General features: G+C 48.1%; 41 protein-coding genes (2 of these 41 only partly in view). 31 read left to right on the top strand and 10 right to left on the bottom strand.

The genetic code is table 11. From position 1 onward, the window contains the following. On the top strand, positions 1-1,029 hold the 3' portion of the coding sequence (locus NYE36_RS12785; RefSeq protein WP_041482019.1) for a bifunctional 2-methylcitrate dehydratase/aconitate hydratase. Its footprint begins 399 nt before the window's first position; only the last 1,029 of its 1,428 coding nucleotides appear in the window; its start codon lies beyond the left edge, outside the window; it ends in the stop codon at positions 1,027-1,029. 18 nt (positions 1,030-1,047) lie between these two features. Next, positions 1,048-1,953 carry a methylisocitrate lyase gene (gene prpB / locus NYE36_RS12780; protein ID WP_015240182.1) on the top strand — a complete coding sequence of 302 codons (906 nt, stop codon included), beginning with the start codon at positions 1,048-1,050 and terminating at the stop codon, positions 1,951-1,953. A 28-nt stretch (positions 1,954-1,981) separates the two neighbouring features. On the opposite strand, the gene NYE36_RS12775 is transcribed toward prpB, so the two are convergent. Continuing rightward, a complete protein-coding gene (locus NYE36_RS12775) occupies positions 1,982-2,224 on the bottom strand; it encodes a DUF2627 domain-containing protein (protein ID WP_007408378.1) in 243 nt (80 codons plus the stop codon). Between the two features lie 153 nt (positions 2,225-2,377). Between NYE36_RS12775 and NYE36_RS12770 the strand changes: the two genes are divergently transcribed. The 8 genes from NYE36_RS12770 to NYE36_RS12735 all read left to right on the top strand — a co-directional run bounded on the left by NYE36_RS12770 (position 2,378) and on the right by NYE36_RS12735 (position 12,410). Further along, entirely contained in the window at positions 2,378-4,447 is a 2,070-nt protein-coding gene (locus NYE36_RS12770) for a sigma-54-dependent Fis family transcriptional regulator (RefSeq protein ID WP_007408379.1), read from the top strand. Between the two features lie 122 nt (positions 4,448-4,569). Then, positions 4,570-5,463: a phosphate butyryltransferase gene (gene yqiS / locus NYE36_RS12765; protein WP_015417787.1), complete on the top strand. Its 894-nt coding sequence runs from the start codon at positions 4,570-4,572 to the stop codon at positions 5,461-5,463. 13 nt (positions 5,464-5,476) lie between these two features. After that, positions 5,477-6,571 carry a branched-chain amino acid dehydrogenase gene (bcd, locus tag NYE36_RS12760; protein WP_003153209.1) on the top strand — a complete coding sequence of 365 codons (1,095 nt, stop codon included), beginning with the start codon at positions 5,477-5,479 and terminating at the stop codon, positions 6,569-6,571. 17 nt (positions 6,572-6,588) lie between these two features. Further along, a complete protein-coding gene (gene buk / locus NYE36_RS12755; protein WP_094032254.1) occupies positions 6,589-7,704 on the top strand; it encodes a butyrate kinase in 1,116 nt (371 codons plus the stop codon). Further along, positions 7,694-9,115: a dihydrolipoyl dehydrogenase gene (gene lpdA / locus NYE36_RS12750; RefSeq protein ID WP_064115405.1), complete on the top strand. Its 1,422-nt coding sequence runs from the start codon at positions 7,694-7,696 to the stop codon at positions 9,113-9,115. The genes buk and lpdA overlap by 11 nt, the downstream gene beginning before the upstream one ends. A 22-nt stretch (positions 9,116-9,137) precedes the next feature. Then, a complete protein-coding gene (locus NYE36_RS12745; RefSeq protein WP_007408383.1) occupies positions 9,138-10,130 on the top strand; it encodes a thiamine pyrophosphate-dependent dehydrogenase E1 component subunit alpha in 993 nt (330 codons plus the stop codon). Between the two features lie 12 nt (positions 10,131-10,142). After that, entirely contained in the window at positions 10,143-11,126 is a 984-nt protein-coding gene (bfmBAB, locus tag NYE36_RS12740) for a 3-methyl-2-oxobutanoate dehydrogenase subunit beta (protein WP_003153216.1), read from the top strand. A gap of 21 nt (positions 11,127-11,147) precedes the next feature. Then, positions 11,148-12,410 (top strand): dihydrolipoamide acetyltransferase family protein, encoded by a 1,263-nt coding sequence (locus NYE36_RS12735; protein ID WP_012117944.1) that lies wholly within the window; start codon positions 11,148-11,150, stop codon positions 12,408-12,410. A 43-nt stretch (positions 12,411-12,453) separates the two neighbouring features. Here NYE36_RS12735 and NYE36_RS12730 read toward each other — a convergent pair whose 3' ends face one another. After that, the gene (locus NYE36_RS12730; RefSeq protein ID WP_099566893.1) at positions 12,454-13,350 is read right to left on the bottom strand and encodes a YegS/Rv2252/BmrU family lipid kinase; all 897 of its coding nucleotides are present in this window, start codon (positions 13,348-13,350) and stop codon (positions 12,454-12,456) included. 178 nt (positions 13,351-13,528) lie between these two features. Here NYE36_RS12730 and brxB point away from each other — a divergent pair, with 178 nt between their 5' ends. From brxB to NYE36_RS12700, 6 genes are all read left to right on the top strand, one after another. Continuing rightward, complete coding sequence (brxB, locus tag NYE36_RS12725) at positions 13,529-13,966, top strand: bacilliredoxin BrxB (protein ID WP_003153223.1); 438 nt, start codon at positions 13,529-13,531, stop codon at positions 13,964-13,966. A 245-nt stretch (positions 13,967-14,211) separates the two neighbouring features. Next, on the top strand, positions 14,212-14,979 hold the full coding sequence (locus NYE36_RS12720; protein WP_015240174.1) for a transporter substrate-binding domain-containing protein: 768 nt from the start codon (positions 14,212-14,214) through the stop codon (positions 14,977-14,979). Positions 14,980-15,040: 61 nt separating this feature from the next. After that, on the top strand, positions 15,041-15,700 hold the full coding sequence (locus tag NYE36_RS12715; RefSeq protein WP_003153227.1) for an amino acid ABC transporter permease: 660 nt from the start codon (positions 15,041-15,043) through the stop codon (positions 15,698-15,700). After that, positions 15,693-16,415 carry an amino acid ABC transporter ATP-binding protein gene (locus NYE36_RS12710; protein ID WP_059368145.1) on the top strand — a complete coding sequence of 241 codons (723 nt, stop codon included), beginning with the start codon at positions 15,693-15,695 and terminating at the stop codon, positions 16,413-16,415. The genes NYE36_RS12715 and NYE36_RS12710 overlap by 8 nt, the downstream gene beginning before the upstream one ends. 76 nt (positions 16,416-16,491) lie before the next feature. Next, entirely contained in the window at positions 16,492-17,445 is a 954-nt protein-coding gene (locus tag NYE36_RS12705; RefSeq protein WP_007408388.1) for an aromatic acid exporter family protein, read from the top strand. 69 nt (positions 17,446-17,514) lie between these two features. Beyond that, entirely contained in the window at positions 17,515-18,045 is a 531-nt protein-coding gene (locus tag NYE36_RS12700; protein WP_007408389.1) for a L,D-transpeptidase, read from the top strand. Positions 18,046-18,058: 13 nt separating this feature from the next. Here NYE36_RS12700 and prli42 read toward each other — a convergent pair whose 3' ends face one another. Then, the gene (prli42, locus tag NYE36_RS12695; protein WP_007408390.1) at positions 18,059-18,154 is read right to left on the bottom strand and encodes a stressosome-associated protein Prli42; all 96 of its coding nucleotides are present in this window, start codon (positions 18,152-18,154) and stop codon (positions 18,059-18,061) included. A 93-nt stretch (positions 18,155-18,247) separates the two neighbouring features. Between prli42 and mce the strand changes: the two genes are divergently transcribed. From mce to NYE36_RS12680, 3 genes are read left to right on the top strand one after another with little or no spacing between them, the layout of a single operon-like run. After that, complete coding sequence (gene mce / locus NYE36_RS12690; RefSeq protein WP_015240172.1) at positions 18,248-18,676, top strand: methylmalonyl-CoA epimerase; 429 nt, start codon at positions 18,248-18,250, stop codon at positions 18,674-18,676. Further along, a complete protein-coding gene (locus NYE36_RS12685) occupies positions 18,669-20,186 on the top strand; it encodes an acyl-CoA carboxylase subunit beta (RefSeq protein ID WP_124693166.1) in 1,518 nt (505 codons plus the stop codon). Before mce ends, NYE36_RS12685 begins: the two co-directional genes overlap by 8 nt. A 16-nt stretch (positions 20,187-20,202) precedes the next feature. Next, positions 20,203-21,318 carry a tripeptidase T gene (locus NYE36_RS12680; protein WP_003153237.1) on the top strand — a complete coding sequence of 372 codons (1,116 nt, stop codon included), beginning with the start codon at positions 20,203-20,205 and terminating at the stop codon, positions 21,316-21,318. 111 nt (positions 21,319-21,429) lie between these two features. Here NYE36_RS12680 and NYE36_RS12675 read toward each other — a convergent pair whose 3' ends face one another. Next, on the bottom strand, positions 21,430-22,266 hold the full coding sequence (locus NYE36_RS12675) for a membrane protein insertase YidC (protein WP_007408393.1): 837 nt from the start codon (positions 22,264-22,266) through the stop codon (positions 21,430-21,432). A gap of 32 nt (positions 22,267-22,298) precedes the next feature. Next, positions 22,299-22,580: a hypothetical protein gene (locus NYE36_RS12670; protein ID WP_003153239.1), complete on the bottom strand. Its 282-nt coding sequence runs from the start codon at positions 22,578-22,580 to the stop codon at positions 22,299-22,301. A 75-nt stretch (positions 22,581-22,655) separates the two neighbouring features. On the opposite strand from NYE36_RS12670, the gene NYE36_RS12665 reads away from it, so the two are divergent. Beyond that, positions 22,656-23,900, top strand: a complete 1,245-nt coding sequence (locus NYE36_RS12665) for a DNA polymerase IV (protein WP_012117936.1) — start codon at positions 22,656-22,658, stop codon at positions 23,898-23,900. Positions 23,901-24,008: 108 nt separating this feature from the next. After that, entirely contained in the window at positions 24,009-25,418 is a 1,410-nt protein-coding gene (gene gndA / locus NYE36_RS12660; RefSeq protein WP_003153241.1) for an NADP-dependent phosphogluconate dehydrogenase, read from the top strand. An 89-nt stretch (positions 25,419-25,507) separates the two neighbouring features. Here the strand turns inward: gndA and zwf are convergent, their stop codons facing one another. Continuing rightward, a complete protein-coding gene (gene zwf / locus NYE36_RS12655; RefSeq protein ID WP_003153243.1) occupies positions 25,508-26,977 on the bottom strand; it encodes a glucose-6-phosphate dehydrogenase in 1,470 nt (489 codons plus the stop codon). A gap of 208 nt (positions 26,978-27,185) precedes the next feature. Between zwf and rnz the strand changes: the two genes are divergently transcribed. Beyond that, a complete protein-coding gene (gene rnz, locus NYE36_RS12650) occupies positions 27,186-28,112 on the top strand; it encodes a ribonuclease Z (protein WP_062623522.1) in 927 nt (308 codons plus the stop codon). A gap of 78 nt (positions 28,113-28,190) precedes the next feature. Continuing rightward, the gene (gene rpmG / locus NYE36_RS12645) at positions 28,191-28,340 is read left to right on the top strand and encodes a 50S ribosomal protein L33 (RefSeq protein WP_003153246.1); all 150 of its coding nucleotides are present in this window, start codon (positions 28,191-28,193) and stop codon (positions 28,338-28,340) included. Between the two features lie 49 nt (positions 28,341-28,389). Here the strand turns inward: rpmG and NYE36_RS12640 are convergent, their stop codons facing one another. The 3 genes from NYE36_RS12640 to NYE36_RS12630 form a co-directional block, all read right to left on the bottom strand. After that, complete coding sequence (locus NYE36_RS12640) at positions 28,390-29,163, bottom strand: alpha/beta hydrolase (protein WP_265451236.1); 774 nt, start codon at positions 29,161-29,163, stop codon at positions 28,390-28,392. Between the two features lie 113 nt (positions 29,164-29,276). Next, a complete protein-coding gene (namA, locus tag NYE36_RS12635; RefSeq protein ID WP_265451238.1) occupies positions 29,277-30,293 on the bottom strand; it encodes an NADPH dehydrogenase NamA in 1,017 nt (338 codons plus the stop codon). 139 nt (positions 30,294-30,432) lie between these two features. After that, complete coding sequence (locus NYE36_RS12630) at positions 30,433-30,756, bottom strand: GlpM family protein (protein ID WP_015240166.1); 324 nt, start codon at positions 30,754-30,756, stop codon at positions 30,433-30,435. A 138-nt stretch (positions 30,757-30,894) separates the two neighbouring features. On the opposite strand from NYE36_RS12630, the gene NYE36_RS12625 reads away from it, so the two are divergent. After that, complete coding sequence (locus NYE36_RS12625; RefSeq protein ID WP_265451240.1) at positions 30,895-31,773, top strand: LysR family transcriptional regulator; 879 nt, start codon at positions 30,895-30,897, stop codon at positions 31,771-31,773. Between the two features lie 335 nt (positions 31,774-32,108). Here NYE36_RS12625 and loaP read toward each other — a convergent pair whose 3' ends face one another. After that, the gene (gene loaP, locus NYE36_RS12620) at positions 32,109-32,639 is read right to left on the bottom strand and encodes an antiterminator LoaP (RefSeq protein WP_007408401.1); all 531 of its coding nucleotides are present in this window, start codon (positions 32,637-32,639) and stop codon (positions 32,109-32,111) included. Positions 32,640-33,373: 734 nt separating this feature from the next. Here loaP and fabD point away from each other — a divergent pair. The 7 genes in view from fabD to NYE36_RS12585 are tightly spaced (at most 40 nt apart) and all read left to right on the top strand, a layout consistent with a single transcriptional unit that may run on beyond the window. Further along, positions 33,374-35,632, top strand: coding sequence for an ACP S-malonyltransferase (fabD, locus tag NYE36_RS12615; protein ID WP_265451241.1), 2,259 nt, complete (start codon positions 33,374-33,376; stop codon positions 35,630-35,632). Between the two features lie 40 nt (positions 35,633-35,672). Next, positions 35,673-36,653: an LnmK family bifunctional acyltransferase/decarboxylase gene (locus tag NYE36_RS12610; protein WP_042635336.1), complete on the top strand. Its 981-nt coding sequence runs from the start codon at positions 35,673-35,675 to the stop codon at positions 36,651-36,653. Between the two features lie 24 nt (positions 36,654-36,677). Further along, a complete protein-coding gene (locus NYE36_RS12605; protein WP_003153264.1) occupies positions 36,678-36,950 on the top strand; it encodes an acyl carrier protein in 273 nt (90 codons plus the stop codon). Then, positions 36,947-38,311 carry a fatty acid--CoA ligase family protein gene (locus NYE36_RS12600; RefSeq protein ID WP_007408404.1) on the top strand — a complete coding sequence of 455 codons (1,365 nt, stop codon included), beginning with the start codon at positions 36,947-36,949 and terminating at the stop codon, positions 38,309-38,311. The genes NYE36_RS12605 and NYE36_RS12600 overlap by 4 nt, the downstream gene beginning before the upstream one ends. 14 nt (positions 38,312-38,325) lie before the next feature. Beyond that, the gene (locus NYE36_RS12595) at positions 38,326-39,063 is read left to right on the top strand and encodes an SDR family oxidoreductase (RefSeq protein ID WP_042635334.1); all 738 of its coding nucleotides are present in this window, start codon (positions 38,326-38,328) and stop codon (positions 39,061-39,063) included. A gap of 39 nt (positions 39,064-39,102) precedes the next feature. After that, the gene (locus tag NYE36_RS12590) at positions 39,103-51,690 is read left to right on the top strand and encodes a type I polyketide synthase (RefSeq protein WP_342496859.1); all 12,588 of its coding nucleotides are present in this window, start codon (positions 39,103-39,105) and stop codon (positions 51,688-51,690) included. Positions 51,691-51,708: 18 nt separating this feature from the next. Further along, on the top strand, positions 51,709-57,671 hold the 5' portion of the coding sequence (locus NYE36_RS12585; RefSeq protein WP_265451344.1) for a beta-ketoacyl synthase N-terminal-like domain-containing protein. Its footprint extends 334 nt past the window's final position; only the first 5,963 of its 6,297 coding nucleotides appear in the window; it begins with the start codon at positions 51,709-51,711; its stop codon lies off the right edge, out of view.

Here is a 57,671-nt window from a genome sequence, read left to right as displayed (position 1 = left end):
CTTACCGTGCGCGATGTGCTTTGCGCAATGATCAAAGCGCACGAAATTCAAGGAATTCTCGCTTTGGAAAACAGCTTAAACAGAGTGGGGCTTGATCATGTGCTGTTTGTGAAAGTGGCGACTGCGGCTGTTTGCGCACAAATGCTGGGCGGCTCAAGAGAGGAAATCAATAACGCCGTATCTCACGCTTGGATTGATAATTCAAGCCTCAGAACGTATCGTCATGCGCCGAACACCGGATCACGCAAATCATGGGCGGCCGGCGACGCGACGAGCAGAGGCGTGTATTTGGCCCTTATGGCGCAAAAAGGTGAAATGGGGTACCCGACGGCTCTGACCGCATCTGGGTGGGGATTTCAAGACGTATTGTTTAACCGGCAGGAAATGAAGCTTGCCCGCCCGCTTGGGTCCTATGTGATGGAGAATGTTTTGTTTAAAGTATCCTACCCGGCTGAATTCCATGCCCAGACAGCGGCGGAATGCGCGGTCCGGCTTCATCCGGAGGTGAAAGACCGCATCGAAGACATTGACAGGATCACGATTATGACCCATGAGTCGGCAATCAGGATTATCGATAAAAAAGGGCCGCTTCACAATCCGGCTGACCGGGATCACTGCCTCCAGTATATTACGGCAATCGGGCTGCTTTTCGGAGATATCACGGCGGATCATTATGAAGAGGAAACGGCGTCTGACCCGCGAATTGATACATTGCGGAGCAAAATGGAGGTGACGGAACACAAAGCGTACTCAAAAGATTACTTAGACCCGAATAAGCGATCCATATCAAATGCCGTACAGGTGCATTTTACAGACGGCACGGCTACGGGACGGATTGAATGTGAATACCCGCTCGGGCACCGGTTCCGCAGAAAAGAAGCCGTTCCGAAGATTCTTGCCAAGTTTTCAGCAAACATCAGCACTCATTTTTCATTGAAGCAGCAGCGAAAAATCGAAGAGGCCTGCGAACATAGCGGCCGAATGCAGAAGCTCAGCGTCAGTGAATTTATTGACTTATTTCTCGTATAAAATAGGAGGGTGACAAACATGACGTGGATCGTCAGCGAGCAGTCGTCTCAAGAGGAGCTTGCAGAGCGGTTTCGTACGCTGATGACAGCGCCGGATCTACTGCAGATCCCCGGCGCCCATGATGCGATGGCCGCTCTTATCGCCAAGAAAACGGGGTTTTCGGCTCTTTATTTATCAGGCGCGGCTTACACGGCGAGCAGAGGGCTTCCCGATTTAGGGATCATCACGTCGGCGGAAATGGCTGAACGGGTTAAAGATCTGGTCCGCTCGTCTGATCTGCCCGTCCTTGTCGATATTGACACGGGTTTCGGAGGAGTGCTGAATGCCGCCCGGACGGCGAAAGAAATGTATGAAGCGCGCGCGGCCGCCGTCCAGATGGAGGATCAGCGCCTGCCGAAAAAATGCGGACATCTGAATGGGAAGCAGCTCGTGCCGATTGAAGAAATGGCGCAAAAAATCCAAGCGGTCAAGCGGGCCGCGCCGACTCTTCTTGTTGTTGCGAGAACAGACGCCAGACAGCAGGAAGGATTGGAGGGGGCATTAAAAAGGGCGTCCGCTTATATAAAAGCGGGTGCTGACGCTGTTTTTCCGGAAGCGCTCCAATCCGAAAGTGAATTCAGAGCGTTTTCCAAACAAATCAGTGTGCCGATTCTCGCAAACATGACTGAATTCGGAAAAACGCCGTATTACAGTGCTGATGAATTTTCCGATATGGGCTGTCAGATGGTCATTTACCCGGTCACGTCACTCAGAACGGCGGCCAAGGCTTTTGAGCGTATTTTCCGCCTTCTGAAAGAAGAAGGCTCGCAAAAAGAGGGGCTTTCGGATATGCAGACGAGAAAAGAATTATATGAAACGATCGCTTACGCTGACTATGAAGAACTGGATCAATCCATTGCCAAAACAATACTGCCGGACGACTGAAAAAGCCCTTTTTTTGCAAGGGCTTTTTTTACAGCTTTTTTTTCCTGAACCGCGGGCTGACTTGATTGCGTTTCCGATCTCTGTACAGAATAAACCCGGCCAGAACATAAAGGCCGAACAAAAAAAACGCCAATCCGGCCGCCCCCTGAAGAAAAAGGGACGGAAACGGGGAAAACGCATGCCCGAATAATGCATCTCTCATCAACTTAATGCCGAGCGCCGCGACAGCGCCGGGGAGGACCAGAATCAAAAGCGCAACAAGCCGGCTCATATTCAGAAAACCCCTTTACGATATGTTTTCCTTTATTGTCCAATCGAAAAAATATTTTGTCAAGAGATCAAAACGTGGTAACATAGGGGTTGTGCAAATTATTGCAACAGGAAATACAGGCGTGCAAATTTTTTCATATAAAGGGGTATCGGGATGCAGAAGGTGCTGATTATAGGTGCTGGTAAAGGAGGCACGGCGCTCCTACAGATTTTGATGAAAACAAAGCTGATCCGGATTATTGCGGTGGTTGATCAAGATCCGGAGGCGCAAGGGCTGCAAGAAGCCCGGAGATATGGAATTGCAACCTCATCAGATTGGAAACCCTACATAACTGAAGATATAGATATTATCATCCATACAACAGGCGATAAAGCGGTCATGGATGAGCTGCTCCATGAGAAAAAAGAACAAACCATCGTCATGCCGGGAAAATTGGCGTACATGGTGTTTCAGCTGATGGAGGAAAAACAGCAGCTTATCCAAATGCTGAAGTCGCAGACGTATAAGCATGACCGGATTTTTAATTCAACGCACGACGGCATGATTTTTATAGACGTCAACGAAACGATCATTTTATTTAATCAGATGGCAGAAAAAATGGTCGGCCAAAAACGGGAGGATGTCATCGGCCGCCAAATTAAAGATGTAGTGCCGAACACAAAGCTGCCGCGGATTCTGGAAACGAGAGAGCCGGAATATAACCAGAAGCAGCTTCTCGGAAAGCACCTGCAGATTGTCACGACAAGACTGCCGATCATTGATGAAGGCGGAAAACTTCTCGGCGCGTTATGCGTGTTTAAAGACATCACCGACGCAGTTGAACTGGCGGAAGAGGTCACGAACTTAAAACAAATCCGCACCATGCTTGAAGCGATTATACAATCATCAGACGAGGCCATTTCTGTCGTTGATGAAAACGGCATCGGAATGTTAATCAACAAAGCGTATACAAAAATGACCGGGCTGTCAGAAAGCGAAGTCATCGGAAAACCCGCTTCCACCGATATCTCAGAAGGGGAGAGCATGCACCTGAAAGTATTGGGGACAAGGCGGCCCGTGCGGGGTGTGAGAATGAAGGTCGGCCCCAATAAAAAGGATGTTATCGTAAATGTTGCCCCCGTTATTGTGGACGGTATTTTAAAAGGCAGCGTCGGCGTCATCCACGACGTGTCAGAAATTAAAACGCTGACTGCTGAGCTGAATCGGGCGCGCCAGATTATCCGCACGCTTGAAGCGAAATACACGTTTGACGACATTATCGGCACGAGTGAACAAATGCTGGTCGCCCTTGAACAGGCGAAGCTCGGGGCGAAAACGCCGGCGACGATTCTGCTGCGGGGAGAATCCGGCACAGGAAAAGAACTTTTTGCCCACGCCATCCATAATGAAAGCGACCGAAAATACAATAAGTTCATTCGGGTCAATTGTGCGGCCCTGTCTGAATCACTGCTAGAATCCGAGCTTTTCGGCTATGAGGAAGGCGCGTTTACGGGCGCGAGGCGCGGGGGCAAAAAAGGACTTTTTGAGGAAGCGAATAACGGCAGCATTTTCTTAGATGAAATCGGAGAGCTGACCCAAAGCACCCAGGCAAAGCTGCTCAGAGTTCTGCAGGAAAAAGAAATTATCAGAGTCGGCGGCGCTAAAGCGATTTCTGTCAATGTCAGAATTATCGCAGCGACAAACGTCAACATCGAAAAGGCCATGGCGGAAGGCGCGTTCCGTGAAGACCTGTATTACCGGATTAACCGCTATCCGATCTCAATCCCGCCGCTTCGGCAGCGCAAAGAAGATATTGAAGCGCTGAGCATTCGGCTCATTGAAAAAATCAATCAGGATTACGGCCGCAATGTAAAGGGGCTCACGCCGAACGCGCTGCGAGCTTTATCAGCCTACAGCTGGCCGGGAAACGTCCGGGAGCTTGAAAATGTTCTCGGACGGGCAATGATATTTTTAGAGCCGCACATGGAACGGATCGAACAGCAGCACCTGCCTGTTTTTGAATCAGAGCTGAATGAAAAAAACGGCACCCAAAGTGATTTTCCGGATGTGGAAGGGGAAAAGCTGTCTCAGGCTGTTGAAAAATTTGAAGCGCACGTCATTCAAAAAACGCTTGAAAAGCATAAATTCAACCGAACCAAAACGGCAAAAGCGCTTGGTGTCAGTATTCGGAATCTGTACTACAAAATGGATAAGTACGGCCTTGCAAATGACGGCATGCAATAAATTGCAGAGAAAGCGCAAACAGCTGCATGTTTTCTTGAAGAAAGCCGGAATAAACCCTCCCGCATATTTGGCACGGAACTTGCATTGTTAAAAGCGGATTCGCACAAGGAAGGTGGTAAAAAATGAAGCTGAGAGACCTAGTTGAAAAAGCCGCGGCAAAAAACGCAAAAACCATTGCAGTGGCCCACGCAGCAGATAAAGAAGTGATCCAGGCCGTCAAAATGGCGGCAGAACACTTGTCGGCACGATTTTTACTGACGGGTGACAGCGGAAAGCTGAAAGAGCTTCTGGCAAATGAGCCGAAGTTCAATGCTGAAATCATCCACGCCGATTCACCCGAAGAATCTGCGGCAAAAGCAGTGCGCGCAGTGCGTGAACAAGAGGCGGACGTTTTAATGAAAGGGAATCTCCCGAGCTCAACTCTTCTGAAATCGGTTTTAAACCGCCATGAAGGGCTTCGTTCAAAAAGGGTGTTATCACATGTAGCCGTTTTTGAGGTGCCGGACTATGACCGGCTGATGTATGTGACTGATTCAGCGCTGAACATTGCCCCGTCTCTTGAAGAGCTCGGGCATATTCTGCAAAATGCGGTTCATGTCGCACATTCAGTAGGGAACCCTATGCCGAAAGCCGCAGTCCTTGCCGCTATTGAAACGGTTAATCCGAAAATGGAGGCGACCCTTAACGCGGCTGCGATCGTCCAGATGTGCAACAGAGGACAGATTACCGGCTGCATTGCGGACGGACCGCTTGCTTTGGATAATGCCGTATCCCAAGCGGCTGCGCTGCAAAAAGGGATTTCCGGAAGCGTAGCGGGCCAGGCGGATATTCTCTTGGTTCCTTCAATCGAGGCCGGAAATATGCTTTATAAGTCAATGATTTATTTTGCGAAAGCAAATGTTGCTGCCGTCATCGCCGGTGCAAAAGCGCCGATCGCATTAACGAGCAGAGCGGATACCGCAGAAAATAAACTGTATTCAATTGCGCTTGCGATTTGCGCATCACAAGAACAGTAGGAGGAACGAACCTATGGAAATTTTTAAATATATGGAGACTTATGATTACGAACAATTGGTATTCTGCCAAGATGAACAATCCGGATTAAAAGCGATCATCGCGATTCATGATACGACGCTCGGCCCTGCACTCGGCGGAACAAGAATGTGGACATATGACAGTGAAGAAGCGGCGATTGAAGATGCACTGAGACTCGCAAAAGGCATGACTTATAAAAATGCGGCTGCCGGTTTAAACTTAGGCGGCGGGAAAACCGTTATTATCGGAGACCCGCGCAAAGATAAAAATGAAGAAATGTTCCGCGCGTTCGGCCGGTACATCCAAGGCTTAAACGGAAGGTATATTACGGCGGAAGACGTCGGCACCACCGTTGAAGATATGGACATCATTCATGATGAAACAGACTATGTAACCGGAATTTCTCCGGCATTCGGTTCATCAGGAAATCCGTCCCCGGTTACGGCGTACGGCGTCTACAAAGGGATGAAAGCCGCAGCGAAAGCGGCGTTTGGCACTGATTCCCTGGAAGGTAAAACAATTGCCGTGCAAGGCGTGGGAAATGTGGCTTACAATCTATGCCGCCACCTTCACGAAGAAGGCGCTTCTTTAATCGTAACGGATATCAATAAAGAATCTGTTAAACGTGCCGTTGAGGACTTCGGCGCCCGCGCAGTTGATCCCGGCGACATTTACTCACAGGCGTGCGATATTTATGCCCCATGTGCTCTCGGCGCCGTCATTAACGATGACACGATTAAACAGCTCAAGGCGAAAGTCATTGCGGGAGCGGCCAATAACCAGCTGAAAGAAACACGTCACGGCGATACCATTCATGAAATGGGAATCGTGTACGCTCCGGATTATGTCATCAATGCAGGCGGCGTCATCAATGTGGCCGATGAGCTTTACGGCTACAATGCTGAGCGGGCTTTGAAAAAGGTTGAAGGCATTTATGCAAACATTGAGCGGGTGCTCGATATTTCCGCGCGTGACGGCATTCCGACATACTTAGCGGCTGACCGTCTGGCTGAGGAACGAATTGAGCGCATGCGCCGTTCAAGAAGCCAGTTTCTGCAAAACGGCCAAAGTATATTAAGCAGACGATAGGAATTTGATCTGGAGGTATGAAAATGTTCGAAAAGGAAAAACGCATTCTCATTCTGAATCCAGGCTCAACATCAACGAAAATCGGTGTCTTTCACAATGAACGCTGTATCTTTGAAAAGACGCTGCGGCATCCCGAAGAAGAGCTGAAAACATTTAACAGCATCATCGACCAATACGAATTTCGAAAAATAAGCATTCTTGAGTCTTTGCACGAACAGGGCATCAACATTTCAAAGTTCGATGCCGTTTGTGCCAGGGGCGGTCTGCTCAGACCGATTGAGGGCGGCACATATGAAGTGAATGACGCCATGATCACTGATTTGAAAAACGGCTACAACGGCCAGCATGCTTCTAATCTGGGCGGAATTATTGCCAGGGAAATAGCTGACGGATTAAATATCCCCGCGTATATCGTCGATCCGGTCGTGGTGGATGAGATGACTCCGCTCGCTAAAGTATCAGGAATGCCTGAAATCAAGCGGAAAAGCATTTTCCATGCTTTGAACCAAAAAGCTGTTGCCCGTCAGGCGGCGGCGTCCCTCGGCAAACGGTATGAACAGATGAAGATGATCGTCACTCATATGGGCGGCGGCACCACAGTCGGTGTCCATGATTGCGGACGGGTGACGGATGTTAACAACGGGCTTCACGGAGAAGGACCCTTCAGCCCGGAGCGCGCGGGAACCGTTCCGGCGGGTGATTTGGTAGAAATGTGTTTTTCCGGCAAGTATTCAAAAGCCGATATGATGAAAAAACTTGTCGGCACGGGCGGACTCTCCGGCTACCTGGGGACAACGGACGCGGTGAAGGTGGAAAAACGCATTCAGGCCGGAGATGAGCATGCGAGGCTCATTTATGACGCCATGGCTTATCAAGTAGCAAAAGAAATCGGGGCGGCAAGCGCCGTTTTAAAAGGAAAAGTAGACATTATCGTCCTGACGGGCGGATTGGCGTACGGGAAAAGTTTCGTATCCGCCATCAGATCGTACATAGATTGGATTTCGGATGTACTGGTGTACCCGGGAGAAAATGAACTGCAATCTCTCGCGCAAGGCGCGCTTCGGGTTTTAGCCGGTGAGGAGCAGTCAAAGCAATATCAGATCGGCGAAGGAGTGAAAACAAATGGCGACTGAGTATGATGTGGTCATTCTGGGCGGCGGCACGGGCGGTTATGTAGCCGCCATCAGAGCGGCCCAGCTCGGCTTAAAAACGGCCGTTGTAGAAAAAGAAAAGCTCGGCGGAACATGCCTGCATAAAGGATGTATCCCGAGTAAAGCGCTGTTAAGAAGCGCGGAAGTGTACCGAACCGCAAAGGAAGCGGGAGCATTCGGCATTGAAACGGAAGGTGTCTCCCTCCGCTTTGACAGCGTGCAAAAACGAAAGCAGGGAATCGTTGACCGGCTGGCCGGCGGTGTCGCCCACTTGATGAAAAAGGGGAAGATTGATGTATTCAACGGGTACGGACGTATGCTCGGCCCTTCCATCTTCTCACCTCTTCCCGGTACGGTTTCCGTTGAATACGCAAATGGTGAAGAAAACGACATGCTGATACCGAAACAATTGATTATCGCAACCGGTTCAAGGCCGAAAATGCTGCCGGGTTTAGAAGCAGACGGTACATATATTCTGACATCAGATGAAGCGTTAGAGCTAGAACGTCTGCCCCAATCCATGATGATCGTCGGCGGCGGTGTCATCGGAATTGAATGGGCATCCATGCTGAACGATTTCGGCGTCAATATCACTGTGATTGAATATGCGGATCGCATTTTGCCGACGGAAGACCGTGATATTTCAAGCGAGATGGAAAAACTGTTAACGAAAAAAGGAATTAAGATCGTGACGGGTGCGAAAGTGCTTCCGGATACATTGGAAAAAGCGGACGGCGTTTCAATTGCCGCTGAAAAGAATGGAAAAAAAGAAACGTATCACGCGGAACAAATGCTTGTTTCCATCGGCCGCCAGCCGAACATTGAAGGGATCGGACTTGAAAACACGGATATTGAAGCGGAAAACGGTTCTATCATCGTGAACGAAGCCGGGCAGACGAAGGAATCGCACATTTATGCGATCGGTGATGTTGTCGGCGGGCTGCAGCTTGCGCATGTGGCCTCACGTGAGGGCATCATTGCCGTTGAGCATATGGCGGGCCTTAATCCGGCTCCGCTTGATGCCGCTCTTGTGCCGAAATGTATTTATTCAAATCCGGAAGCGGCGAGCGTCGGTCTGACAGAAGAGGAAGCTCTTCGAAAAGGGCATGAACTGAAGATCGGGAAGTTTCCGTTCATGGCGATCGGAAAGGCTCTTGTATACGGAGAAAGCGACGGCTTTGTCAAAATCGTCGCCGATCGGAATACAGATGATATTCTCGGTGTTCATATGATCGGCCCGCACGTCACCGATATGATCTCTGAAGCGGGGCTTGCCAAGGTGCTCGATGCGACGCCTTGGGAAATCGGCCAGTCCATACATCCGCATCCGTCCCTTTCAGAAGCGATTGGAGAAGCTGCGTTAGCCGCAGACGGAAACGCGATTCATTTTTAAAAGGAAAGAAGGAGGGGTTTGAATGACTACAAACCGCCATCAAGCATTAGGGCTCTCTGACGAAGAAGCCGTTGAAATGTATAGAACCATGCTGTTAGCCAGAAAAATCGACGAAAGAATGTGGCTCTTAAACCGCTCGGGCAAAATTCCGTTCGTTGTTTCATGTCAAGGACAGGAAGCGGCGCAAGTAGGCGCGGCCTATGCCTTAAACCGTGATACCGACTATGTGCTTCCGTACTACAGAGATATAGGGGTTGTGCTTGCATTCGGTATGACTGCAAAGGATTTGATGATGTCGGGTTTTGCGAAAGCAGCTGACCCGAACTCAGGCGGAAGGCAGATGCCGGGCCACTTCGGGCAAAAGGAAAACAGAATCGTAACGGGCTCATCCCCTGTTACGACGCAGGTTCCTCATGCAGTCGGAATCGCGCTTGCGGGACGCATGGATAAAAAGGATATCGTCTCTTTCGTTACCTTTGGAGAAGGATCTTCCAACCAGGGGGATTTTCACGAAGGGGCAAACTTTGCCGCCGTGTATAAACTGCCGGTCATTTTCATGTGTGAAAACAATAAGTATGCTATTTCTGTCCCGTATGACAGACAGGTGGCGTGCGAGAAAATATCCGACCGGGCGGCAGGCTACGGCATGCCGGGAGTCACTGTTGACGGAAACGACCTGCTGGAAGTTTACCGGGCCGTAAAAGAAGCGCGCGAACGGGCGTCTAAAGGTGAAGGCCCTACATTAATAGAAACGGTTTCCTACCGTTTGACGCCGCATTCCAGTGATGACGACGACAGCAGCTACAGAGAACGCGAAGAAGTAGAAGAAGCGAAGAAACAAGATCCGCTTCTTTTATACAAAGCATACTTGCAAGAAGCCGGGCTTCTAGGTGAAGAAGAAGAAAAGACCATGCTGGATGACATCATGGCTATCGTAAACGAAGCGACAGACGAAGCGGAGAAAGCGCCATACGCATCTCCTGAATCAACGCTTGATCACGTTTATGCGAAGTAGGGAGGAATACTTATGTCTGTAATGTCTTATATTGACAGTATTAATGCAGCAATGAAAGAAGAAATGGAAAGAGATCCGCGCGTTTTTGTTCTCGGGGAAGACGTCGGGAGAAAAGGCGGCGTGTTTAAAGCAACGGCGGGTCTCTATGAACAGTTCGGAGAAGAGCGGGTGATGGATACGCCGCTTGCTGAATCAGCGATTGCCGGTGTAGGGATCGGCGCCGCGATGTACGGCATGCGCCCGATTGCCGAGATGCAGTTTGCCGATTTCATTCTGCCTGCGGTCAACCAAATCATTTCAGAAGCGGCAAAAATACGCTACCGTTCAAACAATGATTGGAGCTGTCCGATGGTCATCAGAGCGCCTTACGGCGGCGGCGTGCACGGCGCGTTGTATCATTCCCAATCTGTGGAGGCCATTTTTGCCAACCAGCCGGGCCTTAAAATTGTCATGCCTTCAACTCCTTATGACGCAAAAGGGCTGTTGAAAGCTGCAGTCCGTGACGAAGATCCGGTGCTGTTTTTCGAACATAAGAGAGCGTACCGTCTGATTAAAGGCGAAGTCCCTGCGGATGATTACGTCCTTCCGATCGGAAAGGCGGATGTAAAACGCGAAGGCAGCGACATTACTGTTATTACGTACGGATTATGCGTCCATTTTGCTCTGCAGGCTGCCGAGCGCCTTGAAAAAGACGGAATTTCCGCACACGTATTAGACTTGCGTACGGTTTATCCGTTAGATAAAGAAGCCATCATTGAAGCCGCGTCTAAAACAGGAAAAGTATTGCTGATCACAGAAGATACGAAAGAAGGCGGTATTATGAGCGAGGTCGCCGCTATTATTTCTGAAAACTGCTTATTTGATTTAGACGCGCCGATCAAGCGGCTTGCAGGTCCTGACGTTCCGGCAATGCCTTATGCGCCGACAATGGAAAAATACTTCATGATGAATCCTGACAAAGCAGAAGCCGCGATGAGAGAATTAGCGGAGTTTTAAAGACGTAAGGAGGTTTTTGACATGGCGATTGAACAAATGGCTATGCCTCAGCTCGGAGAGAGCGTGACGGAAGGGACGATCAGCAAGTGGCTGGTATCCCCCGGTGATCAAGTGAATAAATATGACCCCATCGCGGAGGTCATGACAGATAAAGTGAACGCGGAGGTGCCGTCTTCTTTTACCGGTACGATTAGAGAACTTGTAGGAGAAGAAGGCCAGACTCTTGCAGTCGGCGAGATCATCTGCAAAATTGAAACAGAAGAAACGGAAACCGAAGAGGCGCCGAAGCGGGAAGAAGAGCAGAATAGCCCTTCAGACACTGATGCAAACCGTCAAGGTAAAGATCAGTCAAATAAAGCGCGTTATTCGCCGGCCGTGCTCAGATTAGCGGGAGAACACGGCATTCAGCTTGAAGAAGTTGAAGGAACGGGTGCAGGCGGAAGAATTACGCGAAAAGACATTCAAAAGATCATTGATTCGGGAATGAAGCAGAAGTCGGAAGCACCGGCGCCGGCTGCCGTTCAAACAACGCAACAAGCGCCGAAACAACAGCAAGAACAAGCACCGGCACCAGCTCTGTCAGCCGGTGATATTGAAATTCCGGTTACAGGCGTCAGAAAAGCCATCGCCGCCAATATGCATAAAAGCAAAACAGAAATTCCGCATGCCTGGACGATGATGGAAGTCGACGTCACGAATATGACGGCGTACAGAAACAGCATTAAAGACTCATTTAAACAGAAAGAAGGCTTCAATTTAACGTTTTTCGCTTTCTTTGTAAAAGCGGCGGCGCAGGCTCTCAAGGAGTTCCCGCAGATGAACAGCATGTGGGCGGGAGACAAAATCGTCCAAAAGAAAGACATCAACATCTCCATTGCCGTTGCCACGGAAGATTCGCTGTTTGTTCCGGTTATTAAGCATGCTGATGAAAAAACGATTAAAGGCATAGCCAGAGAAATAACGGACCTTGCGAAAAAAGTGAGAAACGGAAAACTTACTGCGGAAGATATGCAGGGCGGCACATTTACCGTCAATAACACGGGATCTTTCGGCTCAGTTCAATCTATGGGCATTATCAACCATCCGCAGGCGGCGATTCTTCAGGTGGAATCTATCGTCAAACGTCCGGTTGTCATGAATAACGGGATGATCGCCGTTCGTGATATGGTTAATCTTTGCCTGTCTTTAGATCACAGAGTGCTCGACGGGCTCGTGTGCGGCCGATTCCTCGGACGCGTCAAAGAGATCTTAGAAAACATTGATGAACATACTTCCGTCTATTAAAAAAACTCCTTTTGCCCGGGCGGCAAAAGGAGCTTTTTTATTTTCATTGTGAATCCTCGGGAACAATCATAGTGAGATGATGTTTTTTCACTTCGATCGTACAAGGTGTTGTTCCGTATACCTCGCCATCTGTATCCGCGTCCATCTCACGTCCGGTTTCGATTTCAATCCTGGAGGCCTGAATATAGGACAGCTCCCCTTTGAAATCATCAAACGAACCCTGCTCCATCGTCATCAGCTCCCGCAACGCGGCAAGGCTTGTGTTGCGGCAGATTAACACATCGGCTAAGCCGTCCTGGAGGCTGGCATCAGGCAGGGGAACTCTGTTTGTCCCGATATAATGCCCGTTCATGACAAGCACCATTACGGCTTCGTCTTCTTTCACCTCGCCGTCAATCGTCAATTTGACAGGAAATGGGTTCGCGCTTGTCATCGTCCGCAAGGCGCTCGTGAAGTAGCTGATTTTACCAAGCCATGCTTTTTCAGTTTCATTAATATGGCTTGATGCTTCGGTGATCAGTCCGATGCCCCAGAAGTTCAGAAAATAGCCGTCATCCGTTTTACAGACGTCAATCATCCGTTTATGTCCGGCCGCGAGCGCTTCAGCGGCCTTTTGAAGGTTTTGCGGGATGCCGAGCGCCCGGGAGAAATCGTTGCACGTTCCTCCCGGCAAAATGCCGACAGCGGGTCTGTGATCAAGCTTGCTGATGCTGTTGATGCATTGATGCACAGTGCCGTCTCCGCCTAAAATATATAAATGGTCAACTGAACTGTCGAGATTTTCACAAAACTGACGGGCATCATCCTGATGTTTGGTCGGTTTAATCAAAAGTTCGTCAGCTGACTGGGCCAAAATGGGGACGACCGTGCCGAGCGTTTTATCAATCTGTTTTTGACCGGCGTTTCCGTTATAAATTAATACTGCTTTCCGTTGGCTCATACGACTGCTCCTTTATTTCAGACAATCTCCTTAACAAGTTTCCCGTTTTTAAAGGGTCATAAACTTACATCGGGAACATAAAAGGGACAAAAAACAATTGGATATGAGCGGTGTCATTTGCCGATAGGGAGGTTCCTTGCTATCATAAGAAGAGATGATCAAAAAGGAGAGGTCCCAGTTGAATATGGATTTTAATTTATTTATGAATGATGTCGTGCGTCAAGCCCGCCAGGAAATCACGGCCGCCGGGTATACAGAGCTGAAAACCGCTGAGGAAGTGGACGAAGCGCTTTCGAAAAAAGGAACGACACTCGTCATGGTCAACTCTGTGTGCGGATGCGCAGGCGGTATTGCACGGCCTGCCGCGTACCATTCCGTACATTACGATAAACGCCCGGATCAGCTTGTGACGGTATTTGCCGGACAGGATAAAGAAGCGACAGCCAAAGCGAGAGAATACTTTGAAGGCTATCCGCCGTCCTCTCCGTCATTTGCCATTTTAAAAGACGGGAAAATTATGAAAATGGTGGAACGCCATGAAATTGAAGGCCATGAGCCGATGGCCGTCGTCACAAAACTGCAGGAAGCATTTGAAGAATATTGTGAAGAAGTATAAGTGAAAGAAAAACCCCGGAGCCAACCGCTTGCGGGGTTTTTTTATATGACATCTGTATAAATATAAATATTTATACATCAGCGTTCAGCTGTCACTAATCTGAAAAACAATGACTATAATAAACATAGAAAGGAAAATATATTTTTCAAAAATAGTATTGCATCACAATTAAAAAGTGTTTAAAATACAAGTTAACGAATAAATATTCAAATTTAAGAGATCAGTAGATATGGGGGAAATGAATCATGAAGAAATGGCTGTTGGTATTAGCTGCCGCATGTATCACCTTTGCGCTGTCCGCTTGCGGATCAGGCAATTCAGGCTCAGAGGGCGGAAAGAACAAGCTGATTATGGGTACATCGGCTGACTATAAACCATTTGAATATAAAGACGGCGATCAGATCACCGGATTTGACGTTGATCTGGCAAAAGCTCTAGGCAAAAAGACTGGCTATGACGTTGAGGTGCAGGACATGGACTTCAACAGCCTGATTACAGCCTTGAAGTCCAAGCAGGTAGATATGATTTTATCTGGAATGACACCTACGCCGGAACGGAAAAAGCAAGTTGATTTTTCTGATATTTATTATACTGCTAACAATATGATCGTTACGAAAAAGGGAAGCAGCATTAAATCCCTGAATGATCTGAAAGGCAAAACCGTCGGTGTTCAGCTCGGCTCCATTCAAGAGGAAAAAGGCAAGAAGCTCGCTTCGAAATACGGTTTTCAGCTCGAAGACCGCAACCGGATCTCAGACTTAACCGAAGAGATCAAATCCGGGCGTTTTGATGCCGCGATTATCGAAGACATCGTAGCACAAGGCTATTTCAGTTCAAATCAAGATCTGCAGGGCTTTGCGTCAGCAGATGCGAAATCAGACGAATCGGGTTCCGCGATTGCGTTCCGCAAAGACAGTGATCTGACAGCGAAGTTCAACAAAGCGCTGAAAGAAATGGAGAAAAACGGAGAAATCGAAAAACTGAAGAAAAAATGGTTCACCAACGAGAAATAAAAGAAAGCTCAACTTTTCGTTGAGCTTTTTATCTTGAATAAAGACAAAGGAGATCACACGTATGAATTTGGATTTCTCAGCGACAATCCCCCAAATTCCTTTTATATTGGAAGGCCTTGCGGTCACATTAAAAATTGTGCTCGTTTCAGCGGTCATCGGTCTTGTATTAGGCATCGTGCTCAGCTTATTTAAAATCAGCACGATCAGTCCGCTGAAATGGATTGCGGATTTTTATACTTCGATATTCCGCGGCACGCCGCTCGTGCTGCAGCTGATGATCATCTATTTCGGTATGCCGCAGCTTCTGGGCTTTCAGATCGATCAATTTTGGGCGGCGGTCACCGCATTATCGCTCAATTCAGCCGCTTACGTCTCTGAAATTATCAGAGCGGGAATCAACGCAATTGACAAAGGACAAAAAGAGGCTGCCGTCGCTCTCGGCGTGCCGTACGGAAAAATGATGAAAGATCTGCTGCTGCCGCAGGCGTTTAAAAACATTTCTCCGGCTATTATTAACGAATTAATCACCTTAACGAAAGAATCGGCGATCGTCACAGTTATCGGTCTTGGCGACATTATGAGACGGGCCTACCAGTCCGGCGCCGCAACATACAACTATTTAGAACCTCTTATTGTGGCGGGCTTAATCTATTACGTGCTCGTTTTGATCTTAGCATTCATCGGAAAAGGCGTAGAAAGGAAGCTGAAAGCCAATGATTAAGGTCGACAACCTGTCAAAATCATTCGGGAAACATGAAGTACTAAAAAACATTTCAACACAGATCGAAGAAGGGGAAGTCGTCGCTGTCATCGGCCCTTCCGGTTCCGGCAAATCAACGTTTCTGCGCTGCTTAAATCTGCTGGAAACCCCGAGCGGCGGAACGATTGCCATTAAAGAAAATGAAATTACCGCAGCTAAAACGAATAAACTGAAAGTGCGGGAAAATATCGGCATGGTATTTCAGCATTTTCATTTGTTTCCTCATAAAACGGTGCTTGAAAATATCACATACGCGCCAGTCAGCGTGAAGAAAGAGTCTAAAAAGGAGGCGGAGGAAAAGGCGTGCGCCCTCCTTGAAAAAGTCGGACTGCTTGACAAACAGAACGACTATCCGAACCGTTTGTCAGGCGGACAGAAGCAGCGGGTCGCCATCGCGCGTGCGCTTGCCATGAATCCTGACATCATGCTGTTTGATGAACCGACCTCGGCTCTTGACCCGGAAATGGTCAAAGAAGTTCTTGAGGTGATGAAAGAGCTCGCGCAGACGGGCATGACGATGGTGATCGTAACGCACGAAATGGGATTTGCCAAAGAAGTGGCAGACCGCGTTTTATTCATGGATGAAGGGACGATCGTGGAAGACGGGCAGCCGGAAGAATTTTTTCTTTCTCCGAAGTCAAAAAGAGCACAGGACTTTTTAGAAAAAATATTATAAAATATAACTGTAAGAAAAGAAGAAGAGTGCTCTTCTTCTTTTTTTTGAGAAAGAAACAAACAGAATGGAGCAAGCAATGTTTAAAATCGGTTACCGCACACTAAAGACCGCACTTGGAACGGCGCTGGCCATTTATTTAGCCCAGCTGTTGCATCTGCAAAACTTCGCATCCGCAGGAATCATCACCATATTGTGCATCCAGATTACGCAAAAGCGGTCGCTTCAGGCCTCGTGGGCCCGATTTGCCGCCTGTTTATTGGCGATCGTCTTCTCATATGTCTTTTTCGGGCTGATCGGCTATTATCCGTTTGCGATCGGAATATTGCTGGTGCTGTTCATTCCGACTACAGTCGTTTTAAAAATAAACGAAGGAATTGTCACCAGCTCAGTAATCATTCTTCATTTATATATGTCCGGCGGCATTACGATGGCGTTTATCTGGAATGAGTTCCAGCTGATCACCGTAGGTATCGGCGTCGCGCTGTTAATGAATCTGTATATGCCGAGCCTCGACAGAAAACTCGCGGCGTACCGGAAAAAAATCGAGGACAACTTTTCCGTCATCTTCGCCGAAATCGAACGGTATTTGTTAACAGGTGAGCAAGATTGGTCGGGGAAGGAAATACCGGAGACGCATCAGATGATTCAAGAGGCGAAAAACCTCGCCTATCGGGACGTGCAGAATCATATTTTGCGCCATGAAAATCTTTACTATCATTATTTTAAGATGAGACAGAAACAATTTGAAATCATTGAACGGCTGCTGCCGAAGATTACCTCTATTTCAATAACGGTGGAGCAGGGCAAAATAATCGCCCATTTCATCCATGAATTAAGGGAAGCCATTCATCCCGGCAATACCGCTCATAAATTTTTAAAAAGACTTGCAGAAATGAGAACGGAATTTGAAGAAATGCCGCTCCCCGCAACGCGCGAAGAGTTTGAAGCGCGGGCGGCTTTGTTCCACCTCCTCGGTGAGATGGAACAATATCTCGTGATTAAAAGTTATTTCAAAGGCATCAAGCTGTAAAAAACATATGGATCAATCGCATGAGTCCTCCTTTCATTGGTCATTCTAATGAAAAAAGGAGGGGAGCCCATGCGATTTTTTTTATTGTCAGCCGCCCTGCTGCTGTCTCCGCTTTGGCCGCTTGGCGCGAACCCTTTGCCGGGTGACCCTTATATTATCGTCAATAAAGCCACAAATGCGCTTGCTGTTGTGAAGGATAACCGAATACAAGGCATTTATCAGGTGGCGACGGGAAAAACGGATGATTTGACGCCTGAAGGAGAATTTACGGTAACGGTCAAAGCCGTCAATCCGTATTACCGGAAGAAAAATGTAAAGGGAGGCGCGCCGGAAAACCCGCTCGGCGTCCGCTGGATCGGTTTTGACGCGAAAGGAACCGACGGCAGGATATACGGCATTCACGGAACAAACAGAGAAGAGCTGATCGGGGGGTTTGTTTCAAACGGCTGCATCCGTATGAAAAACCGGGATGTCATCCGTATTTTCCGGATTATCCCTCCCGGAACGAAAGTATTGATTACAAAAGAAAACCGCTCATTCGAGGACATTGCAATAGAGCGGAAAGCCCTCATAAAAAAGCAGGAAACCCCCTTGCAATGAGGAGCCTGCTTTTTTACCGCAAATACATCATAATGCCTGAGAGGAGGGTTGAAAGTATAAATACGCCCAAAATGACGATGACGGCGCTTTTCATAAATTTTTGAGACATTGTTTCACTCCTTAAGATTACTGTCTATCATTTTAACGTGTTTTGCTTGTATGAACAAGCCATATCCTATGGCGGAAAGCAGGTGGCCGCGCTATGAAAAAACTTGATCATGTCGGCATTGCCGTCAGCTCTATTGAAGCCGCGAGAGGATTTTACGAACGGATGCTCGGGCTTACGTATATGGGAGACGAGCTGGTAAGCGGCCAAAATGTGAGAGTTGCTTTTTTAGAAGCGGGAGGCACAAAGCTTGAGCTGATTGAGCCGCTGTCGGACGCGTCTCCCGTCAGCTCTTTTTTACAGAAAAGAGGCGAAGGGCTGCATCATTTGGCATTCCGCTGCGCCGATATGAAGGAAACGATCAAGGAGCTTGAAGCATGCCGCATGACTTTGATCCATCATGAACCGCAAAACGGAGCGGGCGGGAAGAAGATCGCATTTCTCTCTCCAAAAGAGGCGAACGGGGTCCTGATTGAGCTTTGTGAAACAATTGAAAAAGGAGAAACTCAAGATGAGCATGAGTGATCATATCAGACACTTAAATGAAAGACGTTCCTTTTTAACAAACGGCGGCGGAGCGGAAAAAAATGAAAAACAGCACAAAAAAGGCAAGCTGACGGCAAGAGAAAGAATTGACTATTTATTGGACGAAGACAGTTTTTCAGAGCTGCAGCCGTTTGCCAAAAGCCGCATGCCCGGATGCCAGAATGCTCCGGGAGACGGCGTTGTTACCGGATACGGCACAATTGACGGACGGCCCGTGTATTTGTTTGCCCATGACTTTACCGTACTCGGCGGGACGCTCGGCGAGACACATGCGGAAAAAATCGCGGCGGTAATGGATCTGGCGGCGAAAAATAAAACTCCGATCATCGGGCTGAACGACTCAGGTGGTGCGAGAATTCAAGAGGGTGTGGTATCATTAAATGGATACGGTCATATCTTTAGGCGCAACGTCCTTTACTCGGGAGTGATTCCGCAAATTTCTGTCATCCTTGGGCCGTGTGCCGGCGGTGCTGTTTATTCACCCGCATTGACGGATTTTGTGATTATGGCGGAACATACGTCGCACATGTTTATTACAGGCCCGAAAGTCATTGAACAGGTGACGGGTGAACAGATTGACGCGGAAAGTTTAGGCGGTGCGGGAATACATAATGTGATAAGCGGAAATGCCCACTATTCCGCACGAACGGAAAAAGAGGCTCTTTCCGCTGTGAAAACCCTGCTTTCTTATCTCCCGCACGGCGGACAGACGGCATCACCCGTTAAAAAGGAAGACGCCAGACCGTTATTAAACACCCTCGTTCCCGCGGACAGTTCGAAACCTTACGATGTGTTACAGGTAATAAAAGAGCTGGCGGATGACGGAACGTTTTTTGACATTCAGCCGTATTTTGCCAAAAACATTGCTGTCGGTTTTCTGAAACTCGGACGGCGTACAGTCGGTGTTGTCGCAAACCAGCCGAAACACTTGGCGGGGAGCCTCACGATTGATGCCGCTGACAAAGCGTCGAGATTCATCCGTTTTTGTGACGCGTTTCATATTCCGCTATTGACGATCGCTGATGTTCCGGGATTTCTTCCGGGCTTTCAGCAGGAACATGCGGGAATCATCCGTCACGGAGCAAAATTGCTGTATGCTTTTGCCGAAGCGACGGTGCCGAAAGTGACGCTCATCATCAGAAAAGCTTACGGAGGCGCCTATGTCGCCATGAATTCGAAAGGGCTCGGGGCAGATCTTGTATTCGCCTGGCCCAATGCGGAAATCGCCGTGATGGGAGCGGAAGGCGCGGCGTCGATTTTATACAGCAGAGACATACAGGCTTCTGAGGACCCGGAGAAAACGAAGCGCGAAAAAAAAGCCATATACGAAAAGGAAAACGCCGGTCCGTATAAAGCGGCGGCCTGCGGAATGGTGGATGATATCATCCGGCCGGAAGACTCGAGGAAAAAATTGATTCAGGCATTTGACATGCTTGCGCATAAGGAAGAGGAAAGACCGAAAAAAAAGCACGGTAATATACCGCTTTAAACGGAGGGAACTGAAAATGGTAAACGAAAAACGTCTGCTTGAAGAATTTCTTGAACTCGTTCAAATTGATTCAGAGACAAAACATGAAGCGGAAATCAGCAAGGTGCTCAAACAAAAATTCACTGATTTAGGATTGAGCGTAAAAGAAGATGATACAAAAGAAGTGACGGGGCATGGAGCCGGCAACTTAATCTGTACGTTAAAGGGCACAAAAGATGCGGATACGATTTATTTCACATCGCACATGGACACGGTTGTCCCGGGCAAAGGCGTTAAGCCGATTGTGGAAGACGGCTATGTAAAATCCGACGGCACGACGATTCTCGGCGCTGATGATAAGACGGGACTTGCCGCAATGTTTGAAGCCATTAAAGTGCTGAAAGAACAAAACATCGAGCACGGCACCATTGAATTCATTATCACGGCCGGAGAAGAATCGGGATTAGTCGGGGCAAAAGCAATGGATCGTTCAGACATTACCGCGAAATACGGTTTTGCGCTTGATTCAGACGGAAAAGTCGGCAACATTATTGTAGCCGCACCGACACAAGCGAAAGTGAGAGCAACCATTTTCGGGAAAACGGCTCATGCGGGGGTAGAACCGGAAAAAGGCATCTCCGCGATTACAATCGCATCAAAAGCAATCTCTAAAATGCCGCTCGGCCGTATTGATAAAGAAACAACGGCTAATATCGGACGTTTCGAAGGCGGCACGCAAACCAATATCGTCTGCGATCAGGTTGATATTCTGGCTGAAGCGCGTTCATTAGTGCCTGAAAAAATGGAAGCGCAAGTGCAGAAAATGAAAGAAGCTTTCGAATCTGCTGCAGCTGAGATGGGAGGCCGCGCGGAAGTGGACATCGCGGTCATGTATCCGGGTTTCAAATATCAGGACGGCGATCAGGTTGTGGAAGTCGCGAAAAAAGCGGCGGCAAAAATCGGCCGGCCGAGCGAACTTCAGACAAGCGGCGGCGGAAGTGACGCAAACGTCATTGCCGGCCACGGCATTCCGACAGTCAACCTGTCAGTAGGCTATGAACAAATCCATACGAAAAATGAAAAAATGCCGATTGAAGAGCTCGTCAAAACGGCGGAAATGGTCGTTGCCATTATCGAAACAGCGGCCAACTAAAAACGAAGCACCCAGTTGATTGGGTGCTTTTCATTCTTCATGATAATTGGTTTAAAGCCTTGCAGATACAAGAAAAAAACCCTGCCGGATAGTTCGGGCAGGGTTTCAGTATTATGATTTGGCGGGCTCCGCCTGAGCCGCAGCTTGTTTCTTTTTATGATGCGTCTGCTGTAAAAGTACATTCTGCACTGTCAAAAACAGTCCGCTTGTAAACCAGTAAAGCGGCAGCGCAGCCGGTACGTTAAGTGAAAAAACGGTCATCATGACAGGGAAAATAAAGACCATGATTTTTGCTGACTGCATCGCGGCCGGATTTTGAGCAGCCGGTGAATATTTCTCGTTTAATTTTTGGGAAATATAAGCCTGTAAGAAATACATGGCCCCCGCGCACAGTGATACAAGAATATCAGAATGCCCTAAGCTGAACCACAGAAATGAGTGTGAAGCGATTTCCGGCGTTGAGCGGATGGCGTAATAAAAACCGATCAAAATCGGGAATTGCACCAGCATCGGAAGACATCCCATTGCCATCGGATTCAGATTGTGCTCACGGTAAAGCTTCATCATTTCCATTTGCAGTTCTTTTTGTTTCTCCGCATCTTTCGTTTGTTTCATTTTAGCCTGAATGCTGTCGACCTGCGGTTTGATCACAGCCATTTTTTCCTGGAACACCCGCTGTTTCTTAAATTGGTTCACAAACAAAGGCAATACAACGATCCGGACGATAATCGTCACCAGAATAATCGACAATCCGTACTCACCGTGGAACAGGCCCGCCACACCTTTTAAAAGTGCCGAAAACGGCTCGATCAGGTAATCGTGGAAAAAACCGATATTCCCGAGGCCTCCCGTCTGAGTCTGAGATGTCGCCGCAAAAGCCGAGCGGCCTGTGCACAGTACGATAAAAAACAATCCGAATGCGATCCATTTTTGATATGTTTTAGACAATTATGTCTCCTCCTTTTTATCTTCACTTGCCGTTATAAAAGGAGGAAGCTGACATCTTCATCATCATTCGCCGGTGAATTCATGCGGATGACTTTACGTATCCAAGTTGTAATGCGATGATATATAATAATAAGAAAGTCTGTTCGGTTCAGCTGAACGACTGCTTGATGTTCATCTATTCGTTTCGTTCTCCAATGCTCGCCTGCGCGGCGCTCACGCAAAAGAAAAGCGATGCCGATCGCGGTCAGAGCGGGAAGAATAATTGTGAAAAAATCGACTAAAAATAAAAAGTCATTCATTGACTCAAGAATCATTTTATCACATCCATTCAGCTCTTATTTTACTACATATATATAAGGTTGTCTATGAAAGGAAAGGAGGCGCCGGGAGTGGCCGGAAAAGGGAGAATTATATTTCATATCGATATGAACAGTTTTTATGCCTCCGTAGAAATGGCGTATGATCCGTCTTTAAGAGGAAAACCTATCGCCGTTGCCGGAAACGTGAAGGAACGGAAAGGAATCATCGTCACCTGCAGCTATGAAGCGAGAGCGCGGGGCGTAAAGACCACCATGCCGGTGTGGCGGGCAAAACGCCTCTGTCCGGAACTCATCGTCGTGCCTCCGAATTTTGACCGCTACCGGAGTTCGTCAAAAGAAATGTTCAGCATTCTGAGGGAGTATACGGATTTAGTCGAGCCTGTTTCTATTGATGAAGGATACATGGATATTACGGACACACCGCACAGCCACAGGGCGTATGAGACAGCCGAAGACATTCAGGCGAGACTGCAAAAAGAGCTTCTGCTTCCGTCAAGCATCGGCATCGCCCCGAATAAATTTCTCGCTAAAATGGCTTCTGACATGAAAAAACCGCTCGGCATCACCATTTTAAGAAAAAGAGAGCTGCCGGACGTATTATGGCCTCTTCCGATTGAAGAGATGCACGGTATAGGAACGAAAACTGCGGAAAAAATAAAAACGCTCGGCATCAAAACGATCGGTGATTTGGCAAAAGGAGATGAACATGCGCTGAAAACGCTTCTCGGCATAAACGGCCCGAGGCTGAAGGATAAAGCGAACGGCATCCATCCTGCAGAAGTCAATCCCGAGCGGATTTATGAATTTAAAAGCGTCGGCAACTCATCCACCCTGTCGCATGATTCGGCTGACTGGGATGAATTAACGGGCGTGTTTGACCGGCTCGCGCTGTCTGTGAGCGAACGGCTCCAGCGTAAGGAGGTCATGGCCTGCCGGCTGTTCATCATGATTCGGTATGCGGATTGGAAAACAGTCACAAGAAGCATGACCCTCAGCAATCCGGCTGATCAGAAAAAAGACATCATGGAAGCGGCGATGGAACTGTTTGACAAGCACTGGAACCAAAACCCGGTAAGGCTTCTCGGCATCACCGGAACGGAACTGGTTGAAAAACAGCAGGCGTATAAACAGCTTGATCTGTTTTCATTCAAGGAGGACGCAAAGGATGAGCCGATTTTTCAGATGATGAACGAGCTGAATGAAAAGTACGGCCAAAACCTGATCAGAAAAGGCGCCGTTATAAAAAAAGAAGAAAGCAAAACAAGGGGAACGAGCTTTAACAGAGACTTTTTCCAGGATGAAAAGAAAAGGTGAATAACTTGAAAAAAGGGGTTATGTATGATAATTTCTTTAGTATAAATATCATTTTATTTTAATTTAAATTTTAAAATGGTTAAACGTTTGAAGAAGGGACGTTAGAATATGTCAAAACAACAAATCGGAGTTATCGGTCTTGCGGTAATGGGTAAAAATCTGGCTCTTAACATCGAAAGCCGGGGATTTTCTGTGTCTGTATACAACAGATCAAGCAGCAAAACGGAAGAGTTTTTAGAAGAGGCAAAAGGCAAAAATGTTGTCGGTACATACAGCATTGAGGAGTTTGTCCAGTCTCTTGAAACACCCCGTAAAATTTTATTAATGGTTAAAGCGGGAACTGCAACGGATGCGACGATTCAATCTCTTCTTCCTCATCTGGAAAAAGACGATATTTTGATTGACGGCGGAAATACATACTATAAAGATACACAGCGCCGGAACAAAGAGCTTGCCGAAAGCGGCATTCACTTTATCGGAACGGGTGTATCAGGCGGTGAAGAGGGAGCGCTGAAAGGGCCTTCTATTATGCCGGGCGGCCAAAAGGAAGCGCACGAACTCGTAAAACCGATTTTAGAAGCCATTTCTGCTAAAGTGGACGGAGAAGCTTGTACGACATACATCGGCCCGGACGGAGCGGGGCACTATGTAAAAATGGTGCACAACGGTATTGAATACGGTGACATGCAGCTGATCTCTGAGTCATATTTCATTCTGAAACAGGTGCTCGGATTGTCTGCCGAAGAGCTTCACGAAGTATTCGCTGAGTGGAACAAAGGAGAGCTTGACAGCTATCTGATCGAAATCACGGCTGACATTTTCACTAAAAAAGATGAAGAAACGGGCAAACCGCTTGTTGATGTCATCCTTGATAAAGCAGGCCAAAAAGGAACGGGTAAATGGACAAGCCAAAGCGCTCTTGACTTAGGCGTGCCGCTTCCGATTATCACTGAATCTGTTTTTGCGCGTTTCATTTCCGCAATGAAAGAAGAGCGTGTGAAAGCAAGCGGCCTACTGTCCGGACCAGACGTTAAGCCGGTCACTGAAAATAAAGAAGAGCTGATTGAAGCGGTCAGAAAAGCGCTCTTCATGAGTAAAATCTGTTCTTACGCACAAGGCTTCGCCCAAATGAAAGCCGCGTCTGAAGAATATAACTGGGATCTGAAATACGGTGAAATCGCGATGATCTTCCGCGGCGGCTGTATCATCCGCGCGGCGTTCCTGCAAAAGATCAAAGACGCATATGACCGTGAACCGGAGCTTGACAACCTGCTGTTAGACAGCTACTTCAAAAACATTGCAGAAAGCTACCAAGGCGCCCTTCGCCAAGTGATTTCACTTGCCGTAGCCCAAGGCGTGCCGGTACCTTCGTTCTCAAGCGCACTTGCGTATTACGACAGCTACCGTACGGCAGTGCTTCCTGCAAACTTGATCCAAGCGCAGCGTGATTACTTCGGCGCGCATACGTATGAACGCACAGATAAAGAAGGTATTTTCCATACTGAATGGATGAAGTAATGAAGAAGCCCCCGCAGTTATTGCGGGGGCTTTTCTGATATTAAAAACCGCGGGCCGTCATGAACGGCGCCGCGGTTTTTGATATTTTCTTATATATTCCACCAGTGGAGACCGTCTTTTTCAAGAAGATCGTCCGAAGCTTTCGGTCCCATTGACCCGGCTTCATAATTCGGAGAAAGGGTTTTGTCGGCTGCCCACGTTTCGGAAATCGCATCGACGAAATTCCATGAAAGCGCCACTTCGTCCCAATGGGCAAAGTTTGTCGCATCACCGAGCAGACAGTCATGGATTAATTTTTCATAGGCTTCCGGTGTGTTCATTTCATCACTGCAGTTGCTGCAGTAGTCCAGCTTAATCGGCTGAGCATGAGCGGCTCCGCCTAATTTTTTAGCATTCAGATATAGTGTAATGCCTTCATCCGGCTGAATATGGATGACAAGCAGGTTCGGATTTACATTCGTTTCATTGCCGTAATAAAGGTTCATCGGAATGTCTTTAAATTGAACGACGATTTTCGTTGATTTTTCTTTCATCCGTTTCCCTGTGCGGATATAAAACGGAACGCCGGCCCAGCGGAAGTTATCGATCAACAGCTTTCCGGACACGAATGTTTCCGTATTGGAATCCGGTGCTACATTATGCTCATCTGTATAGCTTGGTACGGAGTTTCCGTCAATCGTTCCCGCTTGGTATTGTCCGCGGACGAAGTAGTCGCTCACTTCGTTTGGGGCGACAGGGCGGAGAGCTCTCAGCACCTTCACTTTTTCGCTGCGGATTTCTTCCGTGTTCAGTTTAATCGGCGGTTCCATCGCCAAGAGAGCGACCATTTGTAAAATATGGTTTTGAACCATATCACGGAGTGCGCCTGATTTCTCATAATATCTCGCACGATCCTCAACGCCGAGATCCTCACTTGACGTAATCTGGATGTTTGAGATGTAGCGGTTATTCCACAGCGGCTCAAACAGCGCATTCGCAAACCGGATGACTTCGATATTTTGAACCATTTGTTTGCCTAAGTAATGGTCGATCCGGTAAATTTGATCTTCCGTGAAAGCTTCGCGTATTTCTTTGTTAAGCTCTTTCGCACTCGGCAGGTCATGGCCGAACGGTTTTTCAATGACGAGACGGGACCAGCCATTTGTCGCTGTGACACCTTCGTTTTTAAGTGATTTTGCGATCGTGCCGAAAAACTCAGGAGCCATCGCCAAGTAAAACATTCTGTTGTTCGGGATTTCATATGTATGTTCAAGCTGATCAAGCAGGACATTTAGCTCCTGATAGGAACCCGGATTCGTTACATCAAACGGATGGTAATAAAAATGAGATGTGAAATCGTCTATGTCTTTTTGCCCGGCAGAAGAAACAGACGTTTTAACGGTTTCCCGGAGGTCCTCGTTTGACCAAGGTCTTCTTCCAACACCTACAACTGCAAACTCTTCACCAATTTGACCATTTTTATATAAACGGTGAATGGATGGGTAAAGTTTTCGTTTTGCCAAATCCCCTGTGGCACCAAATATTACAATTACTGCTTTTGGTTTGTCGTTTGTTTTCACTTAGAGTACCTCACTTTATCTGAAGCATGGTTTAAAACCCCGCATATTTCCTTCATTTTAAATCTAAAATTCGTTGAAAGCAAACATTTCAGCCTGTTTTTTGCGGTTTGCGGAAAAAAATTAATCAGGCCGGAGAAGGCCCGGGTGAATTCACATTTTCAGCCTGATCCTGTATCCTTAGTAGTACAAAGATCTAGGAGGAAGCATTGTGGAATTATTATTTTTAGGGACGGGGGCCGGCATGCCGGCAAAGACGAGAAATGTAACGTCCGTCGCGCTGAAGCTTCTTGAAGAAAGGCGTTCCGTATGGCTGTTTGATTGCGGAGAAGCCACTCAGCATCAGATATTACATACAACAATCAAACCGAGGAAAATTGAAAAGATTTTCATCACCCACCTTCACGGCGACCATGTTTACGGTCTTCCGGGTCTGTTGGGGAGCCGTTCATTTCAGGGCGGTGAAGAAGAGCTGACGATTTACGGGCCAAAAGGCATTAAAGCCTTTATCGAAACAAGCCTGAACGTGACGGCGACTCATCTGACGTATCCTCTTACTGTACATGAAATCGAAGAGGGGACGGTTTTTGAAGATGAGCAATTCATTGTTACCGCAGCATCCGTCATTCACGGCGTGGAAGCGTTCGGCTACCGGGTTCAGGAAAAGGATATTCCCGGCGCATTGCAGGCCGGCAGATTGAAAGAAATGAATATCCCGCCCGGACCCGTCTATCAGAAAATCAAAAAAGGCGAAACGGTCACACTTGACGATGGCAGAATAATCAACGGGAAGGATTTTTTGGAACCGCCGAAAAAAGGGAGAATCGTCGCTTTTTCCGGGGATACGAGGGCATCAGAGCGGGTAACGGAGCTGGCGCGCAATGCGGATGTGCTTGTTCATGAAGCGACGTTTGCCAAGGAAGATGCAAAGCTCGCACATAATTATTATCACGCGACGACAGAACAGGCTGCGCAAACGGCAAAAAAAGCAGGCGCCAAACAGCTGATCTTAACTCATATCAGCGCAAGGTATCAGGGTGAATCGCCGATAGAGCGTCTCGAACATGAGGCGAAAGCGGTGTTTGAAAACAGTAAGATCGCATTTGACTTCATGGAGGTCACTGTGGAGCGGTCTTAAAAAATGGACGCTTGACATTTTTTTCTGATGAGATATAATAAAGCGTAATAATTACGATTTGTATAAGGGGTGAAAATGATGCGTGTGAATGTTACATTGGCCTGTACAGAGACAGGGGACAGAAATTATATTACGACGAAGAACAAACGGACGAATCCGGACCGGTTAGAAATGAAAAAGTATTCACCCCGGTTGAAAAAGTATACTTTGCATCGTGAGACAAAATAGATCACGATAACAAAAGCCATTGTGTCGTTGCACAATGGCTTTTGTTTTATCAGTTTACCGCCTGATAGGCAGGAGCATTCATTTGCTGGCGCACCGCGCACCAAACATCATAAATGGCAAGGTGGACGATGTGCGGTTCATCGTGGTGAATGGCATGAGAACTGTTTTTGGCCTGAATCCATCCGCTTTGATAAGAGACATCAAGCATGCTTCTGTGCAGTTTCACCCATTGTTCATGAGCGTGCTTTAAGCGCTCATCCCGCTCTCCCGATGATAAAATCAACAGCGGCATATCGCCGAAATGAATCTGCTGATGCTTGATCTGACGAAGGCTCGTCAAAAATTCCGCGTGTGATCCTTCCAATATGAACTGTTTCAAATAGGCGGCTTTCATTTCTTCGGGAAGAAGCGGAAGCACTTTCGTCTCCTGATCCTCAGAAACCGGATCAAGCATCACCATCCCGAGAATATCCCGGCGGTTCCGGCTCGCCCAAAGTCTGCTGATAATCGCGCCGTATGAATGCGAGACGACAAGATAAGGAGGCTTGACGCCGGCCTTCAGAAGAAGAGCGTTTAATTCCTGTACCATGTGGTCCGCCGTTCTCTTGTTTCGGCTTTGTCCGCTTTTGCCGATTCCGGCTCTGTCATATGTGAAAACCCCAAATTCTTCATCTATGTCAGCGAGTAATGATGTCCATGTTTCAGAAGAAGTACCGTAGCCGGCTTCAAAGACGATCGTCACTTCGCCGGCGCCTTTACGGTGTTTCGTATAATACGGACACCCGTCAATCAGATATGTCCTTTCCATCCATGCTGCTTTCATTGGAGTCATCCCCTCTAATTGGTTCTATAGGGAAGACGGAGAAGCTTCGGCAATCGTTTCTCAAAAAATAAAAAAAGAGACAGCCGGATCGAAAAACTCCGGCTGTCACTTCATCACCATGCTCTGTCGTATTGAACCGGTGACGGTATTTCAGTATTCAGCTGCTTCGCTGCACTCCTTGCAAAATGCGGATCGCGCAGAAGTTCTCTCGCGACAAAAATAAGGTCAGCGCGGTTGTTTTGCAGAATTTCTTCCGCCATTGTTCCCGTCGTTATCAAACCGACGGCGCCTGTTGCGATTTCGACCTGTTCACGGATTTTCTCTGCGAAGCTCACTTGGTAGCCGGGGAAGACGTTAATATCAGCTTGAACGAGTGCGCCTGAGCTGCAATCAATGAGGTCGACTCCCTGTTCTTTCATCCACTTCGCAAAACCGATATGATCCGCAATGTCCAGCCCTTTGTCTGTATAATCCGATGCAGAAATACGGACAAATAACGGGCCGTCCCAGACTTCCTTGACGGCTTCAATGGTCTCGCCTAAGAAGCGGTAGCGATTTTCATGTGAGCCTCCGTATTCGTCTGTACGGTGATTGGACAGAGGGGACAGAAATTCGTGCATTAAGTAGCCGTGTGCCGCATGAAGTTCAATAATGTCAAAGCCGGCTTCTTTCGCGCGCGCCGCTGCCTGTTTGAATTCCTGAATGGTTTCTTTAATTTGTTCTGTCGTCATTTCAGCCGGTGTTTTGGACTGCTCATCGAACGGAATGGCTGACGGAGCGTAAATGTCTCCCTCAAGCTCAGCTTTACGTCCGGCGTGCGCAAGCTGAATGCCGATTTTAGATCCTTGCGCTTTCACTTGTTCCGTCAGTTTGGCAAAACCTTCGATATGATCATCGCTCCAAATGCCCAAATCCTGATCGGAAATGCGCCCCTGCGGATTAACGGCTGTCGCTTCCACGATAATCAGGCCGACCTGTCCGATTGCACGCGATATGTAGTGCGCCATATGAAAAGGCTGCAGTTTTCCGTCCTTCTCATGTGAGGAATACATGCACATCGGTGCCATAACAATACGGTTTTTGATCGTTACATCTTTAACGGTCCATGGTGTGAATAATTTTCTGGCCATTTATTTCGCCTCCCGGAATGTTTTTAGACATTGATTATAACAACTCATGATCATTCAGTCATATAAACTGCTCACAACTGAACACATCGTTCTTATTGTTCTGGACGGGCATTTTTTTATACACAGCGGTGCCGTATCTTCATAACAGGCATTTACAGCCGATCATATAGCAAATATAGATGAGAAACGCACCGATGACTGCGTGGCCTCCTTTGAACCAGTTTGTCAGGATGAAAATAGAGCTGATGAAGATCACCGCGCCGAAGGCACCGAATATTCCGTTTTTTTGAGCGGCTCTGAAATCGTCGGGGCTCATATTTTTCAGCTGCAAGTGAATATTCAGTAACGTCATAATCGGCAGCAATGTAATAACGCCTGATAAAAATAAGTATTTCGACTTGCTTAAATACGCGGCGGCCACCATAACGGTGCCGCCGATAAAAAATTGAATGAGAAAACTCATGCTGAAACGCTCACCTTCTGTTTGTGATCAAGTATAATGATGGAGACATTGCCATTTTATTTTTGATTAATGTATAAGTAAACTAAATATAACTAATGCATTGGATAATAAAGAATGATATCTGGGAGATGAAGCCGGTTGGATTTAAAGAAGCATTTAGCCTTTATTAAAACGGTTGAAAGCGGCAGCCTGACCCAAGCCGCTGCCATATTGAATTACACACAGCCGAACATCAGCCAAATGATCAGTAAATTAGAGGAAGAGTACGGTTTTCCGCTTTTGATCAGACAGCGGCATGGAGTGAGGCCCACCGCAAATGGCTTGAAAGTGTTACATATTATGAAGGAAATTCAAAAAAACTATGAAAAACTGTCTCAAACCGTTGATAATATTAATGGGTTAGAAAGAGGGGAAGTCCGGCTCGGCACTGTTACGAGCGTGGCGGTAAAATGGCTGCCGAAAATTTTGAGGGAATTTAATGAGCTGTATCCTTCCATTAAGGTGCATTTGTTTGAAGGAAATTCTACTGAACTGGAAGAATGGCTGAAAGATGACCGGATTGATGCGGCGATCGGGACATCCCACAGCGAGAAGTGGCATTTTTACCCGTTGGCCGAGGATCCGATTGTAGCGGTGATGAGCCCGCAGCATAAATTGGCGGAATGTGAAACGGTTCCGTTACATGTCATGGAATCCGTCAAATGTATCGTGCCTTATCCGGAGACACATTTTGATGTGCTGAAAGTGCTGAAGGAAGAAAAGATCACACCGCGGGTCGCTTATCAAATCAGAGGGGATGAAGCGATTATTGCAATGGTGCGGAACAATCTGGGGATCAGCATCTTGCCGCAGCTTTTGGTGAATGATTGTGATGTGCTCATCAAACGGTTCGACCGGTATGTCTCCAGGCAGCTCGGCATTTTGACAGCTCATGCAAAGGAGACGCAGACACCTTCTGTCCAGAAACTGATTCAATGCATACAAGAATGGGTTGCGGTCCGTCAGGCTTCTGTCTGAAGAAGCCTGATGGACCGTTTAAACCGGTTCAGCATAATAGACCAGCATAAAATATGTCACCGGTTCATCCGAGGAATTAAAATAACCGTGCGGCGTCGTCGCCCGAAGTCAGCACATGCTTTTCGTCATCAAGCTCAACCGTCAATTCACCGCTCTTGATTAAAATGTATTCCCCTAAATGTGATTTTGCCTCATGGGCGCAGCCCGGCTTCAGGTCAACTATGTCAAAAAGTTTGACCGTGACGGTGGTGAGCGGGGTTATTTCGGTGTCGGGCTTTCGTTTGTATATAAAAAGGGCATCAACGGCACATGCTGTTGATGCTTTTTTTGAAATGCTAGGGTTTGGAGAGCACTTCAATTCCGACGTTGACCATTTTGTCCAGTCCCATAAAAGACAGGCAGATTTTGGCGCGTCTTTTTCTTTTATCGATCTTTTTAATAATGCCTTCCATTCCTTTAAGAGGCCCTGAGGCAACGGTTACTTTTGAATTTTCAATATAGACTTTTGAATAATCTACAGTGTCTCCTTCTCCGATCAGCCTAATGATAGGGAGGATTTCTTCATCCTTAATTGTCGTGAAATAGGTTTTACGCTCTTTGGAATAATATGCGCCGTTATTCACGATTCTGCATGAAATGGGGAGTTCTTTGATTTTATGAAATGTCCGCTCTGTCATCTTCGTTTTAAACAGCACATATCCCGGAAACATCTTTTTGAGTGCCTCGTATTTGATTCCGGCTTTTCGTTCTGTGACTTTTTTCTTGGGTATGATTGAGTAGAGAGCCTGCTCATCAAACTGCAGACGCAGAAATTTTTGAACTGTTTCTTCTTTTCCGGACTCTACAAAAAGTGCGTACCATTTCATGACTGGGTCCTCCTTAGAATAATAAGAAATTATTATACAAAGAAAGTATTTAATGGATAGTATTTAAAGTGATTAAAAATTTTTCTAATTCGTCTTTTTTTTACATAATATATGAAAATGAAAAATAAGTATAGACCCAATTGACAGAGAAGCGATGAAATTTTCTTTGACATGAAAAGGGTTCAGGGAATTATCTGACATTTATCCCGAAACAATTATGCCGACTGTCCACCGAACATAAAACTGTGGAATAAATGTCAGAAAATAACGAAATAAATCCTTGACATTATTATCTATAAATTGATATTATTCTCTTTAAATAGCAACTATTTGTTAAATTTATTAAATTGATGTAAAGCACCTATTAAATTTCAATCGCTGTTTCGGCACGTTGAAGAGGAAATAGGGATTATAAAAATGATTGTAGTGTATATATCTACATATACATGATAAGGGAGAAGTGTGCCGTCATGGCTGTTTTCGGGCATATTGGCACTGCAGCTTGTCATGCGAAACATTCAGTAAACAAGCAAGATGTCTTTATATAAATTATGTTAGAAAAGGAAAACACAATGCGTTTGCGATTTTTAAACCTTTGCTGAATCGCAAACGCGTTTGTGTTTTTATTTTTATGCCGGTGTTTACACCAGTCAATATATGAAATAAGAGACGTTTTTGTATGGAGATCCACATGTGATGTACAAAATTGGCGATGCGGAAAGGATGAGGATAAGATGCTTACGTTTGTGTTCCCGGGGCAGGGTTCTCAATTTAAAGGAATGGGAGCCGGACTGTTTGATGAATTTCAAGATCTGACACGTCAGGCTGATGACATATTAGGCTACTCTATAGAAGAATTGTGTCTGGAGGATCCGAATCACCAGCTGGGGAAAACGCAATTTACCCAGCCGGCGTTATATACGGTGAGTGCACTCAGTTATTTAAAGAAAATGAAAGAGTGCGGCAGAGAGCCTGATTACGCCGCAGGGCACAGTTTAGGAGAATATAATGCGTTATTTGCGGCCGGCTGCTTTGATTTTGAGACCGGTTTGCAGCTTGTAAAAAAAAGAGGGGAGCTCATGAGCAAGGCAGCTCCCGGAGGCATGGCGGCGGTTTTGGGGTTTACCGCTGAACAAGTAAAAGAGGTTCTATCCGATTATCATCTGACCGGCATTGATATCGCTAACCACAATTCACCTTCGCAAATTGTGATCGCCGGAACGAAACAAGACATTGAAAAAGCGGGCCCCGTTTTTGAAAAAGCCGGCGTGAGAATGTACCTTCCTTTAAATGTGAGCGGCGCCTTCCATTCCCGCTATATGAAAGATGCTGAAAAAGAGTTCGCGGATTATTTAGAAGAAACGGCGTTTTTGCCTCTTCGTTTTCCGGTGATCTCAAATCTTCATGCCGCACCTTATAAGAATGATGAAATCAAAACAAATCTGACTTTGCAAATGACCAATCAGGTAAAGTGGACGGACACGATACGCCGTCTGATGGGACTTGAAAATAATGAAATTGCAGAAGTCGGGCCCGGGGAAGTGCTGACAAAACTGACGCGTCAGATTAAAAAAGATGCCGTCCCATTACCTATGCCGAAAGAAGAGTCTGATACTGCTGATGTTAAAGTATCGGCAGCTGATCCGCAAAAAACGGCGGGAATGAGATTAGGGAACGAAGATTTTAAAAAAGATTATAACATCCAATATGCTTACATGACGGGCTCCATGTACAGGGGAATTGCTTCGGAACAGATGGTCATTAAAGCGGCAAAAGCGGGAATGCTGGGCTTTTTCGGAACGGGCGGATTGAGTATCGAACGGATCGGACAGGCCATCGGAACCATCCGGTCTGCACTGCGGCAAGGGGAAACATTCGGAATGAATCTTCTTCATCATATGATGTCACCTGACAAGGAAGTCAGAATGATAGATTTATATTTGAAAAACGGCATTCATCTTATTGAAGCATCGGCATTTATGGGCATAACCCCCGCTCTTGTTATATACAGGGCAAGGGGACTAAGCAGGAATCATGACGGGTCGGTGTCAGTTCAAAACAGAATCATCGCGAAAGTATCCCGGCCTGAAGTCGCTGAGGCCTTTCTGAATCCGGCTCCGGCTCATGTGCTGGAAAGACTTGTGTCTGACAATCGGCTGACAGCCGGGGAAGCGGCGCTTGCAAAAGAAATTCCGATGGCTGATGACATTTGCGTTGAAGCGGATTCAGGAGGGCATACTGACCAAGGGATTCCGTATACATTAATGCCTGCCATGATCAGACTCAGAGACCGCATGATGGAGAAGCACGGTTATGCGAAAAAAGTAAGAATCGGCGCAGCGGGCGGCATCGGCACTCCGGAAGCGGCTGCTGCCGCGTTTCTGCTCGGCGCCGAATTTATCGGAACCGGTTCTATTAATCAATGTACGGTCGAAGCCGGGACAAGTGATTCAGTGAAAGATCTGCTTCAGGAAGCGAACGTTCAGGATACGTCATACGCTCCCGCGGGAGATATGTTTGAAGCGGGAGCAAGGGTGCAGGTGCTGAAAAAAGGACTGTTTTTCCCGGCAAGAGCCAATAAACTCTTTGACTTGTACAGACAATACAATTCTTTAGATGAAATAGATGAAAAAACGAAAACATTAATTGAAGAAAAGTATTTCCAGCGCAGTTTTGAAGAAGTGTATGAGCAGTTGAAACGTGATAAATCTCCTGAGCAGATCGCCAAAGCCGAACAGAATCCGAAACACAAAATGGCGATGGTATTTAAATGGTATTTTTCTCATACGACAAGGCTCGCTCTGGAAGGAAAAAGCGAAAGTAAAATAGATTACCAAATTCATTGCGGCCCTGCGCTCGGCGCGTTTAATCAATGGGTGAAAGGAACCCCGCTTGAAAATTGGAGAAACAGGCATGTCGATCTGATCGGCAAACAGCTCATGGAAGAAACAGCCGGCCTTCTTGCGCAAAGGCTGGTATCGATTACAGGCTGAGTATGACCAGACATTACATTTTTTCTGCGGAGGACAGACCATGCTGATTGAAAATCATGAATTAACGATGAGCCATGTCGGGTTAGGGAATTTGAATGAGTACGCGCTGCTGCTGTTATTCGGCAACGCACACAGTCACCATTTAACGGACGGAACAGGATTCCGGCCTGATCAGATGGCCGATCACCAAGGGCTGATTTTGTATCCGGCTTATTTTATGACACATCTCAAAGTTCCTTCAGATCAGCCTCTTGATCAGTACCGATTATGGGACGAGGTTTCCGTCGGAGTCGATATCTCCCGGTTTGGAGAAACCATATTAGAATCTGATTATTTGTTCGGGCCGAAAGGAGCGGTCAGCTCTGATAAAAGCGAGTGGGACCGGGGACGGTTTCCTTCTATGAAAGCCAATAGTTTAATTGTCGTCGACGTCACACAAACAGAAGGTTCGACGCGCAAAGTCTCAGCGCCTAAGGCTGAATGCATTGCGGAACTTTCTAAGCTAGCCAAGCCGCCTTACGCGCTGATGCGGTCAAAGAAAATCAGAACGGACGCCTTCGGTATGAAGCCGGGCAATCTCAAAACAGCAGACCCCGTTTCATATCGGGTTCCTATTGATCAGGATGCTGCGCCCGGGCATGCCATGGTGTTTGCGAAATTCAGCAAGATAATGGATGCGGCGGAATTTGAATGGATGACGCGCCGGTCGAAGCCGGGTTTTCCGGTTTCAATCGCGCGGCATTTATTTTTGCTTGAAAGAGAGACGTATTATTACGGAAATTGTTTTGCAGATGAAGAGCTTGATATTTATATGACGGGACACATTGAAGAATGCGATCCCGACTTTCACGGTGAGTCCCTCGGTATGATCTCAGTGGCGAAAATCAGCTATCAGATTGAAGTCTATATGAAAAGAAATCATACATTGCTGGCCATTTCCAAGGTGGACAAGCTGCTGGCGGTGCCGACCTCTTCACAAGATCATATTCCGGATTATAAGCGGGTCATCAGAAGTTTATAAAATGAAGAATGGAGCTGAAAGCAAATGGAACAAACCAAGGAAATGAAGCAGATCATCGCACAAATCATTCAGGACATTCAAGAACAGCAGTCATATCGGGCCGTCGAAGCGGGGGATGATGTGAGAGTCATAGAGGATCTGGGCTTCTCATCACTGGATATCGCTCAATTAGTCGCACAGATGGAGATGGAAACCGGAGTAGATCCTTTTTCCCAAGGAGAAACGATTTCCAGCATTACAACCGTCGGCAGCATTTGTGATATTTATCAAAAATATATGGACAGTGCTCAATCATGAAAACAGAAAGCGGGGGAGATATCAGCTGGGTGACTGATAAGCTTAGGGAAACGCAAGACAGTGAGTTTCTCATTTTTAAAGGGCAGACTTTTACGTATGATGATTTGCTGACACGAATCAGCTTTTTTCAGAAAGAACTTGAACAAAACGGAATACGTGAAGGAGAATGTGTGGCGCTTATCGGGGATTATTCCCCGAACGCCATTTTTTTGCTGATGGCGCTTTTGTTAAACCGAAATATCGTTGTCCCTCTCAGCAATGAATCAAGGGAAAAGCATCTCGATATGTTTGAAGACGCGAAAGTGAATCAAATCATTGAAATAAATGAAAATGACAGCTGGACGCTTCGTGCAGGTTCTGAAAGCGCCTCTCACCCTCTGCTTGATGACCTGCGCGAGAGAGGGGAGTCAGGCATTATTATTTTCACATCGGGAACTTCCGGCAAAAGCAAAGCATCCGTGTTAAGCGCCGGCCGGCTGCTTGAAAAATATAAAACGGCGAAGAGAAAACCGCTGCGTACGCTCATTTTTCTGAAATTGGATCATATCGGCGGCATTAATACGCTGTTTGCGATTCTGTTTAACGGGGGGACCATCGTCACATCAGACAGCAGAACGCCGGAGTCCGTTTATCAGGCGGTCGACAAGCATGCTGTCCAAGTGCTCCCCGCCACCCCGACCTTTTTAAACATGCTGCTGATGTCCAAGGCGGATGCCGGCTATAACCTCTCTTCACTCCGGCTGATCACTTACGGCACAGAACCGATGCCCAAATCAACGCTGCGCGGCATTCACCGGCTGTTTCCGGATGTACGGCTGAAACAAACATATGGATTAACTGAACTGGGTATATTCTCAACGAAATCAAAAGACAGCCAATCCACTTGGATGAAAGTGGGCGGTGCCGGAACAGAGACCAAAATTACCGGAGGCACGCTTTGGGTCCGTTCTGAGTCGGCGATGCTCGGCTATTTAAACGCACCGTCACCTTTCGATGAAGACGGCTGGTATGACACCGGTGACCAGGTGGAAACAGACGGCGAATATATAAGAATCCTTGGAAGAAAGAGTGAAATCATTAATGTGGGCGGAGAGAAAGTGTTTCCGGCAGAGGTGGAAAGCGTCTTTCTGGAGATACCGAATGTCCGGGATGTTCTCATAACGGGAAGAAAAAATCCGATTACGGGCGAGATTGTCGCAGCAGAGGCCGTGCTTGAAAAAGAGGAAGATATCAAATCTTTCAGAAAGCGGGCCGTAGCTCATTGCAAACAGAAGCTGCAGCCATATCAGATACCGCAGATCATCTCTGTTACAGATCGGAAACTGTCTAATGACCGATTTAAAAAAATAAGAAACGTGTAAAACAGGAGGCAAATATGAATAACGGAAAAGTAGCGGTCGTCAGCGGAGGAAGCCGGGGGCTCGGAAAAGCGATTGTACATACGCTTTTGGATGAGGATTACAAAGTAGCCGCTTTCAGCCGCAGTGAATCTGATTTTATTAACACATTGAGAGAGAGTGAAAAGTACCGCGGCCGCTTTTATTGGGAAGCGGCGGATGCGGCGGATGATGCCGCCATGAAACAGTTTGTTCTTCAAGTATACCGCAAGTTTTCCAGAATAGACGGCTTGGTCAATAACGCCGGTTTGAACCTTGATCAGCTGCTGCCCCTGACCAATGATGAAGACATTGACCGCATCCTCAATCTGAATATCGGCTCAGTCATCAAGCTGACCCGAAACGTTTCCCGTGTCATGCTGAAACAAAATTCCGGATCAATCGTTAACATAAGCTCCATTATCGGCTCAAGAGGATTTAAAGGCACTTCAGTCTACAGCGCATCCAAAGCGGCTCTTGACGGCTTGACGCGAAGCTTGGCCAGGGAGCTCGGGTCTAAAGGAATCCGTGTCAATTCACTTGCGCCCGGTTTTGTGGATACCGATATGACGAAAAATATGCCGGAAAAACAAAAATCGCAGATTATCAGAAGGACACCGATGGGGCGTTTAGGCGAAACAGACGATATGACCGGACTCGTTCGTTTCCTGCTTTCTCCTGAATCGTCCTTTATGACCGGACAGACAATGGCCATAGACGGCGGATTAACTTGTTAAAGCACAGAAAAATTCTTTTGTACAAGGGATGGTATCCTCATGAAATGTATTAACGAATTTTTAAGAACGGTAATAGCGGAAAAGCTGGGTGCCGAGGTGACCGAGGCGGAAGATAAAACCGCTTTTTTTACTCTTGGCGTGACGTCTCTCATCAGTGAAGAAATCATGACCATATTGCATAAAGAATTTACCGGCCTTTCTGAAACGCTGCTGTTTGAATATCCGAACATTGAGAAATTGAGTGAGTTTTTAAGTGCGCAGAAACGAAATCCCGAAAGCGTTCTTGAATTCAAAGAAACGGAGCCTGATACGGGAAGCCCGCAGGAAGAAGAATTGCTTCCCGTACAGGCGGCTGAAAAGGTGCCTGAACCGGCAACGGACGGGAGCTCTGATATTGCGGTTATCGGAATGAGCGGGATGTTTCCGAAAGCGGAAAACCAGCATGATTTTTGGAACAATTTAATGGAAAATAAAGATTGTGTCTCTGAAATCCCAGAGGACAGATGGGACAGCTCTTATTACTCGGAAGAGAAAACGGCAGAATACGCGTCATACAGTAAATGGGGAGGTTTTATTGATCATCCGGATCAATTTGACCCGCTGTTTTTTTCTGTTTCCCCGTGGGAAGCTGATTTAATGGACCCCCAGCAAAAATTGTATGTCACGTGCTGCTGGGAAGCGATGGAGGATGCCGGTTACGGGAACCCGGCGGCCAGGCCGACGGATCAAATCGGTGTATTCGCCGGAGTGACCTGGAATGAATATTCATTAATTGCACACGAAGAAGGTTTCCTCAAAGATCAGTACAAAGGCCCCGGCTCCTTATATTGGGGCATTCCGAACCGGGTTTCTTATTTCCTTGATCTCCATGGCCCGAGCATCGCTGTTGATACGGCGTGTTCTTCATCGCTTGTCGCCGTCCATCAGGCTTGTCAGGCCATTATGTCGGGCGACTGTGAAATGGCGCTTGCCGGAGGCGTCAACCTCAGCTTACATCCGCAAAAATACATGTTTTTAAGCCAATCACATTTTCTGTCTTCTGAAGGAAAATGCCGCAGTTTCGGTGAAGGCGGAGACGGTTACGTGCCCGGCGAAGGCGCGGGAGCCGTTTTGTTAAAACCATTGAAAAAAGCGATTGCGGACAAAGACCACATCTACGGTGTCATTAAGGGGTCAGCCACTAATCACGGCGGCAAAACGACCGGGTATACGGTGCCGAATCCGGAAGCGCACCGGGACCTGATTTTATCCGCTCTAAACAGAGCCGCGGTAAGTCCGGCGGATATCAGCTACATTGAAGCTCACGGAACCGGCACGGCGCTCGGCGATCCGATTGAGATACGCGGCCTGTCTATGGCATTTGATAAACAGACCGATGAGAAAAACTACTGCGGAATCGGCTCGGTGAAATCCAATATCGGACATTTGGAAGCGGCTGCAGGGATCGCCGGTTTAATCAAGGTGCTTTTAAGCATGAAACATGAAACGCTTCCCGCCAGTCTGCACTCCGAGGAACTGAACCGCAAGATTTCTTTTTCTGATTCGCCATTTTATGTCGTCCGAAACAACCGGCCGTGGCCGGCTGAAGGAGATAAACCGAGAATCGCCGCAATCAGTTCATTCGGCGCAGGAGGCTCTAATGCCCATCTGATCGTAGGTGCTTATCAGCCAAAACGGCAAGCGGACGGGAATACTGAGCAAAAACCGCATGCCGTCGTATTAAGCGCACATACCGAACAGCAGCTGAAAGAATATGCCGGGAAATTAAGCTCTTTTCTTGCCCGATTGGAAAACCTGCCTTCTGCCGGCGGATACAGTCTGGAAAATATCGCTGCCACCTTATTGTCAGGCAGAGAGCCTTTCTCCTTCCGGCTTGCTGTCATTGCATCATCCCTTTCTGAGCTGAAACGGCAATTGGACGGATTTGTAAGCGGTCACAGCGACGGCAGGTATATGTACTTCGGAAAAGCGTCACCCGGGCGTCCGGACGTTTCAGGCCAATCCGTTTCAGATCCTGAGAAATTTGCCGCGCTGTGGGTGAAAGGCCTTCAAGGTTGCAAAAAGCCGGAAACGCCGTATCAGAAAGTTCCGCTTCCTACGTATCCGTTTTTAAAGGAAACGTCCTGGCTGACCGATCAAAAAAAGCGGTATACAAAAAAGCCCCAAAATATCAAAAGGCGTGAAGCGCTGCATCCTCTGCTTGATGAGAATGTTTCATCCGCCCGGAAAGGGACGTTTCAAAAGATATTTTCCAAGGATGAATATTTCTTTAAAGATCATTTAGTGAACGAAAAATATGTGCTTCCCGGAGTCTGTCATCTGGAAATGGCGGCATACGGCGCGGGATTGTGGGGAGAACGCCCGGTCGTCTCTCTTCAAAGTGTGTGGTACATGGAGCCGATTGTGACAGGGACAGACCCAAGATCCGTCATGATAGAGTTTGAAGCAGAAAAAGAGCGTATAAGCTATGTCATTAAAGAAAAAGGAGCGGACGGCACCCTCTTTTCGCAAGGAGAAGTGATTTGTAAAGAAAAAGGGACGTCTTTAGAGGCCCCGGCCTTTCAGCTCCCGGCGCCATTTGCGCAGAGAACGGAGCCGGAAGACATCTATCACTCGTTCTCTGAGGCGGGAATCGTGCAAAAGGACAGTTTTCAGGTCATCCGCGAATTCTCTTATACAGAAAGGAAAGCACTGGCCAAATTAACGCTCCCGTCACACTTGGAAGCCGATTTTAAACAGTACATCCTACATCCGTCCTTAATGGATGGCGCTGTTCAAACTGCAATGGCGCATGTGCTGCAATTTCAAAAAGAGCCTGCGCTTATCGTACCGTTTTCCTTCGGAGAAATACAGCTGCTTGAACCGTTAGCGAAAACCGTATTTGTGCATGCGGAGGTAAAAGCGGCCTCCGTTCACCAATTTGATCTGCATATTTGTGATGAGCGCGGCGTGCTGTTGGCGGCAGTGAAAGATTTTATCATAAAAGAGGTGCAGGAAAGCGCCGGGTTTAACCAAAAAGCCGGCGTCACGCCGAAGAAAAGCCGTGAAACGGAATTGCTTATGACACCGGTTTGGAACACCGTCACCATTCCGGAAACCGGCATGTCTTTCATGCGTGAAGAAAAAATAATCGTCATCGGGGCCGGGCCGGATTTTCAGCAGGCTTTGAAAGAGATGTATTCCGATGTCCGTTTTCCGGACATCACTTCTTTGGACAGCGCGGAACAAATGGCTGAAACATTGAAAGCGCAAGGCTCTTTTCAACACATGATATGGGCGGCGCCGGATCATCCCATTCCATCCGTTTATGATGCGGATACGGCCGAGGGACAGGAGCACGGGGTCATGCAGCTTTTCCGGCTGGTAAAAGCGCTTCTGCTTCTGAATTTTGACATGGAACAACTATCATTGACAATCTGCACGTTTCAAGCACAGCCGATTCATGAACATGATGAGGTCAATCCGAGTCATGCAAGCATACACGGATTAGCGGGGTCGCTCGCAAAAGAATACACCAATTGGAGCATCCGGCTTCTTGATTTGGAATCTCAAAGGGGAGACCGGCATCTCCCCGATGTCTTCTCTTTACCGGCGGACTCCGAGGGAAATCCGTGGGTATTTCGTGCAGGTCAGTGGCACCGCCAGCAATTGGCCGTCTGCCAGCCTCATGCAGATGAGCCTTCATTATACCGGCACGGCGGGGTTTATGTGATTATCGGCGGAGCAGGCGGAATAGGAGAAGTATGGACTGAATATATGATTCAGACCTATCAGGCGAAAATTATCTGGATCGGGAGACGGAAAAAAGATACACAGATTGAAAGAAAGCTGAAAAGACTTGCAGCTTTAGGTCCCGCACCGCAATATTTCAGCGCGGATGCTGCGGATTATGACTCTCTCAAACGGGCGTATGACACTATTGTGAAGGAAAATGGAAAGGTCCGCGGAATCATTCACTCCGCCATCGTGTTATCAGACCGAAGTTTTGCCAATATGGAAGAGGAGCAGTTCCGCGCTTCACTTTCTGCAAAAACTGATGTGAGCTTGCAGATTGCCCGGGTAGCTGAAGGGGAACCCTTGGATTTCTTGCTGTTTTTCTCTTCGATGATGTCGTTTCAAAAAGCGCCGGGACAGAGCAATTATGCCGCCGGGTGCACGTTTAAAGACGCTTTTGCTAAGCGGATCTCACAGAAAGCGCCGTATGCCGTAAAAGTTGTCAATTGGGGCTTTTGGGGAAGTGTCGGCGTTGTCGCTTCAGAACAATACCGGAAACGGATGGAGCGGGACGGAATCGCTTCTATTGAGGCGCCCGAAGCGATGAAAACGCTGGAAACCCTGCTTTCCGGACCTCTTGACCAGCTGGCGCTGATCAAAACGACAGATCTGGTTTTTATGAAAGACGATCTGAAAGAACAAGTAACGGTTTATCCGGAAAAGATTCCTTCCGCACTCGGACAATTAACGGTTAACATCACGCAGAATGACGAAGCTGAGCGGTTAAAAGCATCAAGTGTCATGAGCTGCATGAGAGAGATGGAGTCCCTTATTGAAAAAATGCTTGTATCAACCCTTTATGAGATGGGAGCCGGGCTTGGTCAGGCTTTGCCGTTATTTCAATCGGCTGCCGGCATAACGGAACAATACAGCAGATGGCTGAAAGAGAGCTTTGTCCTCCTGAATAAATTAGCGCTTACTCCGGAAAAAACGGATCTAGGGCAGGTGTGGGAGGAATGGGAGCGGAAAAAAGAGACTTGGCTGCGCCAGAAAGACATGAGGGCGCATGTCAGATTGGCAGAAGAGACATTGCGTGTGCTTCCAGACATTTTAACCGGTAAGCTTCCGGCAACGGAAGTGATGTTCCCTGACTCCTCTTTCCGTCTTGTGGAAGGCATTTACCGCAATAATATCATTTCTGATTTTTTCAATGACAAGCTTGCTGACACATTGATTGCAGTTTTGAAGGAACGTCTGGAAAAAGATCCGCAGGCGAAAATCCGCATTTTAGAAATCGGAGCCGGAACGGGCGGGACGAGCGCTGCGGTCATGAGAAAATTGAAACCGTATGAAGCGCATATTGCCGAATATTGTTTCACGGATATTTCTAAAGCATTTCTTTTACATGCAGAAGACATATTCGGTCCGGAATATCCTTATGTCACTTATAAAATATTCAACGCTGAGCAGCCGGTATCAGCAGAAGCGCCGGACATCGGCACGTATGACGCAGTGATCGCGACCAATGTGCTTCATGCGACAAAAAATATCCGCTCTGCGCTGCGCCATGCGAAAGCAATGCTGCAAAAAAACGGTCAGCTGTTTATAAATGAGATCAACAGCCGTACCATATTCAACCATGTGACGTTCGGCCTTCTTGAAGGCTGGTGGCTGTATGAGGATCATGATTTACGGATTCCGGGCTGTCCGGGGGTTGAGCCGGCCGGCTGGGCGGAAGCGCTTTCGCTTGAAGGGTTCGTCCATCCTCTGTTTCCGGCTGAAGCCGCACACGACTTAGGCCAGCAGATTATAGCGGCTGAAAGTGACGGAACGGTCAGGCTTGCCCTCCCGCAGGCGTCAGAAGAGAAGCCGGAGCGCCGTCCGTATGACGCAGATGGTCTTTCGGATGATACTTTGCATGTCAGCCTGAGAGAAAAAAGCGTTGAACTGTTGAAGAAGGTCATCGGTGAAGCGCTTAAAGTGCCGGCGCATCGTCTTTTATCCCGTGAACCTTTAACCGCATACGGATTGGATTCCATACTGGTCGTCAGACTGACCAACGCGTTAAAAGACGTCTTCGGTTCTGTCAGCAGCACTTTATTTTTTGAATATCAAACCATTGATGAGCTTGCTGATTACTTTCTGTCTTCCCGTAAAGAAGCGCTCGAGCGGCAATTCGGGAATGGACGGGCTCATCCCGAAAACGCCGGACGGGTGCAGGCTCCCGCAGAAAGCGCCGCGCCGATTCCAAACGTAAGGGAACGGGGCATCACATATCTGACGGAATTAATAGGAAAAACGCTGAAGATTCCGAGCGGGAGAATGGATCAGTCGGTTTCCTTAACCGCATACGGTTTGGATTCTATTCTGGTCGTCAGGCTCACAAATGCCTTTCGTAACGTGTTTGACCAAATGACCAGCACCCTCTTTTTTGAATATCAGACGATAGAAGAAATCGCGGATTACCTGCTTCTTTCTCAGCCGGAAGCATTTATGAAAGCGATGGGTGTGCGTAAGGCACAGCTGTCTGATCACACAGATAATCTGAATGTAAAACAAAACAAGATTCCTCAAAACGAGGAAGGCAGCAGGACGAACGGAGATCCCTATATCCAGGATATCGCTGTCATCGGTCTGTCAGGCCGGTATCCGGGCGCCGATCACGTTGATGAGCTGTGGGAAAATGTAAAAGCCGGCAGGCATTCTATTACTGAAGTGCCGAAAGATCGCTGGGACTGGAAAACGTTTTATAACGAGGAACGCGGAAAATGGGGGTCCATTTATTCAAAATGGGGCGGTTTTCTCGATGACATTGATAAATTTGATCCGCTGTTTTTCCGTATATCTCCCGCGGAAGCTGAAAGGATGGATCCGCAGGAAAGGTTGTTTCTGCAGACTGCTTATTCAAGCATTGAAGATGCGGGGTACACCCCGGCCACGCTTTGTGACAGCCGGAAAATCGGAGTCTTTGTCGGTGTGATGAACAGCAATTACCCGACAGTTCCCAGCGACTGGTCTATCGCAAACAGAGTATCGTTTTTGTTCAATTTCCAAGGGCCGAGTATGGCTGTGGATACAGCCTGCTCTTCTTCTTTAACAGCTGTCCATCTCGCCGCAGAAAGCCTGCGGAGCGGAATGAGTGAAACAGCGATTGCCGGCGGAGTCAATCTTATCGTTGATCCGGCCCACTATGAGCGGCTGTCCGCTTTTTCAATGCTGTCTCCCGGTGATAAATGCAAATCTTTCGGAGACAGTGCGGACGGTTTTGTTGACGGTGAAGGAGTAGGGGCGATTGTGTTAAAGCCGCTTGCTCAAGCGGAGAAAGACGGCGATCATATTTACGGCGTTATCAAAGGAAGCATGCTGAACGCAGCAGGCAGGACAAACGCTTATATGGTGCCAAATCCGAAAGCGCAGTTTGATCTGATCGCAGAGACGTTGAAACGGACAGACATTCACCCGAGAACGGTCAGTTACTTGGAAGCCCACGGAACGGGCACTGCGCTCGGTGATCCGATTGAAATCGACGGGTTAACGAAAGCTTTTCGCCTGACAACAGAAGACCGGCAGTTTTGTTCCATCGGTTCCATTAAATCAAATATCGGACATTTAGAAAGCGCTGCCGGGATTGCGGGGATCACCAAACTGCTTCTGCAATTGAAACATAAGAGGATTGCCCCTTCATTGCATGCCGCGGAATTGAATCCGAATATTGAGTTTGAGCACACTCCGTTTTTCGTACAGCAAAAAGAAACGGAATGGAAACGACCTGTCTTGAATATCACGGGTAAAATGAAGGAATATCCGAGAATTGCCGGCATTTCCTCGTTTGGAGCAGGAGGTTCAAACGCACATGTCATCATTCAGGAATATGTGCCGTCTGACAGCCTGAAACCAATGGAAAACGCGTCTGTTTCTCCGCAAAAACCGGCTGTTATCATTTTATCAGCGCGAAATGAGCAGCAATTATCAGAGCGCGCCCGCCAGCTTCTGGATGATGTCATAAGAAAAAAACGTTCTGACGGGGATTTGGCCAAGATCGCTTACACGCTTCAGGCGGGAAGAGAACCGATGGCTGAGCGGCTTGCATTTACGGCCGAGTCGATAGAAGAACTGAAAATGAAGCTTATGAGTTTCTCAAACGATCATAATATCGAACATGCTCATATCTGGCGGGGCAGGACAGCCAAACATCATTCATTGGCGGCTTCGCTCACTTCTGATGAAGATATGGCGCTTACCATAAATGCCTGGCTGAGAAAAGGGAAATACGGAAAGCTGCTTGACCTTTGGGTTAAAGGACTTGACGTCGATTGGTCAGCTCTTTATCAGTGCAACCCGGGCCGCATCAGTCTCCCGGCCTACCCTTTTGCCAAAGACCGATATTGGGTCACAAAAGCTGATGTGTCACTTGACAAAACAGGCTCAGCGAAAAGTGAGAAAGCAGCCAGACTTCACCCGCTGCTCCACGCGAATACATCGACCTTTACCGCCCAGCGTTTTACTTCTGTTTTTTCAGGACATGAACCGTTTTTTGCCGATCACATCGTCAATGGAAAACCGGTGCTTCCGGGCGCGGCTGCTTTAGAAATGGCCCGGGCCGCCGTTACATTTGCCGCCGAAGACTTGCCGGGCGGGAAAACGGGTGTAAGGCTCAAACAGATCGTTTGGCTCCGTCCGGTGACGGCGCTTTCTGAAGGAGTGACGCTTCATGTAAAGCTTCAGCCGGAAGAAAACGGAGACATCGCTTTTGAAGCGTATGCCGAAGGAGAAGAGCCGCTTGTCTTTTTCCAGGGAAAGGCCGTGCTCGAAGAGACGGAGCGTGCTCCTGTTCTCGATGTAGAAGCGGTTCAGGCGCGCTGCGGCGGCCGTCACTTGTCAAAGGCTGAGTGCTATGAAGCGTTCGACAGCCTCGGCATCACCTACGGACCGTCTCATCAGGCGCTTGACGCCGTCTATGCCGGAAGCGGAGAAGTGCTCGCAAAGCTCACTCTTCCGCCGTCCGCCCGCGAAGAAAAGGAGCCGTTCATCCTGCATCCGAGCATGCTGGACGCCGCCCTTCAGGCTTCTATCGGTCTCGTGCTCTCAGACGGTTCCGCGTCCGGACGGCCGTTTCTGCCGTTTGCCCTCCAGGATATGCAGGTGTTTTCTGCGTGCCGGGAGACGATGTGGGCGGTGCTTTCCTCAGCGGACGGCGCCTATCATATTGAGCTGTGTGATGAAAACGGTGCGGTATGTGTCCGATTGACGGGGCTCACCGCCCGTTTTCTGGAAGAGGAAACGGAGGAAAAACCGCTCTTGCTTCAGCCAAAGTGGCAGGAATCACCGCCGGATGAAGGCAGCGGACAAGAAGAGTCTTTCAGATACGTGACACTGTATGGCGGAATGAACGCTGAGGACATAAGCGGCGCCGTATGTGCGGCTGACGGCGAAGGTCCGATTGAAGACCGTTATGACGCCTGCGCGGCGGAGCTGTCAGCGATCGTCACGCGTCTTATCAAAGAAAAACAGAAGAAAAAAACGCTGATCCAGCTTCTTGTCCCCGACAGGGGGGAAGACAATGTATTGGCGGGGCTGGCCGCTTTTCTGAAAACGGCTCACCTTGAACATCCGAAGCTGTACGGCCAAGTCATCCAAGCCGATCCGGACGAGTCAGCCTCGGCGCTTCTTGCCAAGCTGAAAGAAAACCGGGCGCATCCTGAACAAGCGGAAATCCGTTATGAAGCCGGCAAACGTCTCGTCAGAAACTGGCGTCATCTGCCGGCGCCTCAAAGCGGCGCCGTTCCGTGGAAAGACGAAGGGGTCTACCTCCTCACCGGGGGAGCGGGCGGCATCGGCCTGATTTTCGCTGAAGAAATAGCCTCCCGCGTCAAAAACGCCGTCCTCGTATTAACGGGAAGGGCGGAAGCGCTTGATGAAGACCGCTCCGCCCGCTTACGGCGCTTGGAAGCGTCGGGTGCCCGCGTATTGTATCAACCGGTTGACGTGACAGACAGGGCGGCGGTCATCGCCCTCGTCCGCGGCATACAGGAGGTGCACGGAACACTCGACGGGATCATTCACGGCGCAGGCGTGATCGCTGACAACTACATTCTGAACCAGACAGAAAACGAACGGAAGACCGTCATGGCGCCGAAGGTGAAAGGGCTTATCAATCTTGATGAAGCAGCGAAAGATGTGCGGCTGGACTTTTTCATCCTGTTTTCTTCCTTGGCGGGAGGTATGGGAAATCCGGGGCAGGCCGGTTATGCGGCAGCCAACGCATTTATGGACGTTTATGCAGCCCGCCGGAACCGTCTCGTGCGGGACAACAGGCGGAGCGGGCAGACTCTGTCTGTCAACTGGCCGCTTTGGGAAGAAGGCGGTATGCGTGTGGACAAAGAGACCGAACGGCTGATGTACGAACAGACCGGAATGAGAGCCATGCGATCGGCGTCAGGCATCCAAGCGCTTTACGCCGCTTTTGCCTCCGGAGAACACCAGGTCATGGTGGCAGAAGGCGACGAAAAACGGATTCGAAAAAACCTGATGCCTGAAACGCCGGAACCGTCCAATCGCATTCATGTGTCAAGGAAGACGCCCGTCCATATGCCGAATAAAGTACAAGCGGAACTCAAACATATGATATCAGGCATTCTGAAGGTGAAAGAAGACGAGATAGATGCTGAATCAGAGATGAGAGATTATGGCTTTGATTCGGTTTCATTCACGCAGTTTGCAAATGAACTAAATAAAACGTATGGGCTTGAACTGACACCGGCCGTATTTTTTGAATACCCGACAGTCTTTCGTTTTGCCCAATACTTGCTGACGGAACATCCGGATACATTCGGCTCACAGGCAGAAACGGAGAAACCGGTTGTGCGTAAAAAAATGAAGACGGAGCCATTCTTGATTCCGTCCCGTCTTCCTAAAACAAAAACCGCAGCTGCACCTGAGCCCGTGGCGATAATCGGAATCAGCTGTGCATTTCCAATGGCTGAAAATCCGGAAATGTTTTGGGAGAATTTAGCCGGAGAAAAGGACTGCATTTCTGAAATACCGCCGGAGCGCTGGGACTGGAGACAGTATTACGGAGATCCGCAGAAAGATAAAAATGCGAGCAATGTAAAGTGGGGCGGCTTCATTGATGAAACCGCTCAATTTGACCCTTTATTTTTCGGTATTTCTCCGCATGAAGCCGAAATGATGGATCCTCAGCAAAGACTTTTAATGATGCATGTATGGAAAGCGATTGAAGATGCAGGCTGCTCTGCCAAAAGCCTGTCAGGAACAAATACAGGCATTTTTGCAGGCACGACAAACAGCGGTTACGCTCAGGAAGCTTCAAAGTTCCATATAGAGATTGAGGGTTCTTCCGCCGCCGGTACGGTTCCGTCAATCGGTCCGAACCGTATGAGCTATTTTCTGAATATACATGGGCCGAGCGAACCGATTGAAACCGCCTGTTCAAGCTCATTGGTCGCTGTTCACCGTGCGGTCAGGGCAATTCAGGCCGGAGACTGCGGCATCGCGATTGCAGGAGGCGTCAATGCTATTGTATCGCCGGATATGCATATCAGCTTTAATAAAGCGGGAATGCTCAGTGAAGACGGGCGATGCAAAACATTTTCCGATCAAGCGGACGGGTATGTCAGAGCTGAAGGTGCGGGCATGATTGTTTTGAAAACATTATCCGATGCGGAACGTGACGGCGACCGTATTTATGCCGTTATTCGCGGAACGGCGGAAAATCATGGCGGACGGGCGGCTTCCCTTACATCGCCGAATCCGAAAGCACAGACAGAAGTCATGATAAAAGCTTATCAGCAAGCGAACATCGACCCCCGTACAGTGAGTTATATTGAAGCCCACGGCACGGGAACGGCGCTCGGAGATCCGATAGAAATCAACGGACTCAAAGCGGCTTTTGCAGCGCTTTATCAGAAAGCCGGAGTAACGGCACCCGATCAGCCTCATTGCGCCATCGGTTCCGTCAAAACGAATATCGGCCACACAGAGCTTGCCGCCGGCATGGCCGGGCTTTTAAAAATTATTTTGCAGATGCAGCACAAAACGCTCGTGAAAAGTCTGCATTGTGAAACCGTTAATCCGTATATCAGCCTCGACGGCAGCCCGTTTTATTTCGTCCGCGACACTCAGCCGTGGAAAGCGGCGACTGATGATAGCGGAAATGAACTGCCGCGGAGAGCGGGTGTCAGCTCGTTCGGATTTGGCGGTGTCAATGCTCATGTCGTGCTCGAAGAATATGTTTCTCCTGTTGAAGAGAAACAATGGACGTCCGGTGAACTTCAGCCGTCCTTATTCATTCTCTCGGCAAAGACGGCGGAACAGCTGAAGGAACGTGCGGAACAGCTGCGCAGATATTTGGAAAAGACACATTCAGCTGACGGAGCTCTTGCGGGTATCGCTTATACGCTTCAGCTTGGCCGGGATGAAATGGAAGAGCGTCTTGCCGTCATTGCTGAAACAAAAGAAGAGCTTACGAACGCGCTGAATGATTTCCTCAGCGGCAAGGAGACGGGGCAGAATTTCTTTACAGGCCGGAACAAAGCGATGAAACAGCTGTTTACAGAGATGACGGACAACGCAGAAATGAGCGGGACCGTAGATCAATGGATTGAAGCAGGAAAGTATGCAATGCTTGCAAAATTATGGGTGCAAGGTTTACATGTCGACTGGAATAAATTATATCCGGACCAAAGGCCAAAAAAAGTCAGCCTGCCCGTCTATCCTTTTGCGAAAACACATTGCTGGATACCGCACAGTGCGCAGCATATAAGGCACCGGGAGACTTATGAGATTGATACGTCCCCGCTTGAGACTTATGAACGCCTGCTTGATGAATTGGAGAAAAACGAAATAAGCATAGAAGCCGCTGTAAAAAGAACGATCGGTTTTTACAGGGATTAGCGTAATGGAGGAAACCATATGAAAGAGTTTCTGCATCGGGTTTTTTCTGACGTCAAAAATAAAAAAATGACAAAACAGGATGCGATCGGCATTTTGCGCGATTATGATATGCGGATGGGACTTCGCCAAGCGGCTTCCCTTCATCCGCTTGCTCAGCAGCATATTTCCGATGAAACGGGACAGGGATTCTCGGCAGCTTTCAGCGGCCGGGAATTTTTTCTCGCTGATGTTTCTTTACAGCGTAAAAAGCTTATGCCCGGAGAACTTCTTTTGGAAATGGCGAGAGCTGCCGCTGTTTTGACAGTAAAGGAGACTGAGGCTGTCCGGCTGACGCATATCGTGTGGTCAAAGCCCATTCTGACTGAGGCTGAGCCGTTCCATATCGAAATCAGGCTGATACCCGCAGAGGGTGAAGCCAAAAGGTTTGAGATTTATAATCCATTTTCTGCCGATTTCAGTCATCATGATGTGTACAGCCAAGGGACGATTCAGCCAGTTGATGCTGCGCCCGGCATGCTGGATATCAGCCGCTTGAAGGAAAACAGCGGCTTCCTGATGGATCAGCAGCAAATTGAAGCCATCACTCAGAACGATATCGTTCAATACAGTGAGCACATGAAAGGAATTGAGCGTATTTACGCCTCAGCAGGACGGATGCTGGCAGACATATCAATTCCATTGACAAACCAAAAAGAATCCGCCCGATTCGGCCTTCCTCCCTGTGTGATGCAAAGTGTGACAGAGGCATGCGCGCTGCTTGGCGGCAAAGAATATAAAACGCTCGCCCCGGTTTCATTGGACGAGCTTTTGTTTTATGAATCTTGTCCTGACAAGGTATGGGCCGAGATACAAGAGAAGGCGGGGAGCTTTTATATTGATTTATGTGACGAAGAGGGGAAAATATGGGCTTCCTTGTCGGGGTTGAAGCTGCAGCCTGTCATCAAGACGGGCGCTCCCGGAAAAACCAATGCCGAACACCGCAGTGAACGTTTGTATGAACAAACGCTTCTTCAGCTCAAAACGCTTTTTGGCCTGACTACAAAAATTGCTGTTTCCAACATAGATACTGAAGAGCCGCTGGAAACCTACGGAATCGACTCAGTCACTGTGACGAAATTGAACCGCGAATTGTCTCTGCTTTTCGGTGACCTTTCCAAAACGGTTTTTTACGAATATAAGACACTGGGATCTCTGGCAGCTCACTTTGTCACGGATTATCCAAAAGAATGCCGAAAATGGACAAATGATGATGACCACCGTTCAGGCATATCAGAACAGGTTTTGGCAAATGAAGATTTTCCGGTGCTTCCGTCGTTTATCAAGCGAAAGAAACGGCCTGCTTTTTCCAATGAGAACCAGACAAAAGAAGGGATTGCGATTATCGGAGTCAGCGGGCGTTATCCGCAAGCTGAAACACTTGAAGAGTACTGGGATAACTTAGCGGCCGGAAAAGACTGTGTGACGGAAATTCCCGAAGAGCGCTGGGAAAAGGACAAGTACTACAACCCTGATCCTGAAGCGGCCGTGAAAGAAGGGAAAAGTTACAGTAAGCGGGGCGGGTTTCTGAAAGATGCCGCTTTCTTTGATCCGCTGTTTTTTCAAATTTCACCCCGTGATGCTTTGAATATGGACCCGCAGGAGCGTCTCTTTATTGAAATGTGCTGGCAGGTGCTGGAGGATGCCGGTTATACGAAGGAACAGCTTGAGAATTTGTATAACGGCCGGGTCGGCGTTTTTGCGGGCATTACGAAAAACGGGTACGGAATGTACTGGAAAAACGGCGGCACCCTGCAGCCGAAAACGTCGTTCAGTTCAGCGGCCAACAGAGTTTCCTATTTTCTTAATCTGAAAGGGCCGAGCATGCCGGTCGACACGATGTGCTCATCTTCGCTGACTGCAATTCACGAAGCGTGTGAAAACATCCTTCGCGGCGAATGCGACATGGCGATTGCCGGCGGTGTGAATGTGTATACGCATCCTTCGGCTTATGCGGAGCTCAGCGCCTATCGAATGCTTTCAAAAGACGGAACGTGCAAAAGTTTCGGTGAAGGCGGGGACGGATTTGTTCCCGGGGAAGGCGTCGGGGCCGTGCTGTTAAAGCCGCTGTCAAAAGCGATGGCTGATAAGGATCATATTTACGGTGTGATTCGCGGCACTCATATCAATCACGGCGGTAGAACAAACGGGTATACAGTGCCGAGTCCGAGCGCCCAGGCTGACGTGATTTCCGGCGCGCTTGAAAAATCGGGAATACATCCGCGGATGATCAGCTGTATCGAAGCCCACGGCACGGGTACTGAACTCGGAGATCCGATCGAGATTGACGGTTTGACCCGCGCATTTCAAACGAAAACGTCAGATAAAGGCTTTTGCGCCATCAGCTCAGTTAAATCCAATATCGGGCATTTGGAAGCCGCGGCAGGCATTGCCGGTGTAACGAAACTGCTGCTTCAGTTTCAAAAACGACAGCTGGCTCCCTCATTACATTGCCGAAAATTGAATCCGAATATTGCATTCGACCGGACGCCGTTTGTGGTGCAGCATGAATTGGCAGACTGGAAACGGCCGGTCATTGAGGAAAGCGGAGCGCAAAAAGAGATTCCGAGAATCGCGGGAATCTCTTCTTTTGGCGCGGGCGGGGCAAATGCCCACATATTGATAGAAGAATATATTGAACCTGATAGGGAGATTTATGAGCCATTCACAGATGAAGATCCCGCAGTCATTTTATTATCCGCCAAACAGGAGGCCAGCCTGAAGCAGCGGGCGCAGCAGCTTCTTCAAGCGATCAGAAAAAATGACGTCACAGACCGCAGCCTCCGGGATGCGGCTTACACCCTTCAAACCGGAAGAGAAGCGATGGAAGAACGTGCTGCGTTTATCGTGACGTCGACAGAGCAGTTAGCGGAAAAACTGCAGCGTTTTATTGACGGCGGGACAGACGGCTGCTTCAGGGGAAAAAGCAAACAGTATAAAGACATTCTAGCCGTTTTTAAGGATGAAGATATGCAGGAAGCCGTCCGTAAATGGATGAAAAGAAAAAAATTCGCGAAGCTTCTGGAACTTTGGGTAAAAGGGCTGAAGATTGAATGGTCAGAGCTTTATAACGGCAGCCTGCCGCATCGCATCAGCCTTCCCGGTTATCCATTTATAAAGGATCGGTATTGGCCGGACGATGCAGCGCCGGACAATGTTCGTGATGCTGAATCACATTCTGAAACATTTCGTGAAATCCGCTTTTTACAGAAAAGCTGGGCAGAAAGCAGCCGTGTTCCGGCTAAGGAAGTGCGGGGCGTCATCGGAATAGCTGCTGATCACCAGACAGGAAATTTAGCCGTTGAGCTGTCCCGTTATTTCCCCGAGTCTGAAATCATTGACGCTGCATCACCGGAAATATCCGGGGACGCGGCCCAATTTGGCGGTCTGATTGATGTGACCGGATGCGGGACGGAAATCAATCATGATGACGGCTGGATTCATCGTCTGCAGTCTCTCATTGACAACAGAAACCGCGGCCGAAAGCTTCAGCTGCTTTGTGTGACAAAGGGGCTTGAACCTTTTGCAAATGAAACGATAAATCTCTCAGGTGCAAAAAAGGCCGGATTGTACCGGATGCTCCAAAGTGAGTATAAGGATATCCGCTCGCGGCATATGGATGCAGAACGGACTGCCGAAGATCCTGAGCTGGCAAACCAGATCGCAGAGGAGTTTTTTCGCGATTCTGAAGACATCGAAGTGTGTTACCGAAACGGTGTGCGTTATCACGCGCGGTTAAAGGAAACAAACAGCTTAGCTGAAAAAGAATTTTCATTTCCGAAAGACCATGTGCTCTGGATCACCGGAGGGACCCGGGGGCTCGGATATTTATTCGCCCGGCATTTTGCCGAACGATACGGAGTCACGAAACTCGTGCTTACCGGAAAAGAAACAATGCCTCCGAAAGCGGAGTGGGATGATCATGTCAAACGGAATTCCCCGTTTTCCGATAAAGTGAGAAGAATCAGAGAGCTCGAACAAAAAGGTGTCCGAACGGAAGTGCTGTCTGTATCATCCGGCCCTGAATATGAGCAGGCCGTCAGCCGGGTGAAAGAGAAGATGGGCCCGATTGGAGGCGTGATACACGCAGCGGGAGCCGTAGATCTCGATCATCCGGCCTTTATCCGCAAAACAAGCGAACAGATGATGCCCGTGCTTGAGCCTAAAACAGACGGACTGGACCTTTTGTATCAAGCGCTGCACAAGGAGCCTCTCCGGTTTTTTGCGCTGTTTTCTTCAGTGTCCGGCGTGATGCCGGAATTAGGAGCGGGACAAAGCGATTATGCCATGGCTAACGCCTATATGGATTATTTTGCGGCCGCAAAAGGTTTTCCGGTTCTGAGCGTCCAGTGGCCGAGCTGGAAAGAAACGGGTATGGGCGAATCAAAAAGCCGGGCCTATCTGAAAAGCGGTTTAAAGAGCATCACTGACAGAGAAGGGCTGAGCCTGTTTGATGCCATCATGGCAGGCGATTGCGGATCTGTTATTATGCCGGCCGTCATTCACCCGGAAAAATGGGAGCCTGACCGTCTGCTGCTTTCATCCGGCCTTACTGAAACAAAGCAGCAGGAACAGGCCGATACAGAAAGCGTTGAGGAGTGGCTGACGGGCATTTGCTGCCGGGAATTAAGACTGGAGCCGTCAAGATTTGAATCTGATACACCGTTTCAAGATTACGGAGCCGATTCCATTATGCTTGCTCAAGTGTCCAGAGCGATCGGAAAGAGGATCAAAGCTGACCTTGACCCGGCGGTGCTGTATGAATACCCTACGGTTGCTGCGCTGGCGGGATGGCTTGAAACAGCATATCCCAAAATCAAAGCTGCCGTTTCAAAACCGGTTCAGCCTGAAATACCGGACGTTCCCATACAAACTGCAGCCGCTGTCATTCAGCCCTCTGGAGCTGCAGCGGCGCAAGACATCGCTGTTGTCGGAATGTCCTGCCGTTTTCCGGGAGCTGAATCAATTGAAGCTTATTGGAAGCTACTGTCTGAAGGAACGTCGGCTATTCAAAGGGTGCCGAAAGAACGCTGGAAAACGGAGAAGGCGGATTATGCGGGCCTTTTAAAAAATGTAACGCATTTTGACCCGGGGTTTTTCCTTATTCCCGAAGAAGACATCAAGGCAATGGATATCCAGTCCTTTCTTATATTAGAAGAGGCGCTTCATCTGTTCAGAGACAGCGGTTACTCTTTACAAGAAATGAAAGGCAGGTCAGCCGGTGTCTATTTAGGAGGACGCGGCGGCAGTATGCCTGATGAAAACCGTCTGAAGCATGCAAAAAATCCGATAGTCGCAGCCGGTCCGAATTACTTAGCGGCCAATCTTTCTCAGTTTTTTGATTTGAAGGGGCCGAGTCTCGTTTTGGATACGGCCTGTTCTTCAGCGCTTGTCGGGATGAATATGGCGATACAGGCGCTCTCTTGCGGTGAAATCGACTCAGCGGTGGTCGGGGGAGTCAGTCTGCTGGAATCCGGTCAAACCCACCGGATGTTCGAACTTCGCAAACTGCTAAGCGAAGAGCCTGCGTTTCATATTTTTGACCGCCGCACCGGCGGCATCGTATTGGGAGAAGGCGTCGGAATGGTGTATTTAAAAACAGCTGCCCAGGCTGTAAAAGACGGGGACCGGATTCATGCGGTCATTAAAGGCATTTCCGTAAACAATGACGGCAGAACCGCGGGGCCTGCCACACCGAATATACAGGCGCAGAAAGAAGTGATGGCCAAGGCGCTTGCCAAAAGCGGCAGAAAAGCGGAGGATATCAGCTACATTGAAGCAAACGGTTCAGGCTCTGAGGTAACCGACCTTTTGGAACTGAGGGCGATTGAAGCGGTGTACCGTATGCAAAACAGCGCGCCTTGTGAATTGGGTTCGATGAAGCCGAATATCGGACACCCGTTATGCGCTGAAGGGATTGCCGGATTCATTAAAACAGTGCTTAT

It is taken from the genome of Bacillus sp. FSL R5-0593 (genome assembly GCF_038603755.1).
In the GTDB taxonomy this organism is placed as follows: domain Bacteria; phylum Bacillota; class Bacilli; order Bacillales; family Bacillaceae; genus Bacillus; species Bacillus velezensis.
This window is presented reverse-complemented; position numbering and strand designations above follow the sequence as displayed.

Bases quoted from the DNA above. Each gene is read 5' to 3' on its own strand.
- NYE36_RS12745 (WP_007408383.1), top strand. From the start codon at position 9,138: ATGACTACAAACCGCCATCAAGCATTAGGGCTCTCTGACGAAGAAGCC.
- NYE36_RS12775 (WP_007408378.1), bottom strand. From the start codon at position 2,224: ATGAGCCGGCTTGTTGCGCTTTTGATTCTGGTCCTCCCCGGCGCTGTC.
- buk (WP_094032254.1), top strand. From the start codon at position 6,589: ATGAAAATGTTCGAAAAGGAAAAACGCATTCTCATTCTGAATCCAGGC.
- NYE36_RS12730 (WP_099566893.1), bottom strand. From the start codon at position 13,350: ATGAGCCAACGGAAAGCAGTATTAATTTATAACGGAAACGCCGGTCAA.
- NYE36_RS12735 (WP_012117944.1), top strand. From the start codon at position 11,148: ATGGCGATTGAACAAATGGCTATGCCTCAGCTCGGAGAGAGCGTGACG.
- NYE36_RS12640 (WP_265451236.1), bottom strand. From the start codon at position 29,163: ATGAAAGCAGCATGGATGGAAAGGACATATCTGATTGACGGGTGTCCG.
- rpmG (WP_003153246.1), top strand. From the start codon at position 28,191: ATGCGTGTGAATGTTACATTGGCCTGTACAGAGACAGGGGACAGAAAT.
- NYE36_RS12670 (WP_003153239.1), bottom strand. From the start codon at position 22,580: ATGATTCTTGAGTCAATGAATGACTTTTTATTTTTAGTCGATTTTTTC.
- mce (WP_015240172.1), top strand. From the start codon at position 18,248: ATGAAAAAACTTGATCATGTCGGCATTGCCGTCAGCTCTATTGAAGCC.
- NYE36_RS12720 (WP_015240174.1), top strand. From the start codon at position 14,212: ATGAAGAAATGGCTGTTGGTATTAGCTGCCGCATGTATCACCTTTGCG.
- NYE36_RS12770 (WP_007408379.1), top strand. From the start codon at position 2,378: ATGCAGAAGGTGCTGATTATAGGTGCTGGTAAAGGAGGCACGGCGCTC.
- loaP (WP_007408401.1), bottom strand. From the start codon at position 32,639: ATGAAATGGTACGCACTTTTTGTAGAGTCCGGAAAAGAAGAAACAGTT.
- NYE36_RS12630 (WP_015240166.1), bottom strand. From the start codon at position 30,756: ATGAGTTTTCTCATTCAATTTTTTATCGGCGGCACCGTTATGGTGGCC.
- NYE36_RS12610 (WP_042635336.1), top strand. From the start codon at position 35,673: ATGCTGATTGAAAATCATGAATTAACGATGAGCCATGTCGGGTTAGGG.
- NYE36_RS12710 (WP_059368145.1), top strand. From the start codon at position 15,693: ATGATTAAGGTCGACAACCTGTCAAAATCATTCGGGAAACATGAAGTA.
- NYE36_RS12700 (WP_007408389.1), top strand. From the start codon at position 17,515: ATGCGATTTTTTTTATTGTCAGCCGCCCTGCTGCTGTCTCCGCTTTGG.
- gndA (WP_003153241.1), top strand. From the start codon at position 24,009: ATGTCAAAACAACAAATCGGAGTTATCGGTCTTGCGGTAATGGGTAAA.
- NYE36_RS12680 (WP_003153237.1), top strand. From the start codon at position 20,203: ATGGTAAACGAAAAACGTCTGCTTGAAGAATTTCTTGAACTCGTTCAA.
- namA (WP_265451238.1), bottom strand. From the start codon at position 30,293: ATGGCCAGAAAATTATTCACACCATGGACCGTTAAAGATGTAACGATC.
- NYE36_RS12605 (WP_003153264.1), top strand. From the start codon at position 36,678: ATGGAACAAACCAAGGAAATGAAGCAGATCATCGCACAAATCATTCAG.
- NYE36_RS12600 (WP_007408404.1), top strand. From the start codon at position 36,947: ATGAAAACAGAAAGCGGGGGAGATATCAGCTGGGTGACTGATAAGCTT.
- yqiS (WP_015417787.1), top strand. From the start codon at position 4,570: ATGAAGCTGAGAGACCTAGTTGAAAAAGCCGCGGCAAAAAACGCAAAA.
- NYE36_RS12715 (WP_003153227.1), top strand. From the start codon at position 15,041: ATGAATTTGGATTTCTCAGCGACAATCCCCCAAATTCCTTTTATATTG.
- NYE36_RS12685 (WP_124693166.1), top strand. From the start codon at position 18,669: ATGAGTGATCATATCAGACACTTAAATGAAAGACGTTCCTTTTTAACA.
- bfmBAB (WP_003153216.1), top strand. From the start codon at position 10,143: ATGTCTGTAATGTCTTATATTGACAGTATTAATGCAGCAATGAAAGAA.
- prli42 (WP_007408390.1), bottom strand. From the start codon at position 18,154: ATGTCTCAAAAATTTATGAAAAGCGCCGTCATCGTCATTTTGGGCGTA.
- prpB (WP_015240182.1), top strand. From the start codon at position 1,048: ATGACGTGGATCGTCAGCGAGCAGTCGTCTCAAGAGGAGCTTGCAGAG.
- fabD (WP_265451241.1), top strand. From the start codon at position 33,374: ATGCTTACGTTTGTGTTCCCGGGGCAGGGTTCTCAATTTAAAGGAATG.
- NYE36_RS12705 (WP_007408388.1), top strand. From the start codon at position 16,492: ATGTTTAAAATCGGTTACCGCACACTAAAGACCGCACTTGGAACGGCG.
- bcd (WP_003153209.1), top strand. From the start codon at position 5,477: ATGGAAATTTTTAAATATATGGAGACTTATGATTACGAACAATTGGTA.
- NYE36_RS12590 (WP_342496859.1), top strand. From the start codon at position 39,103: ATGAAATGTATTAACGAATTTTTAAGAACGGTAATAGCGGAAAAGCTG.
- NYE36_RS12595 (WP_042635334.1), top strand. From the start codon at position 38,326: ATGAATAACGGAAAAGTAGCGGTCGTCAGCGGAGGAAGCCGGGGGCTC.
- lpdA (WP_064115405.1), top strand. From the start codon at position 7,694: ATGGCGACTGAGTATGATGTGGTCATTCTGGGCGGCGGCACGGGCGGT.